This is a genomic window from Streptomyces sp. CB02261, assembly GCF_001905665.1.
In the GTDB taxonomy this organism is placed as follows: domain Bacteria; phylum Actinomycetota; class Actinomycetes; order Streptomycetales; family Streptomycetaceae; genus Streptomyces.
In genome coordinates, this window is the sequence record NZ_LIVX01000004.1 from 795,693 (window position 1) to 853,363 (window position 57,671).

Genomic DNA, 57,671 nt, shown 5'->3' on the forward strand with positions numbered 1-57,671 from the left:
GCGTCCTCGACCTCGCCAGCGAGAAGAAGATCCTCGACGTGCCCGCCTCGCGCGGCCTCTGCTGCCACGTCGGAGGCGACATCGACTTCGACGCCGCCGGCAACCTGTACCTGTCCACGGGCGACGACACCAATCCGTTCGCCTCGGACAGCTACACCCCCATCGACGAGCGCCCCACCCGCAACCCCGCCTACGACGCCCAGCGTTCCGCGGGCAACACCAATGACCTGCGCGGCAAGGTCCTGCGCATCAAGGTCGCCGCCGACGGGTCGTACACCATCCCGTCCGGCAACCTCTTCGCACCCGGCACCGCGAAGACCCGCCCCGAGATCTACGCGATGGGCTTCCGCAACCCCTTCCGGATGAGCGTCGACAAGGCCACCGGCATCGTCCACCTCGGCGACTACGGCCCCGACGCCGGCAGCGCCAGCCCCTCCCGCGGCCCCGCCGGCCAGGTCGAGTTCAACCGGATCACCAGAGCCGGCAACTACGGCTGGCCCTACTGCACCGGCGACAACGACGCCTACGTCGACTACAACTTCGCCACCGGCGCCTCGGGCGCCGCGTTCGACTGCGCCGCTCCCCGGAACACCTCACCGCACAACACCGGCCTGGTCGACCTCCCTCCCGCGCAACCCGCCTGGATCCCGTACGACGGCGGTTCCGTGCCGGAGTTCGGCACCGGATCCGAGTCCCCGATGGGCGGCCCGGTCTACCGCTACGACGCCGCTTCCACCTCCGAGGTGAAGTTCCCGCAGGAGTACGACGGCGACTACTTCGCCGGCGAGTTCGGGCGCCGCTGGATCCGACGGATCGAGAGCGGCACCGACGGCTCCGTGCAGTCCATCAGCCCCGTGCCCTGGAGCGGCACCCAGGTGATGGACATGGCCTTCGGCCCCGACGGAGCCCTGTACGTCCTCGACTACGGCACCGGCTACTTCAGCGGCGACGCCAACTCCGCCCTGTACCGCATCGAGCACGTCACGGGCGGGCACGCCCCGGTGGCGCAGGCCAAGGCGGACGTCACCTCCGGAAAGGCGCCCCTGGCCGTCTCGTTCTCCTCGGCGGGCAGCTCGGACGCCGACGGCGACGCCCTCACCTACGCCTGGACCTTCGGCGACGGTGGGACCTCCACCGCCGCCAACCCCTCCCACACGTACGCGGCCAACGGCCAGTACACCGCCACCCTCAAGGTCACGGACACGACGGGGAAGTCGGCGACGGCCTCCACGCAGATCACGGTGGGCAACACCGCGCCCAGGGTCACGCTCGACCTGCCCGTGGACGGGCGCGTCTACGACTTCGGCGCCGCCATCCCGTTCAAGGTGACGGTGACCGACCCGGAGGACGGCACCGTCGACTGCTCCAAGGTCAAGATCACCTTCATCGTCGGGCACGACAGCCACGGCCATCCGCAGACCTCGACCAACGGATGCACGGGCACGCTGCAGACCCTGGCCGACGGTGAGCACGACCCCAACGCGAACATCTTCGGCGTCATCGACGCCGAGTACACCGACAAGGGTGCGAACGGTCAGCCCGCGCTGACCACCCACGACCAGCACATCGCACAGCCCACCCACCGTCAGGCCGAGCACTACGGGGCCTCCTCCGGCGTCCAGGTGGTCACCCACACACCCGCGCACGGCGGCAGGACCGTCGGCCACATCGAGAACGGCGACTGGATCTCCTTCACGCCCTACGCGCTCGACAACGTCACCCGCTTCACCGCCCGGGTCTCCTCGGCGGGCACGGGCGGCACGATCGAGGTGCGCGCCGGCTCCCCGGCCGGCACCCTGCTCGGCACGGCGACCGTACCGGTCACCGGCGGCTGGGAGACCTTCCAGGACGTGACCGCACCGATCGCCGGCGGCCCGTCCGGATCGACCACGCTCCACCTCGTCTTCAAGGGGGGAGCCGGCTCCCTCTTCGACGTCGACGAGTTCACCCTCACCACCGCCGGCGGCGGCCCGCGCACCGGCGAGGTGAAGGGGGTCGGCGGGAAGTGCCTGGACGTGGACAACGCCCAGACCGCCGACGGTACGAAGATCCAGCTGTGGACCTGCAACGGCAGCGCCGCCCAGAAGTGGACCGCCGCCGCGGACGGGGCGCTGAAGGCGTTGGGCAAGTGCCTGGACGTCTCGGGTGGTGGGAGCGCCGACGGTACGAGGATCCAGCTGTGGACGTGCAACGGCACCGGGGCCCAGAAGTGGGCGCCGCAGGCTGACGGCACGGTCCGCAACCCGCAGTCCGGCAAGTGCCTCGACGCCTCGGGAGGCACGTGGAACGACGGTACCGCCGTCCACCTGTGGACCTGCCACACCGGAGCCAACCAGAAGTGGACCCTTCCGTAGCCGCAGAAAGCCGTAGAAAGGAGGCACCTCCATGCGTACCCCTCTGAAAGCGCTCCTGGGTCTGTTCGCCGGCGCCACTCTCGCCCTGGCCCCCCTGCCCGCCGCGGTGACCACGTCCGTCACCGCCGAAGCGCGGGCGGCGGCCGACCCCGCGTACAAGATCCTCGTCTTCTCCAAGACCGCCGGCTTCCGGCACTCCTCGATCGACGACGGCATAGCGGCCCTGCGCGAACTCGGCACGGCGAACAACTTCACCGTCGACGCCACCGAGGACGCCCAGGCGTTCACGACCGGCAACCTCGCCCAGTACAGGGCGGTCGTCTTCCTGTCGACGACCGGCGACGTCCTCGACAGCGGCAGGCAGACCGCGTTCGAGCAGTACATCCAGGGTGGCGGCGGATACGTCGGCATCCACGCCGCCGCCGACACCGAGTACGACTGGCCCTTCTACGAGGGTCTGGCCGGGGCGCTCTTCCACTCGCACCCGGCCATCCAGCCCGCCACCGTCAAGGTCGAGAACCGGGCGCACGACGCCACCGCCCACCTGGGCCGCACTTGGCAGCGCACCGACGAGTGGTACAACTACCGCACCAACCCGCGCACCACCGCCCGCGTCCTGGCCTCGCTCGACGAGTCCAGCTACTCGGGCGGGAACATGGCCGGAGACCACCCGATCGCGTGGTGCAAGGACTACCAGGGCGGCCGCGCCTTCTACACGGGAGGCGGCCACACCGACGAGTCGTACGGCGACTCCGTCTTCCGGCGTCACCTCCTCGGCGGGATCCGCTGGGCGGCCGGTCTGACCGATGCGGACTGCCGGCCGGAGACCGGATACACCTCCCTGTTCGACGGCTCGTCCACCGCGGGCTGGAAGCAGGCCGGTCCGGGTGGGTTCACCCTGGCGGACGGCACCCTCACCTCGCACGGCGGTCTGGGCATGCTCTGGTACTCCGGCAAGGAGTTCACCGGTGACTACTCCCTCAAGCTCGACTGGAGGGCGGCCGGGGACGACAACTCGGGGATCTTCATCGGCTTCCCCGCCTCCGACGACCCGTGGTCGGCGGTGAACAACGGCTACGAGATCCAGATCGACGCGACCGACGCCGCCGACCGCACCACCGGCGCCGTCTACGGCTTCCGGTCGGCCGACATCGGCGCACGGGACGCCGCGCTGAATCCGCCGGGGGAGTGGAACACGTACGAACTCCGCGTCACGGGAGAGCGGTTGGAGATCTTCCTCAACGGGCGCAAGATCAACGACTTCACCAACACCGACCCGGCCCGGAGCCTGCGCCAGGGCCACATCGGCCTCCAGAACCACGGCGACGGCGACGACGTGGCGTTCCGCGACGTCCGGATCAAGCAGGACGGCGGGCAGCAACCGGGCCCCCGGATCGGCGAGGTGAAGGGGGTCGGCGGGAAGTGCCTGGACGTGGACAACGCCCAGACCGCCGACGGTACGAAGATCCAGCTGTGGACCTGCAACGGGAGCGCGGCCCAGAAGTGGACCGTCTCCGGGGACGGGGCGCTGAAGGCGTTGGGGAAGTGCCTGGACGTCTCGGGTGGCGGGAGCGCCGACGGTACGAGGATCCAGCTGTGGACGTGCAACGGCACCGGGGCCCAGAAGTGGGCGCCGCAGGCTGACGGCACGGTCCGCAACCCGCAGTCCGGCAAGTGCCTCGACGCCTCGGGAGGCACGTGGAACGACGGCACCGCCGTCCACCTGTGGACCTGCCACACCGGTCCCAACCAGAAGTGGGTCCTTCCCTGACGGACCCGAGGACACGACGTGCTCCGGTGGTCGCGGGAGGCCACCGGAGCACGTCGCGTCGTGCCGCAATTCTGGCAAGAACCATGTAACTTCCCGACTCTCTTTGCGCTAGAGTTGCGTTCGTGACGCGACGACTTGCTCTGGTGGCGAAAAAGGTGGGGGTCAGCGAGGCCACGGTCAGCCGAGTTCTCAACGGTAAGCCGGGGGTCTCCGAGACCACCCGCCAGTCCGTGCTCAGCGCTCTGGACGTCCTCGGCTACGAGCGCCCCACACAGCTGCGCGGGGAGCGGGCCAGACTCGTGGGTCTCGTCCTGCCGGAGCTGCAGAACCCCATCTTCCCGGCCTTCGCCGAGGTCATCGGTGGTTCCCTGGCGCAGCAGGGCCTCACGCCGGTGCTCTGCACGCAGACCAGGGGCGGGGTGTCGGAGGCCGACTACGTGGACCTGCTGCTGCAGCAGCACGTGTCCGGGGTGATCTTCGCCGGAGGACTCTTCGCGCAGGCCGACGCGCCGCACGAGCACTACCGGCGGCTGGCGGAGCGCAACATCCCGGTCGTCCTCGTCAACGCCCCCATCGAGGGGCTCGACTTCCCGTGCGTGTCCTGCGACGACATCGCCGCGGTGGAGCAGGCGTGGCGGCACCTCTCCTCGCTGGGACACGAGAACATCGGCCTGGTCCTCGGCCCCGAGGACCACATCCCCTCGCGCCGGAAGCTGACCGCGGCCCGGACGGCGGCGGCCGCGGCGGGGGCGGCGCTGACCGAGGAGTTCGTCGAGCGCTCGATGTTCTCGCTCGAGGGCGGGCAGGCGGCCGCCGGCCGGCTGTGGGACCGGGGGGTGACCGGAGTCATCTGCGCGAGTGACCCGCTGGCCCTGGGCGCCATCAGAGCGGCTCGCCGCCGTGGGCTCGCCGTCCCCACGGACGTGTCCGTGCTCGGATTCGACGACTCGGCCTTCATGAACTGCACCGAGCCGCCGCTGTCGACGGTGCGGCAGCCGATCGAGGCGATGGGGCGGGCGGCCGTCGACCTCCTGTGCGCCCAGATCCAGGGGACGCAGGCGCACCCCGGTGAGCTGCTGTTCGAGCCGGAGCTCGTGGTGCGGGGCTCGACCGCGCCTCCGCCCAGCGCCTGATCCACGACGCCCGGCCCGGACGACAGCTGAGGGCCAGACCTGACGGTCTGGCCCTTTTTCCTGTGCTCTGGCGCGAGTGTGCCGCTTCCTCCTGACCTCCTGAGCGGTGGGCGCACCCCTCCAACAGGCAGTTGTGTCCGTCCCGTTGACAAAGCGGTGACCTGGCGGAAACCTGTCACCCGGTCATCGCAAAAGATTGACTGAACAGCTCAAAAAATCTTGCTGGCACTCAAATGTTCCGTAGTGAACATCGGAAGGTGTCGTGCGAGGACTCTTTGTCGGCGTTCACCCGCGCATCCGCCCCACGCTCGTCCGGCCTCCCGGCGCTGCTCACGCCGTCGGCCCGGGCGAGCCGGGGCGGGACGCGCGGGTGAGGAATCAAGAGGACTTCCATGCGATTGAGAAACCACGGGCGGCGAGTGATCGTCGGCTCGGTGATGGCGGGGCTGATAGGAGTGGGGACGCTTCCCGCCCCCGCCCACGCCGCCGAGGGCCCCAACCTCGCCCTGGGCAGGCCCGCGACCGCGGGCGGCACGAACGGCACCTACGTCGCCGGCAACGTGACGGACGGCAGCCAGGCGTCCTACTGGGAGGGCCCCAACGGGGCGTTCCCCCAGTGGGTGCAGGTCGACCTGGGGGCCGGCACCGACGTCGACCGGGTCGCGCTGAAGCTGCCCGCCGCCTGGGGCTCCCGTGTCCAGACGCTGAGCGTGCTGGGCAGCACGGACGGATCGTCGTTCGCCACGCTCTCCGGCTCGGGGGCGCGTACCTTCGACCCGGCGAACGCCAACACCGTCAGCATCCCCCTCACGGCGACCACGGCCCGCTTCATCCGCGTCCAGGTGGCGGCCAACACGGGCTGGAACGCGGCCCAGTTGTCCGAGCTGGAGGTCTTCGGCGAGGACGACGGCGGCCCGGTCGACCCGCCGCCGACCGGCACGAACCTGGCGCGCAACAAGCCGATCGAAGCCTCGTCGGTCACCCAGTCGTACGTGGCGGCCAACGCCAACGACGGCAACACCGCCACCTACTGGGAGTCGGCGGGTTTCCCCGCGACCCTGACGGCGAAGCTCGGTGCGAACGCCGACATCGAGGCGGTCCGGATCAAGCTCAACCCGGACCAGGCGTGGGGGCCGCGTACCCAGGCCGTCGAGGTACTCGGCCGTGAACAGTCGGCGTCCGGATTCACCTCCCTCAAGGCCCGCGCCGACCACCAGTTCAGCCCGTCGAGCGGCAACACCCTCACCATCCCGGTGACCGGACGGTACGCCGACGTGCAGCTGAGGTTCTCCGCCAACAGCGGCGCACCCGGTGCTCAGGTCGCCGAGTTCGAGGTCGTGGGCGCCGCCGCCCCGAACCCCGACCTCACCGTCACCGACCTCGTGTGGACCCCCTCCTCCCCCTCGGAGACGGACCCCGTCGAGGTGAGCGCGACCGTCCGCAACGCCGGCACCGCCGCCTCACCGGCCACATCGGTGAACGTCAGCCTCGAAGGTGCCGCGGCGGGCACCGCACAGGTCGGCGCGCTCGCCGCCGGTGCCTCCACCACCGTCAAGATCCCCGTCGGCCGGAAGGCGATGGGCTCCTACACCGTGTCGGCGGTCGTCGACCCGGCGAACACGGTCGTGGAACAGGACGACACCAACAACAGCCGGACCGGTTCCGCCAAGCTGGTCGTCGGCCAGGCGCCCGGCCCCGACCTCACGGTCACCGCCATCACACCGAACCCCTCGGCTCCGGCCGTCGGGGCAGCGGTCTCCTTCACCGCCACGGTCCAGAACCGGGGCACCACCGGCGTCGCCGCGGGCAGCGTCACGCGTCTGACCGCGGGCACCACCACCCTGAACGGGACCACGCCCGCGGTCGCCGCGGGCCAGTCGGTCACCGTGCCGCTCTCCGGCACCTGGACCGCCGCGAGCGGAGGGGTCACCCTCACCGCGACGGCCGACGCCACCGGGACCGTGGCCGAGACCAACGAGAACAACAACGTCCTCAGCCGTTCGCTCGTCGTGGGCCGGGGCGCCGCCGTGCCGTACACGGAGTACGAGGCGGAGGACGGCCGCTACCAGGGGACCCTCCTCACCGCCGACCAGAAGCGGACCTTCGGTCACACCAACTTCGCCACCGAGTCCTCGGGCCGCAAGTCGGTCCGCCTGAACTCCACCGGTGAGTTCGTCGAGTTCACCTCCGTCAACGCGTCCAACTCCATCGTCGTACGCAACTCCATCCCGGACGCCCCGTCCGGCGGCGGTGCCCAGGCCACGATCAGCCTCTACGCGAACGACGTCTTCGTGCGGAAGCTGAACCTGTCGTCGAAGCACAGCTGGCTCTACGGGACGACCGACGACCCGGAGGGCCTGACGAACACGCCCGGAGGCGACGCGCGCCGGCTGTTCGACGAGTCCCACGCCCTGCTGTCGCAGAGCTACCCGGCGGGCACCAGGTTCCGGCTCCAGCGGGACGCCGGCGACACGGCCTCCTTCTACATCATCGACCTGATCGACCTGGAGCAGGTCGCGCCCCCGACGGCCCAGCCGGCCGGCTGCGTCTCGATCACGAACTACGGCGCGGTGCCCAACGACGGCCTGGACGACACCGACGCGATCCAGCGTGCGGTGACCGCGGACCAGAAGGGCGAGATCTCCTGCGTGTGGATCCCTGCGGGCCAGTGGCGCCAGGAGCAGAAGATCCTCACCGACGACCCGCTGAACCGCGGCATCTACAACACGGTCGGCATCCGTGACGTGACGATCCGCGGCGCCGGCATGTGGCACTCGCAGCTCTACACCCTCACCCCGCCGCACCAGGCGGGCGGCATCAACCACCCGCACGAGGGCAACTTCGGCTTCGACATCGACCACAACACCCAGATCTCCGACCTCGCGATCTTCGGCTCCGGCACCATCCGCGGCAACAACGGCACCGAAGAGGGAGGCGTCGGCCTCAACGGACGCTTCGGCAAGAACACCAAGATCAGCAACGTCTGGATCGAGCACGCCAACGTCGGCGTCTGGGCCGGGCGGGACTACACCAACATCCCCGAGCTGTGGGGACCGGGCGACGGCGTCGAGTTCAGCGGCATGCGCGTCCGGAACACCTACGCCGACGGAATCAACTTCGCCAACGGCACCCGCAACTCCACCGTCTACAACTCGTCCTTCCGCAACAACGGTGACGACGCGCTGGCCGTCTGGGCCAGCAAGTACGTCAAGGACACCTCGGTGGACATCGGCTCGAACAACCACTTCCGCAACAACACGATCCAGCTTCCGTGGCGTGCCAACGGCATCGCGGTCTACGGCGGCTTCGGCAACACGATCGAGAACAACATCATCGCCGACACCATGAACTACCCCGGCATCATGCTGGCGACCGACCACGACCCGCTGCCCTTCTCCGGACAGACGCTCATCTCCAACAACGCCCTGTACCGCACGGGCGGAGCGTTCTGGAACGAGGACCAGGAGTTCGGTGCCATCACCCTGTTCGCCCAGGGCCAGCCGATCCCGGGCGTCACCATCAGGGACACGGACATCGTCGACTCGACGTACGACGGAATCCAGTTCAAGACCGGTGGCGGCGAGATGCCGAACGTCAGGATCGCCAACGTCCGGATCGACAGGTCGAACAACGGCTCCGGCATCCTCGCGATGAGCGGCGCCCGCGGCAGCGCCACCCTGTCGAACGTGACGATCACCAACTCTGCCGAGGGAAACATCCTGGTGGAGCCCGGCTCGCAGTTCGTCATCAGCAACCCCTGACACCGTCACCCGCGCCCCAGGCGCCCTGACGACGGGGTCCGGCCACGGCGGTGGCCGGACCCCTCCCGGACCCCGACGAGCCGCGCCGGGCAGCCCCTGGGCGCCTGGCCAGATCGAGGAGACATGAGAACGCACAACTGGAGATCGCGGAGCATGAGCGCCGTGATCGCGACGAGTCTGCTGGCGCTGGGCGGTCCCCTCATGACCGCGCAGGCAGCGGGCGGCCCCAACATCGCCCTGGGCGATCCCGCCGCGGCCGGCAGCGCGCTGCCGGAGTACGGCGCCGGGAACATCACCGACGGCAACCAGGGCACGTACTGGCAGAGCTCCGGGTCGAACCTGCCGCAGTGGGTGCAGACCGATCTCGGGACGAGCACCCGCATCGACGAGGTCGTCCTGAAGCTCCCGGCGGGCTGGGAGAGCCGCAACCAGACGCTCTCGGTCCAGGGCAGCGCCGACGGCACCAGCTTCACCACCCTCAAGAACTCGGCCACGTACTCCTTCAGTCCCGGCGCCGGCAACACCGTCACCGTCGGCTTCCCGGCCGCTCAGGCGCGCTTCGTCCGCGTCCACATCACCGCCAACACCGGCTGGCAGGCCGCCCAGCTCTCCGAACTCGAAGTGCACGGCGCCGACGGGACCTCCGCCAACCTCGCCGCCGGCAGGACGCTGACCGCGAGCAGCCACACCGAGGTGTACGCGGCGGGCAACGCCAACGACGGGAACAAGGCGAGCTACTGGGAGAGCCGGAACAACGAACTGCCCCAGTGGCTCCGGGCCGACCTCGGCTCCTCCGTCCGCGCCGACCGGGTCGTCCTGCGGCTCCCCGACGGCTGGGGCGCCCGCAGCCAGACCCTGAAGATCCAGAGCAGCGACAACGGCACGGACTTCACCGACCTCACCGCCTCGAAGGCGTACGACTTCCTCCCGTCCGCCCAGAACACGGTGACGATCCCGTTCGGAGCGACCACCGTCCGGTACCTCCGGGTCCTGGTCACGGTGAACAGCGTCCAGCCGGCCGCTCAGATAGCGGAACTGGAGGTCTACGGACCGGGCACCGGCGACACCCAGGCGCCGACGGCGCCGGCGAACCTGGCGTTCACCGAGCCGACCTCCGGGCAGGTGAGGCTGACCTGGACCGCCTCGACGGACGACACCGCCGTCACCGGGTACGACATCTACGCCGACAACGCGCTGCTGACCAGCGTGGCGGGCGACGTCACCACGTACACGGACCACCGCCCCGCGAACCAGACGGTCACCTACCACGTCCGCGCCAAGGACGCCGCCGGCAACCGGTCCGCCGACAGCAACACCGTGACGCGGCGCGGTGACACCGGTGACACGCAGGCGCCGACGGCGCCGGCGAACCTGGCGTTCACCGAACCGACCTCCGGGCAGGTGAGGCTGACCTGGACCGCCTCCACGGACGACACCGGTGTCACCGGCTACGACATCTACGCCGACAACGCGCTGCGGGGCAGCGTCGCGGGCAACGTCACCACCTACACCGACACCCAGCCGGCCTCCGCCACCGTCACGTACCACGTGCGCGCCAAGGACGCGGCCGGCAACCGGTCGGGCAACAGCAACACGGTCACCCGCAACGGCAGCGGCTCCACGGGTTCCAACCTGGCCGTCGGCAAGGCGATCAGCGCCTCCTCCACGGTCCACGGCTTCGTCGCCGAGAACGCCAACGACAACAGCACGAGCACGTACTGGGAGGGCGCGGGCGGCAGCTACCCCCAGACCCTCACCGTCAGGCTCGGCTCCAACGCCGACCTCCAGCGGCTCGTCCTCAAGCTCGACCCGGCCACCGTCTGGGCCGCCCGGAACCAGACCATCGAGGTCCTGGGGCGCGAGCAGAGCGCGTCGGGATTCACGAGCCTCCTCGCCGCCAGGAGCTACACCTTCGACCCGTCCGGCGGAAACACCGTGACCGTGCCGGTCACCGCTCGCGTCGCCGACGTACAGCTGAGGTTCACCGCCAACTCCGGTTCCTCGGCCGGACAGCTGGCGGAGTTCCAGGTCATCGGCGTGCCCGCGCCCAACCCGGACCTGGAAGTGACCGGCCTGACCACGACGCCGGCCGCCCCGGTCGAGTCGGACCAGATCACGGTGGGCGCCACCGTCCGCAACAGCGGCCCGGCCGCCGCGCCGGCCAGCGTCGTCGCGCTGCGCCTCGGCGGCTCCAAGGTGGCCACCGCCCAGGTCGGTGCCCTGGCCGCCGGTGCGCAGACCGTGGTCACCGCCTCCCTCGGCGCGCGGGACGCGGGCTCGTACCAGCTCAGCGCTGGCGCGGACGACACGAACGCCGTCGTCGAACAGAACGAGACCAACAACACCTACACCAGCCCGAGCGCCCTCGTCGTCAAGCCGGTCTCCAGCTCCGACCTGGTGGCGGCGTCGGTGACGACCTCGCCGTCCAGCCCCGCCGCCGGGGACACCGTCACCTTCAAGGTCGCGGTGAAGAACCAGGGCACCCAGGCGAGCGCGGCGGGCAGCCACGACGTCACCCTCACCCTGGTCGACTCCAAGGGGGCAGTCGTCAAGACACTCACCGGTGCGCACAGCGGGAGCATCGCGGCCGGATCGGCGGCCGAGGTGAACCTGGGCCCGTGGGCCGCGGTCAACGGCTCCTACACCGTCAGGACCGTGATCGCGGACGACGCCGCCGAACTGCCGGTCAAGCGGGCCAACAACACCTCCAGCCAGCCGCTCTTCGTCGGCCGCGGCGCGAACATGCCGTACACCATGTACGAGGCGGAGGACGGCACGGCCGGTGGCGGCGCCCAGGTTCTCGGCCCGAACAGGACCGTCGGCGACATCGCGGGCGAGGCCTCCGGCCGCAGGGCCGTGAACCTCGACGCGACCGGCGAGTACGTCGAGTTCACCACCCGCGCCTCGACCAACACCCTGGTCACCCGCTTCTCCATCCCGGACGCCCCGGGCGGCGGCGGCACCGACTCCACCCTCAACGTCTACGTCGACGGCGTCCTGAAGAAGGCGATGCCGCTGACGTCGAAGTACGCCTGGCTGTACGGCGCCGAGACCGGTCCCGGGAACTCCCCGTCGGCCGGCGGGCCGCGCCACATCTACGACGAGGCGCATCTGCTCCTCGGCGAGACCGTCCCGGCGGGCAGCAGGATCCGCCTCCAGAAGGACGCCGCCAACACCGCCGCGAACTACGCGATCGACTTCGTCAACCTGGAGCAGGTCGCCCCGGTCGCCAACCCCGACCCGGCCGCCTACGCCGTCCCGGCCGGCTTCGGCCAGCAGGACGTCCAGAACGCGCTCGACCGGGTGCGGATGGACTCCACCGGCAGGCTGACCGGTGTCTACCTGCCGCCCGGCGACTACCAGACGTCGAGCAAGTTCCAGGTCTACGGCAAGCCCGTACAGGTCCTCGGGGCCGGGCCCTGGTACACCAGGTTCCACGCGCCCGCCTCGCAGGACAACACCGACGTCGGCTTCCGGGCCGAGGCGGCGGCCAAGGGCTCGTCCTTCCGGAACTTCGCCTTCTTCGGCAACTACACCTCACGCATCGACGGTCCCGGCAAGGTCTTCGACTTCGCCAACGTGACCGACATGCAGATCGACGACATCTGGACCGAGCACATGGTGTGCCTCTACTGGGGAGCCAACACCGACCGGATCACGATCAAGAACTCGCGCATCCGGAACATGTTCGCCGACGGCATCAACATGACCAACGGATCCACGGACAACCACGTCGTCAACAACGACGCCCGGGCGACCGGTGACGACAGCTTCGCGTTGTTCTCCGCGATCGACGCCGGTGGCGCCGACATGAAGAACAACGTCTACGAGAACCTCACGTCGACGCTGACCTGGCGGGCGGCGGGCGTGGCCGTGTACGGCGGCTACAACAACACCTTCCGCAACATCCACATCGCCGACACCCTGGTCTACTCCGGCGTCACCATCTCCTCGCTGGACTTCGGCTACGCGATGAACGGCTTCGGGACCGAGCCGACGACCCTGGAGAACATCTCGATCGTCAGGGCCGGCGGCCACTTCTGGGGCAACCAGACCTTCCCCGGCATCTGGCTCTTCTCCGCCTCCAAGGTGTTCCAGGGCATCAGGGTGAACCACGTCGACATCGTCGAACCCACCTACAGCGGCATCATGTTCCAGACGAACTACGTCGGCGGACAACCGCAGTTCCCGATCAAGGACACCATCCTCACCGACATCTCCATCACCGGAGCCCGCAAGAGCGGCGACGCCTGGGACGCCAAGTCCGGCTTCGGCCTCTGGGCGAACGAGAAGCCCGAGGACAACCAGGGCCCCGCCGTCGGCGAGGTCACCTTCAACGGTCTGCGCATGAGCGGCAACGCCGTCGACATCCGCAACAACACCTCCACCTTCAAGATCAACATCAACCCGTAGCACGGGAAGAGCCGACCAGCCGGCGCGGGCCTCACGGAGGCCCGCGCCGGCCTTGAGGGCTGCCAGGGCGACCGCAGCGTCTGTCGATCCGGTGCGGCCGATCACGGACGCGTTACGTCCAACTGTCGTGCAATTACGAAATCAGCGCGAGATCTTGCGTTCACCTGCCTGCGGTGATTGAGTGTGCCGCGCCCCACCACGCACAACGGCGATGGGGCGACCTCCACTTCACGCCGCTCCACGTTCATGCCCGAAGGGGACCACCCATGAGAAGCGCCCGGTTCCGCCGCAGCCGCCGTGCCGCCGCAGTCACCCTCGTCTCCGCACTCTCGCTGACCGCGCTCGCCGCGTGCGGCACGAGCAGCAGCAGCGACGACGGCAAGGACGGGGCCCCGCAGAGCGGCTCCTCCGACCCGTCGGCCCCGCTTGACCCGAAGACCAAGGTGACGCTCACGATCGACTGCATGCCGCCCGCGGCGAAGGCGGCCGAGCTGAAGGAGTGGAAGGAGGACGTCGCCGCGTTCAACAAGACGTACCCGAACGTCACCATCGAGGGCCGCTCCACCCCGGGCCAGTGCCTGGAGCCGCCGCGCTTCACCGCGATGCTCAAGGCCAAGTCGCAGCCGGACGTGTTCTACACGTACTTCACCGACCTGCCGCAGGTGCTCGACAACGACGGGGCCGCGGACATCACCGCGTACGTCAACGACAGGACCGTGCCCGCGCTCAAGGACATCGACCCGAACGTCCTCGGCTCCCTCAAGCAGGACGGCAAGCTCTACGGGCTGCCCACCAGCAACTACACGATGGGCCTGCTGATCAACCGCAAGCTCTTCAAGGACGCCGGCCTGAACCCGGACGCCCCGCCGCGCACCTGGGAAGAGGTGCGTGCCGCCGCCAAGAAGATCGCCGGTCTCGGCAAGGGTGTCTCCGGCTTCGGCGAGTACAGCGCCGGCAACACGGGCGGCTGGCACTTCACCGCGCAGATGTACAGCGTCGGCGGTGACGTCGTGGACGCGTCCGGTACGAAGGCCGCGTTCAACAACGAGCTCGGCAAGCAGGTCGCGCGGAACCTCCACGCCATGCGCTGGGAGGACGACTCCATGGGCAAGACCCAGCTGCTCAAGTGGGGCGACCTGCAGAAGCAGATAGCCACCGACAAGCTCGGCATGTTCCTCGCCGCCCCCGACGACATCGCGTACATGGTGCAGCAGCTCGGCGCCAGGTACGAGAACTTCGGCATGGGCCCGATCCCCGGCGGCAAGAACACGCTGGCCGGCGGCAACAACTACATGATCAAGAAGGGCATCTCCGGCGACAAGATCAAGGCCGCCGTCGCCTGGCTCACGTTCAAGAACCTCACCGTCGGCAAGGGTCAGTTCGACTGGGCCCGCACCAAGGCCGACGGGCTCCCGGTGGGCATTCCGCAGCCGAACTTCTGGCTGAACGAGTCCAAGACCAAGGACGACGCCGCCCGCGTCGAGCACGCCACCATGCCGGTCGCCAACTTCAAGGCCTTCATGGACAACCCGGTCGCCGGCAAGGCGGAGCCGCCGAAGGCGCAGGAGGTCTACAAGGTCCTCGACAACGTCATGTCAGGCCTCCTCACCAACGAGGACGCCGACATCGACAAGCTCCTCTCCACGGCCGAGGCGCAGGTCGACCAGGTCCTCGCCAGTCAGTGAGCGGGTGCGGGTGGGGCGGGCGTGCCCGCTCCACCCGCGAACCGGTCCACGTCGACCGGCCCCGCCCGTACCGCCCGAGATCCTCGGGCACCAGAACCGGCAGACAGTACCGAGGAGAGACGATGTCGGCCCCCAGTCTGACCCCGAGCAAGGCGGACGCCCCCCGCCCCTCCCCGCCACCAGAGGCGGTCCCCGCGCCGGCCGACGGCCGCTTCGCCAGGAGCCTGCGGCGCAACCTCACCGCCCACGGCTTCCTGATCGGCGCGGTGCTGTGCTTCGGCGTCTTCTCCTGGTACCCCATGCTGCGGGAGTTCCTCCTCGCCTTCCAGAAGACCGAGGACGGCCGCACGACCTGGGTCGGTCTCGACAACTTCGACACGGTCGTCGACGACCCCGCCTTCTGGCAGGCCTGGGGCAACACCGCCCTGTTCACGGTGCTCGCCCTCGTCCTCGGCTTCGCGGTGCCCTTCCTCGTCGCGATCGTCATCAACGAGTTCCACCACGGCCAGGGCTACCTGCGGCTGCTCGTCTACCTGCCCGTCATGCTGCCGCCGGTCGCCTCGGTCCTCCTCTTCAAGTACCTGTACGACCCCGGATACGGCCTCCTCAACGAGCTGTTCACCTCGCTCGGACTGCCCGAACAGCAGTGGCTCCAGGACCCGGACCTCTCCATGCCCGCCGTCGTCATCGCGTCGACCTGGATGAACATGGGCGGTGCGACCCTGATCTACCTGGCCTCGCTCCAGTCCATCCCCGGCGAACTGTACGAGGCCGCCGAGCTCGACGGCGCCGGACTGCTGCGCAAGATCTGGCACGTCACCATCCCGCAGACCCGCCTCATCCTCTCGCTGATGGCACTCATGCAGGTCATCGCCACGATGCAGGTCTTCGTCGAGCCGTTCCTGCTCACCGGCGGCGCCGGCCCCGAGGGGTCGACCACCACGGTCGTCTACCTCATCTACCAGTACGCCTTCAACTTCAACAACTACGGTGCCGCGGCGGCGCTCGGCCTGCTCCTGCTCGTACTCCTCGCCGGATTCTCGGCGGTGTACGTCAAGCTCAGCCGTGCCGAGGACGAGTAGGACCGGAGACCAGCCATGTCCACACGTACGCTCATCTCGCCGGCCGTCCTCGCGAGGCCCCGCGGCAAGGTCCTCTACCGGATCGTCTTCGCCGCTGTCGTCGTCCTGTTCACCCTCGTCTTCCTCGGCCCCCTCTACTGGCTCGTGTCCAGCGGCTTCAAGGACGCCCAGGAGGTCATCCAGACCCCGCCGACCCTGGTGCCCGCATCGTTCGAGCCCGCGAACTACACCCGGGCCTGGGAGGTCATGGACCTCGCCGGCCTCCTCTTCAACACCCTCTACTACGCCTTCGGCGCCCTCGCCTTCCAGCTCGTGCTCGACGTGGCGGCCGCCTACTCGCTCTCGAAGCTGCGGCCCCTGTTCGGCAAGGCGATCCTCGGCATGATGCTCGCCACGCTGATGATCCCGGCGACGGTGCTCGTCGTCCCCCAGTACCTGACCGTCCTCGACGTGCCCGTCGTGGAGCGCAACCTGCTCAACACGCCGTGGGCGATCTGGCTGCCGGCCGTCACGAACGCCTTCAACATCTTCCTCCTGAAGCGCTTCTTCGACTCCATCCCGAAGGAACTGCTCGACGCCGCCTCGATGGACGGCGCCTCGTCCGTGCGGGTCCTGTGGTCGATCGTGCTGCCCATCTCCCGCCCCGTCCTCGGCGTCGTGTCGATCTTCGCGGTCGTCGGGGTGTGGAAGGACTTCCTCTGGCCCATGCTCACGCTGCCCGACCCGTCGAAGCAGACCCTCAACGTGGGCATCTACTCGCTCTCCAACGGCGTCCCGGTGAACGTGCTGATCGCCGCCCTCACCATCGCCTCCGTTCCCACGCTGCTGATCTTCCTGATCTTCCAGCGGAACATCATGAGCGGTCTCACCGCCGGCGGGCTCAAGGGCTGAACACGCCCGAACCCCGCCCGCCCACGAGCCCGCACCTCCCGAAGCCTTCGCCGCCGGCCCCACCGCCGCCCCGCCATCAGGGGCCGGCGGCGAAGAACCGCCCTGCCCGAAAGGACCGTCCCGTGGCAGCCCCTCATCCGCCCCGCACCGACGACTGGTGGCGCGACGCCGTCATCTACCAGGTGTATCCGCGCAGTTTCGCCGACGGCGACGGCGACGGCACCGGGGACCTCGCGGGCGTCCGGGCGAGACTGCTCTACCTCGCCGAACTCGGCGTCGACGCCGTCTGGTTCACCCCCTGGTACCTCTCGCCGCTGGTGGACGGCGGCTACGACGTCGCCGACTACCGCACCATCGACCCCGCCTTCGGCACCCTCGCCGAGGCCGAGAAGCTGATCGCCGAGGCCCGCGCACTCGGCATCCGGGCCATCGTCGACATCGTCCCCAACCACGTCTCCGACCAGCACGCCTGGTTCCGGGCCGCGCTCGCCGCCGGCCCCGGCAGCCCGGAACGCGCCCGCTTCCACTTCCGGCCAGGCCGCGGTGAGAACGGCGAACTCCCGCCCAACGACTGGCCGTCGCAGTTCTCCGGGAACACCTGGACCCGCGTCCCCGACGGCGAGTGGTACCTCCACCTCTTCACCCCCGAGCAGCCCGACCTCAACTGGTCCCACCCCGACGTCCGCCGCGAACACGAGGACGTCCTGCGCTTCTGGTTCGAACGAGGAGTCGCCGGCGTACGGATCGACTCCGCGGCCCTGCTCACCAAGGACTCCGACCTCCGCGACTTCGTCGAGGGCGTCGACCCGCACCCGTACATCGACCTCGACGAGATCCACGACATCTACCGCTCCTGGCGGGCCATCGCGGACGAGTACGGCGGTGTCTTCGTCGGGGAGGTCTGGCTGCCCGACGCCGAGCGCTTCGCCCGCTACCTGCGCCCCGACGAGCTGCACACCGCGTTCAACTTCAACTTCCTCGCCTGCCCCTGGGAGCCGGACCGGCTGCGCCGCACCATCGACGACACCCTCGCCGAACACGCCCCCGTCGGCGCCCCCGCCACCTGGGTCCTGTGCAACCACGACGTGACGCGCACCGCGACCCGCTACGGCCGCGAGGACACCGGCTTCGACTTCGCCAAGAAGCGCTTCGGCACCCCCACCGACCTGGAGCTCGGCACACGCCGGGCCCGCGCGGCCGCCCTGCTCACCCTGGCCCTGCCCGGCTCGGTCTACCTGTACCAGGGCGAGGAACTCGGCCTGCCCGAGGCCGACATCCCCCCGCACCGGATCCAGGACCCCATGCACGCCCGCTCCGGCGGCACGGACCCCGGCCGCGACGGCTGCCGCGTACCCCTGCCCTGGGAGGCCGACGCCCCCTCGTACGGCTTCGGCACCGGGACGGACCCGTGGCTGCCCCAGCCCGCCGACTGGGCACGCTACGCCGTCGACCGGCAGGCCACCGATCCCCGCTCGATGCTCAGCCTCTACCGCACGGCGCTGGACCTGCGCCGCGGCGAGACCGGATTCGGCGACGGCCCCCTGCGATGGCTGCCGTCGCCGGAGGGCGTCCTGACCTTCGCCCGCACGGAGCATCTCCTCTGCGCCGTCAACCTCTCCGGCGGCTCCGTGCCCCTCGCGCCGCACCGCGAGGTCCTGTTGGCCAGCGACGAGCTGCCGGCGGACGGCACGCTCCCCCCGGACACCGCCGTCTGGCTGCGTACCTGACGACACCGCCCCACGGCGGAGGCCCGGTGCGGGACCCCTAGTGAGGGGACCCGCACCCCCGGCGCCGTCCACCTGGTGACCCGTCGGCACCTCGACTTGCGAGCCGGATCCAGGAGTGCTGGGCTGGAAGAGGTAGGGGGCACATGGTAAGAGTGCAGGCCCGAGTATGCAGTACACGGCGGATCAAGACGTCGTCGAGACCGTGAGGGACTCCGATGTCGTCCGGCTGCACGGGACTGCCGGTCGAAGCGACCGCCTGCGCTGCCGTCCGTGCGGATGCTCTTCGACACCCTGACCGCACCGGTAAGGGAGCCCATCAGCAAGACGAGCTGCACGTGTCGTGTGACCACGGGATCGCCCCGCGCTGTTACCCACCACCGGAGGTTCACGATGACACACGCCTCTACGGTCCGCCGTCCGCTCCGCCAACTGCTGGCCATGTTCCTGACGGCCGCCTTGACCCTCTCCCTCTCGGCCCTCGTCACGCTCACCTCGGCCAACCAGGCGTCCGCCCTCTGCGTAGCAAGCGGGTTCTCAGGGACGTGGCGTTCGTCCGACGACAGACTGAGCCGCATCGACGTCTGGTACGGGGAGGACTGCACCCAGTACGCCAAAGCCTGGTCCACCTGCGAACACGACTCGAGTCGCGACTGCCCGTGGGGAACCAAGACGCTGAGATCCGGTGACTCGAAGAACTTCCGGTTCTTCTACTACAACTGGAACAATGCGAACGAGGTGCTCCACCTGAGACTGCAGGACAGGACCCACATGTCGGTATGGGACAGCACCGACTACCACGACGGCAAGAAGGTCAGCTTCACCGTGTCGATGGTCAAGAGCCGCTGACGACGGATGCGGCGTCCCGACACCCGAAGGAACACCCCATCACATGAACCCGGGCCGGTGCCCCCACGCGGGGCACCGGCCTCCGCCGGGGGAGGGGCGTCGCTGAACTCGGGGCGTGCGTAGCACGGGTGAGTGGGAGAACTCCATACGGGAGATGTGGAGGAGTCTTGATCAGTGCGTGAGTTTTCGGTCGGTTAATTTCCCCCCGGCCCGGAAGGAGCGGCTCTCACGGGGGTTCAACTCACCGGTAACCCTCGCCTGACCAGGCCGTTCATGGTCGTCTCGGGTGGGGAGGCGGTGTCCCCCGGGGAGTCACGTAGGCGATGTATGGTCGGGCCCGTTCAGTCGTTCAGGTGAACGCTCTGCCTCGCGGGTGACGTATGCCACCAGGGTTCGCAGGGCCAGGGGTGAATGGGCGCGAGTTCCGCGGACAGACGGAGGCGGGGCCCGCGCGGATCCCGCGTGTGCAGACCGATCGAAGACGTTCGAGGCGAGGCAGACCGATGGAAGTTCCGACTAACCCGTCGGTCGGTGGTGACAGATCCGGTGTCGGAGCCGGCGGCGGAGCCTGGTTCGGGCAGAGTCCGGCGGAGGCGACCGAGGTACGGCAGCCGGCGAGCCCGGAGTTCCGCGCCTTCGGCCCCAGGGCCGTACGGCCCACCGAGGACCCTCAGGTTCCCGCGGCGCCCGAGGACACGTCCGACGCCGCGCTCCTGCGCCGCACCATGGCCGAGATCGAGCCCATCGCCGACAAGGTGACCTCGTATTTCTACGCCCTTCTCTTCATGCGCCACCCCGACCTGCGGGCGCTCTTCCCCGCGGCGATGGACACCCAGCGCGACCGTCTGTTCAAGGCGCTGCTCACCGCGGCGACCCACGCCGACGACACCGCCACCCTGACCACGTACCTCACCCAACTCGGCCGTGGCCACCGGAAGTACGGCACCCTTCCCGAGCACTACCCGGCCGTCGGCGAGGCGCTGATCGGCGCCCTCACCCGCTACGCCCCGTCCACCTGGGGACCGAGGACCGAGGCGGCGTGGGTCGGCGCGTACACCACGATCTCCCAGATCATGATCGACGCGGCGACGGAGGACGAGCTGCGCGCCCCCGCCTGGTGGCAGGCGGAGGTGGTCGGCCACGAGATGCGCACCCGGGACATCGCCGTCGTCACGGTCCGGCCCGACCAGCCGTACCCCTTCCTCGCCGGGCAGTACACCACCCTGGAGACGCCGTGGTGGCCACGTGTCTGGCGGCACTACTCGTTCGCCTCGGCCCCCCGCTCCGACGGACTGCTCTCCTTCCACGTCAAGGCCGTGCCGGCGGGCTGGGTCTCCAACGCCCTCGTCCACCGCGCCCGCCCCGGAGACGTCATCCGTCTCGGTCCACCCGCCGGCTCCATGACGGTGGACCACACCACCCACAGCGGGCTGCTCTGCCTCGGGGGCGGCACCGGCATCGCGCCCATCAAGGCCCTGGTGGAGGACGTGGCCCAGCACGGCCGGCGCCGTACCGTCGACGTGTTCTACGGCGCCCGCCGGAACGACGACCTGTACGACATCGACACCATGCTGCGGCTCCAGCAGTCGCACCCATGGCTCTCGGTCCGCCCGGTCGTGGACGACGGTCCCGTCGGCCTGCTGTCCGGCGGCATCCCGGCGGTCGTGCGGGAGTTCGGCCCCTGGGACACCTACGACGCCTACCTGTCGGGTCCGCCCGGCATGATCCGCCGCAGCGTCGACTCCCTGGTGGGCATGGGAATCCCCACCCACCGCATACGTCACGACTCCATCGAGGAACTGGTCGGCGCAAAGACGTGAGCACTTACGAACAGACGGCCGCACAGCAGCGGGAGGCCTCCCCGCGCACCCATCGCCCGGGCAGCGACGGCGAGCACCAGGTGCAGCAGCGTATGGGCACCGCGGAGCGCGCCGACCGCTTCTACGCCGACCAGGTCCTCGACCGGCTCAACCCGCGCATGGCGGAGTTCGTCGCGCGTCAGGAGATGTTCTTCCTGGCCACCGCCGACCGGCACGGCGAGTGCGACAACACCTTCCGCGCCGGCCCGCCCGGCTTTCTCCACGTCCTGGACGACGCGACGCTCGCCTACCCCGAGTACCGGGGCAACGGCGTCCACGCCAGCCTCGGCAACATCGAGGAGAACCCGCACGTCGGCCTCCTCATGGTCGACTTCCTCCGCGACCGCATCGGCCTGCACGTCAACGGCCGGGCCAGGGTCGTGGACGACGACGAGATGCGCCGCGCCCACCCCGGGCTCGCGGTCGACCCGGTGCCCGGCCGCCGGGCCCTGGTCTGGGTGGAGGTCGCCGTCGAGGAGGCGTACATCCACTGCGCCAAGCACATCCCGCACCTGCAGAAGGTCCCCCGGAACGGCTCCGGACGCCCCTGGGGCACGGACGACTTCCGACGCAAGGGCGGTGACTTCTTCGGTGCCGCCGCCGAAGCGCCGGAACGGGGGCCGTTCCTGCCGCCGCCCCGCGCGGACGCGACGGCTTGGCGGGCCGAGGCCGAGAAGCTGCTGGCGAGGGCCGAGCGGCCCGCCGCCGCAGCCGACACGGGTGCGCATGCCGAGGGCGCGGCGGGGGCGCGGAAGTTCCGGGGCTGGTTCAGCGGGAGCACGACCGTCGGATGACATCCCGGGGCGGGGCCGGTGCCCTCCACGCCCCGACCCCGCCCCGCCACGCGAGCGGCCGCACGGGCCCTAGTCGGTCTGCTCCTGCGGCGCCGGAGTACCGGGGCCGGCAGCCGGGCGGTCCTCGCCGGGCCCCTCCGTGTCCTTCCGCTGCCCGCCGTCCTCACCCGGCTCCTCCGTGTCCTTCCGCTGCCCGCCGTCCTCGTCGGCCTCATCCGTCCCGGACCGCTTGCCTCCGGTGATCCGGATGTCCGGTGCCTCCGGTCCCGGCGCGGGCAGGTCCGGCGTGACGGCGTCGTCGCTCGCCGGAACGGGGTCGGGAAGTTCCGGCTCGGGCGTGCTCTGCATCAGGGTCTCCTCGTTCGATTCCACACGGGTCTCACACCCCGGCTGCCCCTGTCCGCCGCCGTCATTCCTCCGAAGCGACCCTGGCCTCGCCGCCTGGTCCCGGCCCGAAGGGGCACCGAGGTCGCCGGAGGATGAGAGCGGTGAGGCCGGGCAGGAGGGCCTCGTGACATCGAACACTCTCCGCACGCACCGGAGCACTCCGGGAAGCCGCGCCGCCGAGCTCCTGAGGCGCACGCGTTCCTCGCTGCGCGACACCGCCGTACGCCTCTGGGACGACAACATCGCCGACTTCGCGGCCGCGCTCACCTACTACGCCGTGCTCGCGCTCGTGCCCGCCCTCCTCGTCTCGGTCTCCCTGGTGGGGCTCGCCGGGTCCGGCACCCGCGAGCGCCTGATCCTCGACATGACCTCCTACGCCCCTCCCCAGTCGGCCCAGGTGCTGCGCGAGGCTCTGGACGGCCTCACCTCGGAACCGTCCTCCCTGTGGGTCCTGCTCGTCAGCGGCGTCCTCAGCGCGTTGTGGTCGGCCTCCAGCTATCTGGCCGTCTTCCGCCGCGCCCTGCACACGATGCACCGGCTGCCCGACACACGGCCGCCGCTCCGCGCGGCGCACGTCCTCGTCCTCACCGCCGGCGTGCTCCTGGCCCTGCTCGTCGCGGGCGCCGCCAGCCTCGTCGCGACCGGCCCCGTGGCCAGGCGGCTCGCGGCGGCCGCCGGCCACTCGGGCACGGACGTCATGGCCGTCCTGCGATGGCCGGTGCTCTTGCTGATCGTCACGGCGCTGATCCTCATCCTGTACCGGACCGGACCCGCCCAGGTCCGCGGAACGCGCCGGGGGTTCCCGGGCGGCGCCCTGGCGGCGGTCCTGTGGCTCGGCGCGTCCGCGCTCTTCACCCTCTACACGCAGTTCGGGACCTACAGCCGCCTCTACGGTTCGCTGGCGGGGGTCGTCGTCTTCCTCGTGTGGCTGTGGTTCAGCAACCTGGCCCTGCTCGCCGGCGCGCAGTTCAACGCGGTCCTCGCCCGGGCCGGGAGATGAACCGGGCGGGGCGCCGGAGTTCCGGGCCCCGCTCCCGCTACAGGTAGCGGCGGATGGGGAGCACCGCGGTCTCCCGGGCGCGCTGCAGCAGCGACCGCCGCTTCCAGCGGGCCGGGCTGATCGGTTCGCTCACCGCGAGGTCCTCGTCGTAGTGCGCGTCGAGGGTGGCGGTGAACTCGGCGTCCATGACGGCGAGCATGACCTCCTCGTCGTGGTCGAGGGAGCGGCGGTTGAAGTTCGTGGAGCCGATCAGGGAGACGACGCCGTCCATGGTCATGACCTTCGCGTGCATCATGGTCGGCTGGTAGTGGTGGATGCGTACGCCGCAGGCGGTCAGCTCCTCGTACCGGTGCTGTCCCGCCAGCTGGCACACCCGCTTGTCCGTGTGGGGGCCGGGCAGCAGGATCTCGACGTCCACACCGCGCCGGGCCGTGGCACAGAGCAGGTCGATGAAGTACGAGTCGGGCGCGAAGTACGCGGTCGCCAGACGGACGCGCTCCTCGGCCGACTCGAGGATCACGCGCATCAGGGTCTGCATGTCCTGCCAGCCGAAACTGGCCGAGCCGCGCACCACCTGCACGATGGCGTTCCCGCTCGGTTCGTGGCTCACGAACCGGTCGCGCTCGTCGAAGAGTTCCGCGTGGCATTCCGCCCAGTTCTGGGCGAAGGCGGCGGCGATGCCGTCGACGGCGGGCCCTCGGACCTCCACGTGCGTGTCCCGCCACTCGCCGGGGTTGCGCGCGTCACCGCACCACTCCTCGGCGATGCCGACGCCTCCGGTGAAAGCGGTCTGCTCGTCGACCACGAGGACCTTGCGGTGGCAGCGGTGGTTCTGCTTGAGCGGCGAGAGGTAGAGCGGCTTGCGGAACCAGGCGATCTCGACCCCGGCCCCGCTCATGCGGTCCAGCAGGTCCCGCTCTATCAGCCGACTGCCGAAACCGTCGAGCAGCAGCCTCACCCGTACACCCGCCCGCGCCCGGTCGGACAGGGCCTCGGCGAAACGCCGCGCGATGTCGCCCCGCCAGTAGACGAAGGTCATCATGTCGACGGTGTGGCGGGCGCCGTCGATCGCGTCCAGCATGGCGGTGAAGATCTCGTCCCCGTTGCGCAGGGGGCGGAGGGCGTTGCCCTCGGTCGCCGCGACGCCGATGAGCCGCTCGAGGCGCCGGCGTATGCGGTGGATCCGCTCGTCCGCCGTACCGTCGGCGGTCACAACCGTCTCGATCCGCTCGTCCGCCGGACTGTCGGCGGTCACCACCGTCGCGCCGTCGAGCGGCGGCTCTCTGTCAGACATACCGGTACACTCCTCCGTCGGCCATGGGGGCTCAGGACCTTATCCGACGGTGCCGAGGACTCCGACGGCAGTTCCGGCACCGCGTGCCAGAACCCGATACCCCGAGTCGCGAGGGCCACGCCCTCTCCTCGCAGGTCCGCCGGAACCCACGGTGCGCGGTGCCGCCGCCGACGGGCCGCGCCGTACGGTGTGGCCCGCGCGCACCATGTCCCGCAGGCCCTCAGACGGTCGCCCGGCCCGCCGACCGGTCGGCGGCGCGGGAGCGGGTCAGCGCCCGGCGGCCGAGGAGCACGCCGCCCAGCCCCAGCGGGACGGCCACGACGGCGCCGACGAGCCCGTTGCCGGTACCGGGACCGCCGCTCGAGGTCGCCAGGTGCAGGACCGCGAGGACCGTGCCGACCGCCCCCACGGCGACGGCAGACATCCCGCCGGTGCGCGCGCTGCCGGGGCCGATCCGGCCGCGGGCGCGGGACAGGGCCAGCCATCCGACGACGACGGCGAGCAGCCCCACCCCGAGAGCCAGATTGGCCCCGGTACGCCCGTCGCCGATGATGCCGCCCTCGGCGGCCACCCTCAGCGCTGCCGAAGCACTCACGCCGCTCTCGTCCCTCAGCGCCGGTACCGCACCCACAGCGCTCCCCTCCCTCAGCGTCCATACCGCACTCATGCCGCTCTCCTTCGTCTCCGTGGCGGACTTCTCCGTCGCGCTCTCCGATGTGTTCCGAGCATCAGCCCCCTCCCGCCCGGCGGTCGTCCGGCAGGCGCGGACACTTTCCCCTGCCGCCGCCGCGGCATCCGGATACCGCGGACGCGTCAGGCGGCCCGCGCATATCGCACGCGCGGTAGCCGGCCGCTCCTCCATGAGCCGGATCCGCCCGCCGCCGCACCCGGCTACGGTGCGCCCATGGACAAAGGACGGTTCGCTGTCCCGGCCGGGGTCACCGACTGGGCGATCGCCGTGGGCGTGGCGGCGCTGCTGCTGGGCACCGGCCTGTCCGGGCCGCACCCGGCCGGGGGCCGGGAGGTGATCGGCGCCTCGCTGCTGGCGCTCGGCGGGCTCGCGCTGGCCGCGCGCCGCCGGGCACCGCTCGCCGTCCTGGCCGTCACCGGCCTGTGCGCCGTGGGCCACCAGGCGGCGGGGTTCGAGGTGCTCGCCGTCTCCTACCTGGTCGCGGTCTTCGGCGCCGTACGCGCCGGGCGTCGCACCGTCACCCTGGCCGCGTCCGTCGGTCTGCCGGCCGTGCTCTTCCTCACCGCCCTGGTCCTCCAGGACGGTTCCGTGCGCGAGGTCGCGGCGCAGGCGCGGAGCACCCTGGAGATCGCCTGGCTGATCGCCGCCTTCGCCGCCGGGGAGGCGGTGCGGCAGGCCGAACGGCGGGCGGAGGAAGCCGAGCACACCCGCGAGGAGACCGCGCGACGCCGGGCCGACGAGGAGCGGCTGCGCATCGCGCGCGAGCTCCATGACTCGCTGACCCACCAGATCTCGGTCATCACCGTGCAGTCCGAGGTCGCCGTCCATGTGGCCGGGCGCCGGGGCGAGCAGGTGCCGGAGGCCCTGCTGGCGATCCGGGAGGCGGGCCGGGAGGCGAGCCGGGAACTGCGTGCGACCCTGGAGGCTCTGCGGGACGACGACACCACCCCGCCGCGCGGAGTCGACCACATCCCCCACCTGGTGACACGGTTCCGGACGTCCGGTCTGGAGACGACGCTGACGATCGAGGGGGACCCACACACCGTGCCGTCCGCGGTGGGGCGTACCGCGTACCGGATCGTGCAGGAGTCGCTCACCAACGTCTCCCGGCACGCCGCCGCCACCGTCGCCTCGGTGCTGATCGACTACCGGCCGGACGTCCTCGCCATCCGCGTCGACGACGACGGGACGGCGACGCGGGACACCGCGCCGACGCCCGGCCTCGGGCTCCTGGGCATGCGGGAACGCGTCACCGCCCTGGGCGGCCGACTGCGCACCGAACCGCGCGCCGGTGGCGGCTTCACCGTCCAGGCCGAACTCCCCACCGGGGGAGCGTCGTGATCCGGGTGGTGCTCGCCGACGACCAGCCGCTCATCCGCAGCGGTTTCCGCGCGCTGCTCGACCTCGAGGACGACATCGAGGTCGTGGGCGAGGCCGCCGACGGCGAGGAGGGCGTGGCTCTCGTCCGGAAGCAGGTGCCCGACGTCGCACTCGTCGACATCCAGATGCCCGTCATGAACGGCATCGAGGCGACTCGGCGCATCGCAGCGGATCCGGCCCTGGCCGGCGTGCACGTCGTCATGCTGACCAACTACGGCATGGACGAGTACGTCTTCGACGCGCTGCGCGCCGGGGCGGCCGGGTTCCTCGTCAAGGACATCCTCCCGGAGGACTTCCTGCACGCCGTCCGTGTGGCCGCCCGCGGCGACGCACTGCTCGCGCCCTCGATCACCCGGAAGCTGATCGACCGCTACGTCACCCAGCCGCCGCCCGCCCGCGTCGGCAGCCGCCTGGCGGAACTGACCGGCCGGGAACGCGAGGCGGTCGTCCTCGTCGCCCACGGCCTGACCAACGACGAGATCGCCGCCCGCATGGTCATCACCCCGTCGACCGCGAAGACCCATGTCAACCGGGCGATGACCAAGCTCCACGCACGCGACCGCGCCCAACTCGTCGTCCTCGCCTACGAGTCCGGCCTGGTGGCCCCGCGCACCTCCTGACCCTAGGAAACGGCGGGCGCCGTCTGCGGCTCCCCGGCTTCCGGTTCGGGGGACGGGGCCGAGAGCTGCTCGCGGAGGTAGTTCCAGATCACCGAGATCAGCGCTGCCGCGGGGACCGCGAGGAGGCTGCCGACGATGCCGGCGAGGCTGCCGCCCAGTGTCACGGCAAGGAGGACGACCGCGGCGTGCAGGCCGAGGCCGCGGCTCTGGATCATGGGCTGGAAGACGTTGCCCTCCAGCTGCTGCACCACGACGATGATCAGCAGGACGAGCAGAGCGTCGGTCAGGCCGTTCGACACCAGCGCGATGAGGACCGCGACCAGGCCGGCGAAGAGGGCGCCGATGATGGGCACGAACGCGGAGACGAAGGTCAGCACGGCCAGGGGAAGCACCAGGGGGACGTCGAGGAACCACAGTCCCAGGCCGATGAAGACGGCGTCGAGCAGGCCGACGAACGCCTGCGACCGCACGAACGCGCCCAGGGTCTCCCAACCGCGCGCGGCCACGACGGGGACGTCGGTGGCCAGGCGGCCCGGCAGCTGGCGGGTCAGCCACGGCAGGAACCGCGGCCCGTCCTTGAGGAAGAAGAACATCAGGAAGAGCGCGAGGACGGCCGTGACGAGACCGTCGACCACGGTGCCCACGCCCGCGACGACGGTGCCGACCATGCTGCCGACACTGTCCTGGATCCGGGCGATCGCGGCGTCGAAGGCACCGGAGATCTGGTCGTCCCCGATGTTGAGCGGCGGCCCGGCGGCCCATTCGCGCACCTTCTGGATGCCCTCGACCACGCCGTCGGCGAGTTCGCCGGACTGGGACGCGACGGGCACCGCGATCAGCGCCACGATGCCGGCGACCACCAGGAGGAAGAGGACGGTGACCACGGCCGCGGCCAGGGCGGGTGCCCACCCGAGCCGCCGCAGGAAGCGGGTGAGGGGCCAGGTCATGGTGGTGAGGAAGAGGGCCACTATGAGCGGCCAGACGACCGACCACATGCGGCCCAGGATCCACAGGGCCACTGCCGCCATCAGCAGGACTAGCAGCGACTCGGCGGAGACGCGTGCTGCTCTGCGCAGTGCGGCAGCCGTCTTCGGTGAACTCAACGTGTCAGACATGGGGCTCACCCTATGGTCGTCCGCCACCCGGCCGGTCGTCCGGTTCGGGGCGAGGCCGGGTGTTCAGGGGCGCGGCCCCGTCGGCAGGTAGTAGGGGCGGTTGTGGGCGGCCACGGGGGGTGACTGGAACGTCCAGGCGCCGGCGGCCGGTGGCTCGTCGGCGAGGAGGGTGCGGAGGTCGCGGCCGAGTCCGCCGTCCTGGGACGGGAGCGTCAGCCGTGTGCGGTCGGCGTGTTCGGGGGATGCCAGGTCGTACCAGCGGTACGGCTGGTAGACGTTCATCGGGCCGGCGAGCAGGCGCCCCTCGGGGTCGGTGCCGTAGCCCGTGATCGGGGCCGAGCTGGCGGCGACGCCGGTGAGGCCGTCCAGCTCGGCCGTGAGGTCGAGCAGCGGGCTGGGGTTCCTCTCCAGGGTGCCGTCCGGCCCGATCGCCGCCGCCCTGCACCGTACGGTCCAGGTCGTGCCCTCCGGCCCGTTGAGGGACGGCAGGCCGACCTCGAACCAGCCCGGGTACTTGGGCTCCGCGTAGAGCTCACGCCCGGCCCTGATCGCGAAGGGGTTGTCGCACACGACATGGACGCGGGCGATGCCGAGCAGCTTCGTCTGGTCCCAGCCCCGCGCGTACTGCGCGTAGGTCAGTCGCGGCAGACGTCCGGCCTCGGTCGTGGGGAAGGCGATGACGTTGACCTCGATCTCCTGGGTGACGCCCCCGCCGAACGCGTACTGCGCGAAGTACAGCTGGTAGTTGAGCGAGACCAGCGCCCGTCCGTCCTCGAACGTGGCCGCCGTCAGATCGGGGTGGTGCTTGGCGAGCAGGTCCCGGACCGGCTCGGGGTCCACCAGCCAGTCGACGCCGATCTGGTGCAGGGCGCCGTAGTGGAAGGGGAGCCGGAACGGATCGGGTACGGGGGGCAGGGGCAGGTGTGCGCTCACGTCGGGCCTCCTGGGGGCGGTGGGGGTCATGCGGTCGCGGGGGACGCCGGGGGCGCGGCCAGGGACCGCGGCCGGTCGCGCGCCGCCAGGTCCGCCTCGATCCGCTCGGCGCTGCGCAGGGCGAGCGCGGCCATCGTCAGGGTCGGGTTGGAGGTGGCCACCGAGGGCATGCTGCCGCAGCCGACGGCGTACAGCCCCGGGTGGTCCCAGCAGCGCTGCCAGGCGTCCACCACGGACGTGGTGGGGGAGTCGCCCATGATGTGGGTGCCCGCGGCGTGACCGGCGCCCCGGTATCCGTACGTGCGGCCGTGGTGCTCGAAGCGGCCCGGCCAGGCCGCCGCCGGTGTGTAGTCCGTGTGGTCCTCGGCGCCGAGCAGGGCGAAGATCTGGTCCGAGACCGCGCGGGCCGCCACCATCCCCTTCCGCACGTGCTCGTCGAGGTCGTAGGTGACCAGGGGGAGGGGCAGGCCCGACGCGTCGCGTGCGCTCGGGTGGAGGGTGACCCGGTTCGCGGCGTCGGCGCCCTGTTCCATCTCGAACTGCAGGGTGAACTGGCGCCGGATCCGGTCCCCGACGGCCTGCCTCAACTCCGCTCCGAAGAGGCCCCGTTCGTTGAGGAAGTGCTGCACGTCCGTGTCGACGGGACCCCTGGCCCAGACCCAGCCCCACGCTCCGAACTCGACACGGAAGGGTGCCCGCAGCCGGCGCGCCGCGCCCGTGCGGAAGCCCTCGAAGCCGGAGACCGAGCCCGGGCCGCGGTACGGACCGGCGTCCTCGGGCAACAGGCCCCAGGTCAGAAGTACCGGATGGTCCATCAGGTTGCGGCCCACCTGGCCGCTGCGGTCGGCGAGTCCGGAGAGGAGCAGCAGCCGGGCGTTCTCCACGGCGTGCGCGGCGAGGACGACGACATCGGCGTGCGCCACGGACACCTCTCCGTCGTAGGAGCGGTACTCCACGCCGGAGGCGCGCCCCCGACCGTCGACGAGGACGCGGCTCACCACCGACCGGTCCCGCAGCGTGACGCTCGCGCTCCAGCGGCCCTGGGTCTTGAGCGGGGTGTACTTCGCGTACGACGGGCAGTGCGGGATGCAGCTCGCGTTGCCCACGCACCGGCTGTCGGGGTCGGGCCGCCCGTGCCGTCCGAGCGGCAGGTAGCCGCGGCCGCCGTCGTACCGGGGGTCGGGCACGCCGTTGCGGGCGTGCGGTGTGCCGACCACCCGCAGCTCCACCTCGGTCAGGGCGACGGGGTCCTTGACGCGCCGGCCGTCGAGGCGGGCGGCGAGCACGCTGTCCAGGCGGGCGGCGGGCAGGGGCCGCATGGGGAACACGTAGTCGTCGGGAAAGGGCAGCCCGACGTGCTCGCGCTGTTCGTCGACGTCGGCGGCCACCCCCAACTCCCCTTCAGCCGCACGGTAATGGGGCTCAAGCTCGTCGTAGGTCAGCGGCCACCGTCGGCCGTACCCGAGGGCTTCGGTGTCGAAGTCCTCCGGGAGCATGCGCGGCGCGAGGCCGGTCCACACGGTGCCGGTGCCGCCGTTGACGCGGACGTATCCGCTGGCGTACGGGAGGGGGCCGTCCTGCCGGAGATGACCGGACGCCCGGAAGCCGGTGGCGCCGTCCGTGCCGACGAGGTCCGCCACCTCGGGCCAGTCGGCCGCCGGATGGGCCCGACGGGGGAAGGCCGGCACCTCGGCGACGGGCGTCCTGCCGGCGGTGGGCGTCAGACCAGCGGTGGGCGGATCCACGGCCGGCCCCGGTGCTCCAGGCCCCGCCGCGCCTGCCTCCAGGACCACGGCGCCCGGCCCCGGGGCTCCGGGCTCCGCCGCGCCCGCCTCCAGGACCAGGACCCGCCGGCCCTGTCGGCCGAGCCGTTCCGCGACGAGCGATCCCGCGACACCGGCGCCGACGACGACCACGTCGTACCCCGTCACCGGCCGCTCCCCTCGACCTGGTCGCCCGGACCGGACCGGGCGGGGGCCCCGGCCCAACTCCCGTAACCCTGGGGATCCGTGGCGGGAGCCCGCAGCCCGGCCGCCTTCCACACCAGCCCCTCGGCGTAGCCGCGGGGGGACACCGTGACCGGCGGGGTCCCCGGCCAGCTGCCCGTGTACCAGAGGTACGTCACCGCGCGGGCCGTCTCCCTCAGCTCCCCGCCCATGGTGCCGTCGGGTTCCCGCGCGTGCACCAGCCGCGCGTACCGGTCGGCGCCGAGCCGTTCCGCGGCGACCGCCCGGTACACCTCGGTCAGGCCCGTGGCCTCCAGGGTCGCCGGGTCGAAGCCGGTCAGGACCGCCGACAGGGCGGTGAAACGACGTGTCTCGTCTGTAGGGGGCACGCGGGCATCGGTGCCCTGCTGCCCGCCGGTCCAAGCGCCGCGCCCTCGGAAGGGCTGGAATGCGCCCCCGGGCGCTCCCTCACAAGGAGCGCGGGGTCCGATCTGACGTTCGACAGGCGTCCACCTGGCGACCGACCCGGCGCCGAGCGCCGACCGGAGCCGAAGTGGCTCGACGCCGTGGTCACTTCAGGGGGTCGTGGCCCCAGTTCATGAGGGAGTGGCGCCGGGGGGTGTCGGTCACGTCCCCGCCGGGCCGCTGGGCGAGGTGCCGGTGGACGTAGCCGACGACCTTGCGCATGTGCGCGATGTCGTCGTCGCTCAGATCGTCCTTCTTCGTCGACAGGAGGTCGACGATGCGCCGGCCGGAGGCATGGCCGACGCTCTCGCCGCCGTCGCTCTGGCCGACACTCTTCGACTCGTCGGTGTCCAGCCACTTCTCGAGTTCCCCGGCGGTCATGTTGACCGCCTCGCGGAACTCCTTCGGAACGCCGTCCCGGTCGTCGTCCCGCCGATCGGCGGCCGTCACGAGCGCTTGCCCTTCTTCCGCAGGGCGCCGGGCTTGTGCACGGCGTTGCGACCGGTCTTGTCGCTCTCCACCTCGTACTGCGGTTCGTCCTCGGAGGCGTCCACGGTCCGTCCGGCCGCCCGGCCCCGGTCCGTGATCTTCTTCTTGACCTTGCCCGTGACGTTCTGGCCGTGGCTCTTCCACGCCACCTCGTCACCCTTCTTCAGGTCGTCCTTCTCCGCCACGACGTGCTCCTCTCGCGGGGCGCGATGCCGCCCGTGCTCCTCCGGTCTCGGGGCACGCGCACGCGCGCCCGGTCCCAGACTCGTGCAGCTCTCCGCACGGCGCACCCGCTGCCCGAGGCCGCCGTCGACGCGCGTGCTCCGAATGGAGGTACGGCGATAGCCGCCGCGCCACGGCTCGGCTGGGATGGCCCTGAGACATGCCCGATCCGCCGGCCCGTGCGGTTCTCTGGAAGGACGGTTCTCCATGTACGAGAGCGGCGACGGCCCCGACAGCGGCCACCGGCGTCCGGACGGCGTCAGCGACGCCACCGTGGAAGCGCTCGGATCCCTGTCGAAGGCCTGGGAGACGATCGAGCGGGCCCGCGGCCACCTCTACTCCTTCCACCAGCTCACGGGAAGCGCCGACCTGGAGCTGGACCGGGCGGTGGAGCTGCTGCGCGAGGCGGGCCACGCCGACTGGGCCGACCGCGTGCAGCGGGAGATCATGGGGCGCAACGTCATCCCCGGGCACTGGACCTTCCAGATCGTCGAGGAGTACGACCGCACCTACTACGAGCCGTTCCGTTCGGTGGAACGCCAGGCCGTGGCGGAGCTGGCCGAGGGACGGGACCACCTCTACGAGGCGGAGATGAAGGAAGCCCGCCGCACCGACGGCCACCCCGACCACACCGCCCGCCCCGACAGCCCCGGCACCGACCGCTGATCCCTCATCCGTACGGCCGTCCCGGACGGCGACCATGCGGCGGCGGTGATTTCCTGCCCGCAGAGACGTGTTGTACGCCGGAAGGAAGAAGGTAAGGCCGTGGCCTCCGAGCCCGCACTCAGATACACCGTCCCGGGGATGTCGCCCGAGGACAGCACCGACATCGTCGAGCTGCTCCAGGGGCGGCTGCACGCGCTGAACGACCTGCACCTGACCCTCAAGCACGTCCACTGGAACGTCGTCGGCCCGCACTTCATCGCGGTCCACGAGATGATCGACCCGCAGGTCGACCAGGTGCGGTCCATGACCGACGACCTCGCCGAGCGCATCTCCACCCTCGGCGGCGTGCCCCGGGGGACGCCGGGAGCGCTGGTCGCCGACCGGACGTGGGACGACTACTCCATCGGGCGGGCCGAGGCCATCGCGCACCTGGGCGCCCTCGACGTCGTCTACACCCAGCTCATCGAGGACCACCGCGCCGCCATGGAGGCCACGGAGTCCTCCGACCCCGTCACGCAGGACATGCTCATCGAGCAGCTGCGCGGTCTCGAACTGTTCCAGTGGTTCGTCCGCGCCCACCTGGAGAGCAGCGGCGGGAGCCTCAGCACCGCCGGCGCCCGGACGGAACGAGCGGCGGCGGACCGCGCGGCCGAGCAGGCGCGCAACCAGCCCTGAGCCGCGCACGGCGCACCAGCCCCGAGCCGCGCACGGCGCAGAGGAGCCCCGCCCGTCCCGGCGGGGCTCTCACCACGCCCGGAGGTGCGTGCGAGGTCCCGCGGTGTTGGAATTGAAGGCGGCAACGAGCGCGGGCGAGGGCGTGGCTGCCGCACCAGCGGAGGCACGGAGCCGCCGGACGAGGAGTCGGTATGAGCGTCGACGAACTTTCCGAGATGGGACCTGTCGATTACCTGGTTCTGGAGTTCCCCGGTAATCGCATGACCGGAGAGGGGCTGGCCCTGCTGCTCGACCTCGTCGAGCGGCACGTCATCCGGATCCTCGACCTGTCCTTCGTCCGCAAGGACGAGGACGGATCGGTCAGAGCGCTCCAGCTCAGCGACATGGACGGCGACGGGGAGCTCGACCTGGCCGTCTTCGACGGCGCCTCCTCGGGTCTGCTGGGCGAGGACGACCTCCAGGAGGCCGCCGCCGTCCTCGATCCCGGCAACTCCGCGGGCGTCCTCGTGTACGAGAACGTGTGGGCCGCGCCGCTGGCGGCGGCCCTGCGCCGCAGCGGAGCACGGATGGTGGCCGCCGGGAGGATCCCGGTCGAGGACCTCCTGGCGTCCCTGGATGCCGCCGAGGCGGGATCCGTCTCCTGACGTACCGCGTCCGCCCGACGACAAGGACATCTGTCATGCCTGGTCTACTTCGCGGGGTCGCCCGCACCGCAGTCATCTCCGGTACCGCCACCGCCGTCTCCAACCGGGTGTCACGGCGTCAGGCCGGCCGGTGGGCGCAGCAGGAGCAGGCCGCGGCGCCGGCTCCTCAGGCCTACAGCGCACCGCCACCGCCACCGGCACCCGCACCCGAGCCCGTGGTGTCGATGGACACCAAGATCGCGCAGTTGAAGGAGCTCGCCGAGCTCAAGGAGCAAGGGGTGCTCTCCGAGACGGAGTTCGCGGCGCAGAAGAGCCGCCTCCTGGAGGCCTGAACGCCTCGCACCGCCCGCGGGCCCGCTCGGGCACCCCCGCCGCCCTCACGCCGTGCGCGAGGGCGGCGCGGCGTGACCGGCGACGGGGCCCCGCGGCAGCAGCTCCGCGACGGCGAAGGCCGTCACGGCCGCCAGGATCACCACGGGGATCGTCTCGGCGTTCCCGAGCACCAGGACCACCAGGGCCACGCTGCTGACCGGAAGCCGTAGAGCGGCCGCCACCGCCGCCGCCATCCCCGCGGCGGCGCCGGGGATCACCCCGAGCCCGGGCAGCGGCGAGAGCAGCACACCCGTCGCCGCGCCGAGGAACAGCGCGGGAAACACCAGTCCACCGCGGAGGCTGCCCAGGCACAGGGCGTACGCGACGCCCTTGAACAGCAGGACGGCCAGCAGCGCCCCGACGCTCCAGGCGTGGGGGTCGGCGGCGAGCCCGGCCAGCGTGGCCTGGCCGGACGAGGCGACCTCGACGGGGTCACGGCCCGTGGAGACCGCGTAGAGGGCCGCGCAGCCTCCGGCGCCGACCGCGCAGACCACCGTCCTGACGACCGGCGAGGACGCCACGAAGGCGGCCGTGAGCCGGCCCCCGATGATCACCAGGTGCACCAGCGCGCCGATCCCCGCCGCCAGCGCGATCGACCACACCACGTCGCCGGTGTCCAGGCGCGGGGCAGCGGTGGGGAAGCGGATGCTGAGACTGCCCGTCTCGAGGCCGGTCCAGCGCCCGAACCCCGTGAACACCACGGCGCCGACCCCGCTCGACAGCAGGGCGGGCAGCATGATGACGAACAGCTGCGGACCGCCCACGCCCGCCACCTCGATCAGCAGCACGGCGGCGATGAGCGGATTGCCGAAGATGGCGGAGATGGCGGCCGCCGCGCCCGCCGCGCCCAGCAGCGCGGTGCTCTGCGGTGTGGCGGGGGCGCGCACGAGACGCCGGAAGAGCAGGGCCAGGCCGCCGCCGAGCGCGATCAGGGGTGCCTCGGGGCCGAGGACGGCGCCGAGCGGCAGGCTCGCCGCCGCCGCGATGATCACGCCGGGCAGGGCGGCCGCCGAGGCCCCGCCGGCGTGCAGGCCGGACGCCGGGACGTGGCCGCCCGCGCCCGGCAGACGGGCCACCACGAGGCCCACGATCGTGCCGGCGACGGCCAGCAGGGGCAGCGGCCACCAGGCGGGCGGGGTGTCCCAGCCGAGTGCCTCCGGCACGTCGGTCCAGAGCACGTGCTCCAGCTCGTGCAGTCCGACCAGGAACCAGAAGGCGGCGAGGGAGATGGGGACGCCGATGAGAGCACTGAAGACCAGGACCTTGCGGTACGCCGGTGTCCGCAGGAGGTCCCGCAGGCGGTCGGCCTCCGTGGGCTCCTCGGGCTGCCCCTCGGGGGCCGGGTGGGCTTTCGGTGACGCGGTCATCGATTCCGTCCTTCCGGACCGGGGCCTCGTTCGGGGAGATCGGGGGGCTGGGGGGCCGAGGGCGGCTGACGTCGCTGCAGCCCGATCCGGACCGCGCCGACCATGACCTTCGCGATCAGGCCCACGAGCACGAGGTCGGCCACCATCTGGCAGGTGGTCAGCACGCGGGCCGTCTGCGACACGGGCACGATGTCGCCGAAGCCGACGGTGGCGAACACGGTCACCGTGAAGTACAGGGAGTCGTTCCTGCTGAGCGGTTCGGAGAAGGAGTGCCCTCCCTGCTCCTGCGCGTACAGGAAGTAGGTGGCCGAGAACAGCAGGAGGAACAGGGGCACCGCGGTGGTCAGGGCCTCGACGGCGCGGAGCCGGGGATGCGGCGAACGGGCGATGCTGATCGCCTGGAGGGCCAGCAGCACGCCGATCCCCAGGAGGCCCAGGACGAGCACCGTGACGGTGCGCTGCTGATCGAGGTTCCCGTCGAGGGGGAGCAGGAAGTAGCCCACGGTGGCCGCCGTCACCACGGCGGCCGAGCGAAGGAGCGGCAGGAGCAGGCGCACGTGGCGCGGCTCGACCCGCCGGCCCCGGTCACCCTCCGGCGACCGGCCCCGGTCACCCTCCGGCTGCTGGGCTTCCATTCGGCTCTCCTGCGGGGCACTCCGCGGCTGTCCGCGAGCGGCGGAGCACCCGCCGTCAGTCCAGCAAAGACGCTCCCTCCGGGTCCCGCGACCGGAGCCGCGCCGTATGTCGCCGAGCGGCCGCACCGTCGTGGCGGCACCGCGGGGGCTACGAGCCGGGCCCGGTCGACGCGTACCGCCGACCGGGCCCCCGCGTCAGTGCGCCTCCAGCAGCTCCGCCCGGCTCTCCGTGGCGACGGCGGGGGTGTCCGCCCTATCCGCCTCCCTGAGTTCGCGCTTGAGGATCTTGCCCGTGGCGTTGGTGGGCAGGACGTCGAGGAACTCCGCCAGACGGGGGTACTTGTAGCTCGCCATCCGCTCCTTGCACCAACCGATCAGCTCGTCCTCGGAGAGCGTCGCACCCGGGACACGGACCACGCAGGCCTTGATCTCCTCGCCGTGGCGCGCGTCCGGCACGCCGATCACGGCCGCCATGCTCACGGCCGGATGCGTGAGCAGGACCTCCTCGACCTCGCGCGGGTACACGTTGAACCCGCCGCGGATGATCATGTCCTTGGCGCGGTCGACGATGTAGTACCAGCCGTCGGCGTCACGGCGGGCCAGGTCGCCGGTGCGGAACCAGCCGTCACGGATCACCTCGGCCGTCGCCTCGGGGCGGCCGAGGTAGCCCTTCATCACGTTGTGCCCGCGGACGACGATCTCGCCGATCGCGTCGGCGCCCCGGACCGGTGTCCAGTCCTCGTCGACGAGGTCCACCTCCACGCCCCAGACCGGACGTCCGATGGAGCCGGGGCGCACCGGCTCGCCCCGCGGCGCGAAGGTGGCGGCCGGGCTGGTCTCCGAGAGGCCGTACCCCTCCAGGATCGTCACGCCGAACCGCTCGGCGAAGCGGCGGTGGATCTCCACCGGGAGGGCGGAGCCTCCCGACCCGGCCATCCGCAGGTTCCCCGCGATGCGGGGCAGGTCCACGTCGGTGGCGTCCGCTTCGAGCAGGGCCCAGAACATGGTGGGGACGCCCGCGAAGAAGGTGACGGCATGGCGTTGCATGAGGGCGAGCACCGCCTGGGCGTCGAAGCGGGGCAGCAGCACCAGGGTCGCGCCCGACGCGATGCCGGCGTTCATCTGCACGACCTGGCCGAAGGAGTGGAACAACGGTAGTGCGATCAGGTGCACGTCGTGCTCGACCTCGCCGAACAGCTTGTGGCAGGTGAGGACGTTCATCATCAGGTTGGAGTGGGTGAGCTCGGCGCCCTTCGGCCGGCCGGTGGTGCCGGAGGTGTACAGGATCACCGCGGTGTCGCCGGGCTCCGTGACGACCGTCGTGAAGTCCGCGCTCCGGCCGGCGAGGGCCGCCGTCAGGGTCTCGGCGCCCTCGATCGGGGAGTTCGCGGTGGTGCCGGCCGGCAGCAGGAAGAAGTGCTCGCATCCCGGAGTCGCGCCGAAGCCAGACCACCCTTCCTGTCCGAGCGGGAGTTCGGTGCCGCCCTCGAAGCAGAAGTACGCCTTGGCCTGGGAGTCGGCCAGGTGGTAGGCGATCTCGCGGTCCTTCAGCAGGACGTTGAGCGGGACGGCCACCGCGCCCGCCTTGAGGATGCCGTAGTAGACGATCGGGAACCAGGGGACGTTCGGGCACGACAGGGCGACCTTGTCGCCCGGTCCGATGCCCCGCGCGTGCAGCAGGCCGGCCACACGTCGGGCGGCCGTGTCCAGCTCCGCGTAGGTCATGCGCTGGACACCGAGGACGACGGCGGTGCGGTCGGGCACGGCGCGGGCGCTGTTCTCCAGCAGGGCGGCGAGGTTGAGCATGGGGTCTCCGTGGGGGAAGGGGTGGATGCGAGGGGAGCCGTTGGCCGGCGGCGGCGTCAGCCCCGCAGCGCGGCGGCGAACAGGGCGGGCAGCTTCACCGGGCTCGGGGCTGCCGTGAAGCGGGTGAGGCGCTCGACCGTGGTCCGGGCGGTGCGGTGGGTGACGAAGTACGGGGGGCGCGGGGACAGGGACGGGGCGCCCGTGACCAGACCGCGCGGGGCCGGCGCGAACGGGGCGCGCAGCACGGTCTTCTCGATGTCTTCGAGCATGAACGCGTTGTGCACGAAACCGGTGCCGCTGCCGATGTCCTGGCGGGTGTGGCCGGGGAAGGCGCCCCAGGGGGTGAAGCCGAGCAGGAAGCCCACGCCCGACCAGCAGTTGACGCCCACCGTGCCATAGCGCAGGTCGGCGACGGCGGAGCGGACGGCGACCCGGTGCGCCTTCTCCGTCCGCGGGTGGACGATGAGCGTCGCGCCGAGGGTGCCGGGAAGGGTGTCGTTGGCGAAGTCGACGGCGTGGCGCAGGAAGGCGTCCGGAGTCGCGCCGGGAAGGCGGACGACGCCCAGGACACTGCCGAAGACCTCTTCGGTGACGAGGCGGTCGTCGTGGTCGGCGATGTCGGGCACGAGCAGCCGGCAGCCGTCGCCGTGGGTCTCCGCGGTGGGATGGGCCGCGCGTACGGACGCGAGCCGGTCGGCGCTGCCGGGGTAGTAGTCGGCGCGCTCGGGCAGTTCGCGCAGCACCGTGCGGATCTCGTCGAGCAGCCGCTCGGTCCCGTCCCAGTCCCGTGGCAGGACCAGGACCTGGCTGGCGACGCAGTTGTGGCCGGAGTTGTTCATCTTGCTGGTGACGATGTGCTCGGCCTGGTAGCGGAGATCCGCGGCGCTCCACGGTCCCGGCACCACGACGCAGGGGGTGACGCCGCCCAGTTCGCTGCTGAAGGGCTTGGCGACGAGCGGGAGGTCCTCACGGCGGCGGCGTCCGGCCTCCTCGTCGGTGCCCCACACGATGGCGTCGTGGGTGCGGTCGCTGCCGGTGACGTGCAGGGCGTCGACGCCGTCGTGGCGGCAGAGGTACGCGCCTTCGGCCGCGCCGCCGTCGACGAACCGCAGCCAGCCCCGCTCGACGAACTCCGCGAACACGTACTCGAAGTGGGGTCGCAGATAGGCGTTGACCGGGTTCATCTTCGCGATGACGACCTGGCCCTCGACGTAGAGCTTGTGCAGGATGTCCAGCGCGGTGATGGCGGCGACGTTGCCGGCGCCGAGCACCAGGGCCACGGCAGGCTCTCCCCGCCTGCCCCGGTACTCGCCCGCGGCGTCCGCGCGTACCTGCTCCGGGGTGACGCCGGGGCGCATCCACACCTGGGCCTTGTATCCGTTGAGCAGCACGGAGTCCCAGCGGGTGGCGGGGAAGACGTCGACGCGGGTGCCGCCGTTCTCCTCGTGGACCCTCCTGGCGTCCAGCGGGTCCTTCCCCGCGGCGATCCGCCGCAGGACGTGCAGCAGGGCCGCGGCGTTCTGGGCGAGGGCCCAGGGACCGCCGATCCAGTCCTCGGCGGCCCAGGGGGAGTCGGGGCCGTAGCCCTTGGCCCGGCTGCCCGCGTCCGCCGTCTCGGCCGCACGCGCGACGAGGCGCGGCCGCAGCCGTTCCAGGAGGGCGATGCGTTCGGGGAGCGGGGTGACGGACCAGGACGAGGCTCCGGCGCGTACGTCGGCCACGGTGCGGTCGAGAAGGGAGGTGTCCAGGGCGCTGGTGCTCACGTGGGTCCTAGCGGTGGTCGGGGTGGAAAGGGGGGCCGGCCCGCGGCCGGGGGAGGAGCGGGACCTCCCGGGTCACGCGTACAGCCGACGGCGGTCGCGGTCGGGGTCGATCCACGCGAGGGCGGCGGCTCCGCTCAGCAGGAGGACGGCCCCGGTGACGAGGACCGCGTACCGGTAGCCGTCCGGGCCGTGCGTGTCCACGAGGCGCCCGATCAGCGTCGGGGCGATCAGGCCGGCGGTGGTCACCACGCTGTTCATGATGCCGAGGGCGCCGCCGCGGCGGTCGGCCGGAGCCAGTTCGGTGACGGTGGTGACGGCGACGCTGCTCATCGCTCCCGCCAGCCCGAATCCCGCGACCAGGAGGACGACGGTCACCGCTCCGGCCGGAGCCGACGGCAGGGCGAGGCAGGCCGCGGCGGCGACGAGCAGCAGGACACCGCCCACCCCGCCGCGGGCCCACCGGCTGGGGGTACCGCGGCGCAGGAGCCATCCGGTCAGGCCGGCCTGTCCGAGGACCGCGAGGCCGCCCAGACCCCAGACCGTCATCACCACCTGGGTGGACTCGGACGAGGTGTAACCCAGCGCGTCCTGGAGGTACGAGGGGAGCCAGACCAGGGCGAAGGCGATGACCCAGTACGTGCCGAAGTAGGCGGCCGTGGCACCGATCCAGGTGCGGGTGGCGAGGATCCGCCGGTACGGCGTCCGCGGCGCCGGCCCCGTCGCGGCGCCCGCCGGCGCCTCCTCGCTCCCCGCGCCCCCGGCCGCAGCCGTGGCGTCCGACCCGGCGGCGTACGGGCCCTCCCCGCCGAGGCGGATCCACAGCAGCGCCCAGACGACCCCGACGAGCGCCACGGCGGCGACGGCCGAGCGCCAGCCGTGGTCCTGGATCAGCCACGTCAGGACGGGGGCGGCGACCAGGACCCCCAGGGTGATGCCGAGGACGATCAGCGCCCCGGGCAGGTTGCGCCGGTGGTTGGGGAACCAGGACAGGGTGGCCTGCTGGGCGACGGGGAAGGCGGGCCCCTCGGCGGCGCCGAGGAGGACGCGGGAGGCGATGAGCACCGCGACCCCGCCGCCCACCGCCAGCGGCGCCTGGGACACGGACCACAGGACGGCCATCGCGAGGATCAGCCACGTGGGCCGCACGCGGTCCGCGAGAAGTCCGACGGCGGCGCCGGAGACCGAGAAGAGCAGGAAGAAGGCGCTGCTGGCGAGCCCGAAGGCCGACGCGGACAGGCCGAGGTCCTCCCGGATCTCCTCCGCGGCCAGACCGAGCACCGACTTGTCGGCGAAATTGATCATCATGAAGACGACGAGCAGCGCGGTGACGGTCCAGGCACGGCGGCGCGTGCTGCTCGGCACCTTCGGCGTGCCGGTGGGCACGGCGGGTGCGACATCGGTGTCGGTCACGAGGGCTCCGCGGAGACTGGTGGTGGGGAGAGGGGGGCGGGGGAGGGGGAGCCGGTTCAGGAGAGCGGGACGCCGGCGATGGCGATGCGCTCCATGACCCGGCGCTGCGGGAAGTAGTCGCTGATCGCGTAGTGCTGCGTGGCGATGTTGTCCCACACCGCGACGGAGCCGGGCTGCCAGCGGAAGCGGACCTGGTACTCGGGGATACGGGCCTGGAGCACGAGCTCGTCGAGGAGTTCGCGGCTCTCCGCGTCCGACAGACCGACGATCCGGGTGGTGAAGGGCTCGTTGACGTACAGCAGCTCGCGGCCGGTGCGCGGGTGGCGGACGACGACGGGGTGCTCGACGGCCGGCAGGTTCTCCCGGTGCGCCGCCACCTGGCTCTCGGTCATCAGCGCGCCCCAGCTCGGCACCCAGTCGTGCACGGCGGTGAGTCCCGCGATCCGCGCCTTCATCGCGTCGGTGAGGTTGTCGTACGCGGCCGCCATGTCCGCCCACACCGTGTCGCCGCCGGCGGACGGCACCTCGACGGCGCGCAGTACGGAGCCGAGGGCCGGCGCCGCCATGAACGAGTGGTCGCTGTGCCAGATGTTCTCGGTGCCGACGACCATGGCGTCCTTGGCCAGACGGGACACCCCGACGGTGTCGCCCCGGGGGAAGAAGGGGTTCGCCTCCGGCCGGCCCCACAGGGCGGAGAGGGCGAGCTGCGACCGGGGGGCGAGGTCGTGCTGGTCGCGGAAGAAGATCACCTTCCACTCCAGCAGGGCCTGCCGGATCTCCTCCGCGAGGTCGTCGCCGATGGGGCGCGAGAGGTCCACGCCGTCGATCTCGGCGCCGATGTGCGGGGTGAGGGGGGAGAGGTCCAGAAGCCGGTAGTCGGGCTGGGGTGCGTCCGGTGCGATGCGGTCGAGCGTGCGCTTCCCGTAGTGCATCAGCGGCTTGTCGAGCGCGGGGGCGGGGGCGGGGACGGCGCTGTCCATGGGTCCTCCGGGACCGAGGCGGAATTCGTTACTCGGAGTATCGTTATTGGGGCAGGGGGAGGCAAGGGCTTGACGGCACGAAAAAACGAAGCCGCCGACCGCGCCGCGGAACCGTCAGCCGCGCGGGCCGACGGCGCGGGCGACGAGGTCGACCAGGGTGTCCACGAAGCGGGCGTCGGGCATCTCCTGCTCGCCGATCAGCCGGAAGATCAGCGGCGCGGCGACCAACGTGGCGGCGGCGCGGACGTCGGTGCCCGGATCCACGTCACCCCGGACGATCCCGCGTTCGAGGATGCGTCTCGTCTCGCTCGTGATCCGCTCCGTGTACTCCGCGTACTGGCCGCGCACCGCCCCCGTCTCGGCCGCCGCCCCGATGAGGCCCGCGATCAGCCGGTCCGTGCCCGGCAGCCGGTAGGCCTCCAGCCGGGCCGTGAGGACGAAGCGGAGCTCCGCCCGGAAGTCGCCCAGTTCGGGCACCGACAGGGTGCCGATGCGGGTCTCCGCCGCGGCGATGATCAGATCCTGCTTGGTGGGCCACCGCCGGTAGATCGCGGGCTTGCTCACCCCGGCCCGTGCCGCGACGGCGTCCATCGTGACCGCCCCGATCCCCTGCTCGTGGACCATCGCCACGACCGCGCCGAGAACGGCTCCGGTGACCCGCTCCTCCCGCGGGCGACCCGGCCCCCGCGCGGCCCCGTCCGACTGCGTACCCATGGCCCGAGCTTACGGCCGGGAGTCCCGGGGCACGGAGGGCGGGGCTGCGGGCGCCGGGTCAGTGTGGCAGGGACCGCTCGACCGCCACGGCGGAGTCAGGAGGCGTCCCGCCCGCCGATGCCCTGGAGATCGGCCTGCTGCGCGACGGCCCGGCGCGCCGGATCCGTGAACTCCCGCTCGACCGCCCCCCGCAGCAGGTCCGACTGCGCCCGCACGGACGGGTGCTGCTCCGGCGGCAGGGCGTCGAGCAGACCGTCGAGCAGGGCCCGGAGCCGGCGACAGACCTGCACGGACGAGCCTCCGTACTCGCGGATCTCGCAGACGGCCAGCTCCAGGAACTGGTCCCAGCCACGCCCCGGAAGCACGAGCCGGGGCTCCCCGTGCCCGTCGGCCAGGACGTAACGCCCGGGCAGGCGCGTCCGGCCCACCGTGTGCAGGAACCACTCGATGTAGTTGATCACCTGCACGGCGGTCGTCGGGTCGTTCACCGCGGGGGACAGCGCCCGGATGGCGATGTCGACCAGGATCCGCAGCGCGAAGGCGGGATCCTGCTCGATGGTGCGCTCGGCTCCCAGGGCGACCAGCCCGTTCACCCGCGCCGGATCCGGCGCGGACCTGCCCCCGTGGACCTCGACGAGGACGGTGCCGGGCGGTACGAAGTCCCCGACCAGCCGCGTCACGACGAAGACGCAGTCGTGGCGCGCCGCCTCCGCGATCAGACCGCGGACGTCGAAGGCCTGGACGGCGCCGCCCCGTACGGCACGGACGCGCGTCACCGGAGCGCCGGACGGCACCGCTCCCGGCCCGCGGGGCGCGGCCCCCCGGATCGCCGCGGCTCCCTCGGAGAAGACGGTCTCCCCCAGTCGCGCGACCAACTCCGCGATGGCCACCGGCCGGAGGCTGTGGGTGAACCGGTTGAGGTAGATGAGCAGCAGCACCAGACTGACCGCCACCGCGGCGCCGGCCACGGTGACCCCCAGGTCGGGGACCGAATCGGACTCGACGCTGCGCAGCAGGGAGAAGGCGAACGCGAACGTCCCGGTGAAGGTCGCCAGCACCGCCTTCTGCAGCCGGTCCCTGTACCAGAGGCGCATGTACCGGGGGGAGAGGGTGCCCGTGGCCTGCTGCACCACCAGCACGCCGATGGTGACGACGAACCCGAGCAGCGCGACCATCGCGCCCACGATGGCGGTGAGCACGCCGCTCGCCGTCGTGGCGGAGTAGTGCCAGCCGCTCGGCGGCCGGTCCGCGCCGTCGGCGGCCAGGGCGAGCTCGGCGAGAAGGGCGCCGAGGACGAGACCGAGCATCGGCACGATCCACAGGCTGGCCTTGACGTACTGCCGCAAGCGGAATCTGGCCGCCCAGGAGGTCGTCACGCCCATGCCACGCCCCCTTCGCCGGAGGACTCAGGTGCTGTCGAGGCACACAGGACCGCGGCTCCCGCGACGGGACCGCCTGACCTCACGGTAGGGCGGTTCCCCCGCCCGCGCAGCGGCACGGCCGCCGCCGGTCGCGGCCTCCTCGCCAGGACGGACCGACGCCCGCGGCCTAAGCTGATCGGGTGCCGCCCGGTCCACCCCGTCTGCGGCGTGACGGCGCCCCGGGTGTGGTCGACCGGGGCTGAAAGGGGTCCAGGATGGACGACTATCCCCTGATCGAGGACCACGGCCTGATCGGTGACCTGCAGACCGCGGCCCTCGTGACGACCGACGCGACGATCGACTGGTTCTGTTGTCCCCGGTTCGACTCCCCGAGCGTCTTCGGCGCCCTGCTCGACCGGCGCAAGGGTGGCCACTTCACCGTGCGGCCCGCCGCGGAGACGTACACGACCAAACAGCTCTACCACCCGGACACCGCCGTCCTGGTGACGCGCTTCATGACCGAGGAGGGCGCGGGGGAGGTCGTCGACTTCATGCCGGTCACCGGGAAGACCGCGACCGACCGGCACCGTCTGGTCCGCATGCTGCGCTGCGTCCGCGGCAGCATGACCTTCGAGGGCGAGATCGCTCCCCGCTTCGACTACGGCCGCAAGCCCCACGAACTGCGCCTCACCGAACACGGGGCCATGTTCGCCTCGGAGGACCTGAACCTCGCCGTCAACCCCGTCCGTGAGCCGCAGGACGAGCGCCTGCTGAACATCCTCTCGGTCGACCGGAACGACCTGCGCTTCTCGCTGAACCTGCGGGCCGGGCAGCAGCGCGGCCTGGTCATCGAATCGTCCCCCGACGGACACCCGCACGAGGTCCGCGTGGAGGAGTTCGAGCAGCTCTTCGACGAGACGGTCCGCTTCTGGCGTTCCTGGCTGGGGCAGTCCACCTACTCCGGCCGCTGGCGGGAGGCGGTGGAACGTTCCGCCGTGACGCTGAAGCTCATGACGTACGCGCCGACCGGCGCCCTCGTCGCCGCGCCCACGACGGGACTCCCGGAGCAGCTGGGCGGCGAGCGCAACTGGGACTACCGGTTCACCTGGATCCGCGACGCCTCGTTCTCGGTGTACGCCCTGCTGGGCATGGGGTTCACGGAAGAGGCGTCCGCGTTCATCAACTGGCTGCACGACCGGGTGAAGCAGGAGGCCGGCCAGGGGAACGGCTCCGGGCCGCTGAACATCATGTACCGGGTCGACGGCTCCGCCGACCTGGTCGAGGAGACCCTCGACCACTGGGAGGGGTACCGCGGCTCCGCCCCGGTCCGCATCGGCAACGGGGCCGCGACCCAGCTCCAGCTGGACATCTACGGCGAGGCGCTCGACAGCATCTACTTCGCGCACCAGCACGGCATGCACCTCGACAACGGCGGCTGGAAAGCCCTCCACACCCTGCTCGACTGGCTGGCCGACCACTGGGACCAGCCCGGCGAGGGGCTCTGGGAGACCCGCGGCGGGCGCAAGGACTTCACCTACGGGCGCGTGATGTCCTGGGTCGCCTTCGACCGTGCCCTGCGCATCGCCTACGACGACGGCCGCCCCGCGGGCGGAAGCCGCTGGGTGGAGGCGCGGGACGCCATCTTCGCGCAGGTGCTCGACCAGGGATGGGACCCCAAGAAGCAGGCGTTCGTCCAGCACTACGGCGACGACGTGCTCGACTCGTCGCTGCTGAGGATGCCGACCGTCGGCTTCATCACTCCGGACGACCCGATGTGGAAGACCACCCTGGACGCCATGGAGAACGAGCTGGTCAGCGACAGCCTGGTCTACCGCTACAACCCCGAGGCGTCCCCCGACGGGCTGCGCGGCTCCGAGGGAACCTTCTCCCTGTGCACGTTCATGTACGTCGACGCCCTGGCACGGGCCGGACGGACCGACATGGCCCGACTGGTGCTGGAGAAGATGCTCACGTACGCCAACCACCTGGGCCTGTACTCCGAGGAGATCGACCTGACGGGGCGCCAGCTGGGCAACTTCCCGCAGGCGTTCACGCACCTGGCGCTCATCGACGCGGCGATCACCCTGGATTCGATGCTCCAGGACCCGCGGAGGCGCACGCCGTAGTACCTCCCCCCCTGCGGGGTGTCAGCGGGGTGCGGTGGCGGGCGCGGGCCCGAGGAGGACGACGGTGTCACCGGCCTTCGCCGCGGGCTCCCGCCTCTCCGTGACGGGATCCAGCCGGCGGTCCGCCCGCACCACGAACAGCGTGTCGTACTCCGGCGGCGGGGGAGCGGTGGCCGGCCGCACCACGAACCGGGCTCCCCGGCCGTAGCGCTCCGCGAGGACGTGCCGGACCAGGGAGCGGCCGAAGAGGATGTCGCCGCCGGTGTACGGAGCGACCACGCCGTGGCTGTCGTGCGGCGGCCCCACCCGGTAGACGGGCCCCTCGACGTTGTCCTCCATCACGATCGAGGCGAGCGCGTTGAAGTCGTCGTCGTCGGTGGCCAGGTAGACGGCCGTCACCCCCTCCAGCCGGGCCCCGGGGTTGATGGCCGTGGCCAGCAGGTCGCCCTGGGCCAGATCGAGACCGGCCCGCCTGATCTCCTCCCGTTCCTCCTCGCGTCCCGCCCACATGAGCACGTCGAGGCCGGCGGTCCGCAGGGCCCTGCCCAGGTCGACCACCCACGGCTCGCCCCCCACCAGGAGGACGCGCCGGCCCTCCTCCTTGACGACACCCAGCCGGCGGGCCATCGGCGCCGCGGTCAGCGCGTACAGCAGAACGGTCCCCACGATCACCAGGAAGGTGACGGGGAGGATCTTCGCCGCCCCGGGCACCCCGCGCTCGACCAGCCCTGCGGAGAAGGCCGATGCCGTCGCCGCCGCGACGATGCCGCGCGGGTCCATCCATCCGACGAAGGCGCGCTCCCCACGGGAGAGGTCCGTGCGCGCCGATGCGGCGAAGGCCACGAGCGGCCGGACCACCAGGACGAGGATCGCGATCAGGCCGAGCGCGGGAAGGAGCACCGGCACCAGGGACGCCGGAGTGACGGTGGAGGAGATGGAGATGAACAGCAACCCGATGATCAGCTGGACCAGCGTCTCCAGGAAGGGCCGGCGCGACGGCATGTCGAAGCCGCGGATGTTGGAGACGGCGAGTCCCGCCACGATCGCGGCGATGAGCCCGGTGTCGTCCCGCACGATGTCGCAGCCCGCCGACACACCGATCACGATGGCGAGTTGCGCCAGGGTGCCGAGGGTGTCGCCGAGCCGCAGGGTGCGCAGGGTGAACCACAGCAGCGCGGTTCCCACGACCCCGCCCGCCAGCCCGAAGGCGAGGCTGAGGGCGAACTGCCCCAGCTGGTAGCCCCGGCCGATGTCGATCTGGTGCGACGAGACCACCGCGTGGAAGGTGAGCGCGCCGAGGATGGCGCCGATCGGGTCGGTGAGCGTCCCCTCCCAGATGAGGATGCGCCGCACCTTGTCGCTCGGACGCACGAAGTCGAGGATCGGCCCCACCACCGTGGGCCCCGAGACGACGAGGATCATGCCGAGCATCGCGGCCACACGCAGCGGCATGGCGAACATCGCGGGTGCCACCGTCCCGACGACGAGGAACGTCAGCACCAGCCCGTACACGAGCAGCCTGCCGACGATCCCCCGGGTGTGGCCGGCGAGCTTGCGCAGGTCGAGGCCCAGACCGGCGTCGTAGAGGATCACCGCGACGGACAGCGACACCAGGGCCGAGAAGTCCGGCCCGAGCAGTTCGTCCGGGTGGATGACGTCCGTCATCGCACCGGCCGCGAACCCGACGGGAAGCAGGATGATCAGGGCCGGGACGCGCAGCTTGTGCGCCAGGATCTGCGAACCGGTGGCGAGCACCACCGTCAGGGCGAGTCCGAGCAGGATCTCGTCGTCGGTCACTGCGGCTTCCTTCCTCGGAGCCCGGGTGCGCGATGATGTCCAGGACGGGTACGGGCGGGCGGTCAGCTCCCGGGTGCCGTGCCGTCACCCGCCGGGCCCTCCCCGCCGCGCAGCTCGGAGTCGGTCAGCTCCTCCAGCTCGCCGTGGGTGTCGAGCCAGTAGAGGAGGACGACGGCGGGGACGACGAATACCAGGGCGACCAGCGTGACGATCGCCAGCCACGTCAGCGTGGCGGGCGCGCCCGCGGCGTCGGCCACGGTGAGCGAGGTGGGCAGCAGATAGGGGCGCTGGGCCATACCCCAGGCGAGGACGGCGGACCCGACGACCGCGACCGCCGTGACGCGCATCCACGCGCCCGGTCTCCGCAGGAGCAGCCACGCGGTCGCGACAGCGGCCGCTCCGGCCACGACGGCGAAGAACAGCCCCAGACCGTGGGTGAGGCCGTGCCACACGTAGGGGGAGTCCTCATGGGTGACGAAGCCGGTGACCACCGCGAGGACCGTGAGGACGGCGAGACTGCCGAGCGCCCGCCGCCGGAAGTGGCCGACCAGGTCCGGCGCGTCGAACCGGCGGGCGTCGCCGGTGAGGAACACCGCGCCGAGGAAGGCCGTGGTGGCGAGGGCGACCAGCCCGAACACGAGCGAGGTCGGGTTGGCCCAGGCGTCCGCCGACGCGTCGGTGCCGGGCGTCACCCGCCCCGACGCGACCCCGCCGACGGCGGCGCCGAGGAAGAACGGGGTGACGACCGAGGCGATGGCGAACACGGCGCCGTACAGCCGCCGGCCCGCCAGCCGCCGGGAGGGCTTGCGGAACGCGAAGCCGGCGCCGCGCAGGACCATGCCGACGACGGCCAGCGCCAGCGGGAGCCACAGGGCGGAGAACACGGTCTGGAACAGGACGGGGAAACCGGTCCACATGATGACGAGGACGAAGATCAGCCAGACGTTGTTCACCTCCCACACGGGCGCCATCGCGTGGTCGATGAGCCATCGGGGGCGGCGCCCGCGTTCCGTCCCCCCGGCCGTCAGATCCCAGAAGCCGGCCCCGTAGTCCGTGCCCCCCGCGCAGGTGTACGCGGTGACGGCGAGGAGCAGCACCACGCCGATGAGATCGGCGGTCACGGGCGGTCACCCCCGGCCCCGCCCGAGGACGGGACGTCACCCGCGGGAAGGGGCGCCCGCGGCCCGTACGGGATGTCGCCCTCCGGGGGATGCCCCGTTCCGCCCGCGGCCCGCTGCTCGTCGGCGAGCCGCCACCGGGTGCGCATCTTCAGCAGGATGACGAGGAACGAGCCGAAGAGGAACACGTACACCACGATCACCACGGCCAGCATGATCCACAGGGTGGTGGAGCGGGTCGACGTCACGGCCTCGGCGACCCGCATGTTCTGGTAGACGATCCAGGGCTGACGTCCCACCTCGGTGGCGATCCAGCCGCACTCGACGGCCACGACGGAGGCGACGCCGGCGCAGGCCGCCGACCGGTAGAACCAGCGCGAGGCGGGCAGCCGGCGGTGCCGCAGCCAGACGAACCCGTACCAGAGGGCGAGCAGCACCAGCGCGGATCCGATCAGGACCATGAGGTCGAAGGCCCAGTGGGCGATGGTCGCCTGGAGGGCGGTGGGCCGCTGGTCCGCCGGCACGGAGGTCAGCCCCACCACCTCGGTGTCCGGACTGAATCCGGCCAGGATCGAGTCGAGCAGGGGGATCTTGATGCCGCCCTTGACGCTCCCGTCCTCCTGCAGGCGCCCGAAGAGGTACTCCGGCACCCGGGTGTCGGTCTTCCAGACGATCTCCATCGCGGCGAACTTCACCGGCTGCTTGTGGAACACCGACCGGGCGATCGAGTCGCCGAGGACGAACTGCACCGGAGTGGCGACGGCGGCGATCGTGAACGGAACGGCGAAGCCGAGCCGGTGGTAGTGGTCCCTGCGGCCGCGCAGCCAGCCCACGGCGTAGACCCCCGCCACCATGAAGCCCGCGGTGATGATCATCGCCACGACGAAGTGCCAGTACTGCGGCCCGAACATCGGGGTGAAGATCGCCTTCCACACGTCCACGTCGACGGGGTCGCCCTCGGAATCCAGGGAGAAGCCCTGCGGTGTGTTCATCCAGGAGTTGGCGGCCAGGATGCCGAACGCCCCGAGCAGCGCCGCGAACGGCAGCGGCAGCCCGAGCAGGAAGTGCGTCCGGGGCTTCAGGCGCCGCCATCCGTACAGGTAGATGGCGATGAGCACGGCCTCGAGGAAGAAGGCCCAGGCCTCGACACCGAAGCCGATGCCGAAGACATCACCCCAGCGCCCCATCAGACCGGGCCAGAGCAGACCGAACTCGAACGACAGCACCGTGCCGGTGACGATGCCGAGCGCGAACTGCACCGCCATGACGGCCGACCACCGCCGTGCCAGGAGCAGCGCCGCGGGGTCCTTCCGGCGCAGCCCGCGGTGGTGCATGACCAGGGTGATGAAGGGGAAGGCCACGCCGAGGGGCACCAGGATGATGTGGGAGGCCAGCGTGAAGGCCATCAGTTCCCGCGCCGGCAGGAGCTGGGAGGGGGCGTCCGCCAGCAGGTGGAGCGAGGTGGGCATACGCGCCTTCGCCGTTCGTGGAGGGGAAAGGCCGGGGGAGGGTCAGCCGCCGGTGGCGAAGCCCGGGAAGAGGGTCATGCCGCCGTCGACGTACAGGGTGGTGCCGACCACGTAGTCCATGAGGTCGGAGGCGAGCGCCACCACGGCGTGGGCGATGTCCTCGGGCTCCCCGATCCGGTCGTACGGGATCAGCCGCAGGAGGTCCTCCCGCGCCTCGGCCGTCTCCCAGGCCGCTCGGTTGATCGGCGTCTTGACGGCCCCGGGCGCCACCGCGTTCACACGGATCTTCTCCGGCGCGAGCTCCTGGGCCAGGGTCTGCATCATCATCTGCACACCGCCCTTGGACGAGGCGTAGTTCACGTGACCCGCCCAGGGGATGAGCTGGTGCACCGAACTCATGCAGATGATCTTCCCGGCGGAGCGGGACACCTCGGGGACCACGCCCCGGCGCCGGAACTCCTTGGTCGCCTCCCGCGCGCACAGGAACTGACCGGTGAGGTTGACGTCGATGACCTTCTGCCACTGGGCGAGCGTCATGTCGGTGAACCGGGCGTCCCGCTGCAGGCCCGCGTTGGCCACCAGCACGTCGACGGTCCCGAACTCCTCGACCATCCGCTGCGTCATGGCGACGACCTGGTCCTCCTGGGACACGTCGGCCTCGTACGCCGCTGAGCGCACCCCGAACGACGCGATCTCCGCGGCCACCTCCTCGGCCGCCTCGCGTCCCGCCACGTAGTTCACGACCACGTCGGCTCCGGCCCGGCCCAGAGCGATGGCCGTGGCCTTGCCGATGCCGGAGTTGGCACCGGTGACCAGAGCCTTCTGACCGTGCAGCAGACGTGCCGGGATCACCTCTCGCGGTGCTGCTCCCGTGCTGGGTTCCATGCCGTCCTGCCTCCTCGCCGCGCGGCTGAGCCCTGCCCGGCGTCAGCGATGCCGGGCACGGTCACGCAACCACCGGACACGGCGGTCGGCATCTCCCGTGCGTCACCACTGGTCCATCGGGTCGAGCAGCTTCCCCCCGACGGCCCAGCGGACGGCCGCGTCTCAGCCGAGGCGGGCCAGGAGGTGGTCGCCGACCCGCAGGGCGTTGGCGATGGCCGTCAACGACGGATTGACCGCACCGATGCTCGGGAAGAAGCTCGTGTCGACGACGTACAGGTTGTCGAGGTCGTGGGCCTTGCAGTGCACGTCCAGCGCGGAGTCGGCCGGATCGGTGCCGAAACGCACCGTGCCCGCCTGGTGCGCCGTCGCACCGATCGGCATGCCCTTGTGGAGGTAGATGCTGCGGGACAGCAGATGGTGCTCGTGCATGCCCAGGTGGCCGAGCATGCCCTGGAGCTTGTGCCGCAGGCGCTTCAGACCCTCGACGTTGTTGTCCTCGTCCAGGGCGAGCCGGATGCGGCCGTCGCCGTCGAGGGTGACCCGGTTGTCCGCCAGGGGCAGGTCCTCACCGCACAGCCAGAAGTCGACGGCGTGATGCGCCATCACCTCGAACGGCATGTCCGGCGCCACCGCACCGGCCCACCGCGGGGCCTCGCCGTGGATCTGCTCGGCGTCCGACTTGCCCAGCATCTGGATGCCGCCCAGTGGGAAGTCCCAGTCGTCCGCGCCGAGGTACCAGTCGTGGAGGGCGAGGGTCTTCTGGAACTTCGTGTCGTTGGGTTCCTTCGACACCGCCATCAGCGCCTGGTTGTTGTGCCGCATGTAGAAGCGGCCGACGACGTCGGAGCTGTTCGCGAGACCACGTGGATGGTGCTCGTTCGCCGAGGCCAGCAGCAGGGCCGCCGAGTTGACCGCCCCGCAGGAGACGACCACCACGTCCGCGGTGTACCGGACCTCCGAACCGTCCGGCAGCCGGCCGACCACCGCGCTGACGCTCCGGCCCCCGGCGTCGGTCTCCAGCCGGACCACCCGCGTGTGGGTGACCATCTCGACGTTCGGGTGTTCCAGGGCCGGCTCGACACAGATCACCTCGGCGTCGGACTTGGCACGCACCAGACACGGAAAGCCGTCCACCCGGTCGCACCGGATGCAGACACTGGAATGGGTGGCCCGCCCGCCGTCCTCCTGCGTGAGGTCGACACCGATCGGCAGATGGAACGGACGCAGACCGCGCTTCTCCAGGTCGTCGCTCAGCCGCTGGATGCGCGGCTCGTGCTCCACCGGCGGATGGGCGTACTGGGCGCTCACCGGCCCCTCGCCGGGGTCCTCGCCGTGCCGCCCGTGCACACGGTAGAGGTGCTCGGCCTGCGTGTAGTACGGCTCCAGGTCCTCGTACCGGATCGGCCAGGCGGGCGAGAGTCCGCCGTGGTGCCGGATCTCGCCGAAGTCCTCGGGGCGCAGCCGGAACAGCGCCGCGCCGTAGAACTTGGTGTTCCCGCCGACGTAGTAGTTGACCTCGGGCGGGAACTCGGCGCCGTGCTTGTCCAGCCAGAACTCCGGGGCCCGGTACTTGGCCTTGACGAAGACGGCCTTCGAGTCCCAGTTGTCCCGCTCGCGCGGCAGCCGGCCGCCGCGTTCGACGAGCAGGACGCGCTTGCCCGAGGGGGCGAGCCGATGGGCGAGCGTGCCGCCGCCGGCACCGGTGCCGATGATGATGACGTCGTAGTGAGGGGCGTCGCCCACGGCGACCACCGTCCTTGGGATCACGGACCCGACCTGGTGTCAGGCACCTGGCACCCCGCTGGGTCAGGGTCCAGCGGCCCCACCTCCTGCGGACCGAACGTATCCCCCCTCCCCGCCGACGGCGACCGGAGCGGCGGTCACGCACTCCCGTCACAGCACCGCTACCGGGTTGACGGGCGACCCCGTGGCGCCGGACAGCCGCAGCGGGGCGACCACGCACAGGAAGCTCCAGCGGCCCTCCCGCGCGCAGACCGGGGCGAGGTCCTCGAAGCACAGGTAGTCCATGAGGTGGAGGCCCAGGGCCTGGATGGCCAGGACGTGCACGGGAAAGGCGACGTCCGCGACCGCGCTGGGCGCGGTGTCGTTGTTGCCGTCCCCGCCGAGCACCGCCACCTCGCGCTCGGCCAGGAACTCCACGGCCGACGGGTGCAGACCGGCCCGCGCCGTGGCGGCGTTCCAGGGCCCCCGTTCCGTACGGCGCAGCCGATGCCCCGTCCTGACGAGGAGCAGGTCTCCCGGACCGACGCGGACCCCCTGCGCGGCCTCGGCGGCCGTCAGATCGGCCGACGTCACCTGGTCACCCGGCTCCAGCCACGGCACGCCACGCAGCCGGGGTACGTCGAGCAGCACGCCCCGGCCGACGATCCCGTTCCCGACCACGTCCACGGACAGGGCACGGGCCCCCTCCGCCGTCACGGTGCCGCTCGCGGGCACTCCGCCGTACAGCTCCCCGTCGAACACCACATGACACAGCGCGTCGAGATGGCTGTCCGCGTCGCCGTGCACGTTCATCGCGAACCGGTCCGTGGCGAAGTGCAGCCCGTCCGCGCCGAGATCGGCCGGCCCCGGGCCCGTCATCCGGTGCACGGCGGGCTCGGGGTCGTCGGGACCCGGAACGGTCTCGATCGGGGCCGCCAGCGACACCGTGCGTCCCAGGCGGACCTCGGCGACGGCCGCCGCCACCCGCTGCGGCGTCAGATGGCGCAGCGCGCCGCACCGGCCGTCCACCGCCGGCCGCGCCGCGCCCCGGAGCCGCAGCCGGTCGTAGAGCGTCCGGAACTCGCGCGCGGTCATGCCGGGCGCCACCGAGGGCTCCGAGGCCGGCGTCACGCGTGCCCCCAGGGGCTCAGGCCCCACCGGAGCACATGCGTCTCTCCCGGCTCCAGGACGACGAGGTCCGTGCCGCTCCGAAAGGCGTCCGGCGGACAGGACATCGGCTCCACGGCGACACCGCGCCGCCGCCGTTCGGGCTCGGCGAGGGTGTCCCCGGTGTACACCTGTACGCAGCGGGTGCCCTCGCCCAGCCACAGGTCGACGCCCCGCAGCCCGGAGGGATGCGCCAGCCGTACGACCGCCCGGCCGTCGGGCCCGCGGTCGAGCCCGGTGAACGCGGTGTCCAGGCGCCGATCTCCGATGGGCCGGGCGGCACGGAAGTCGTACGGACCGCCGTCGACGGGCTCCCGGCCGGTCGGCAGCCCCCGCTCGTCCGTCCGCAGCACATACCGGGCGGGGACGGTCAGCACGGCGCTGTCGACGAGATCGGTCCCGACGGTCAGATAGGGGTGCTGGCCCACCCCGTAGGGGGCGGGCTCCGTACCGGTGCAAGTGGTGTGGACGGCGACGCCGAGCCCCTCGGGTCCCAGCCGGTACGCGACCCGGACATCGAGGAGGAACGGGTATCCGGGCTGAGGACAGAGCGTCGTGCCGAGCGTCACCGCGTCGTCGGCGCGGGCGAGCGGCTCCCACAGCGTCCAGCGGAGCAGACCGTGGATCGCGGTGCTCTTCTCCACCTCCGTCAGGGGCAGTTGCAGGCTCCTGCCGCCGAAGTCGTAACGCCCGTCGCGCACCCGGTTGGGCCAGGGGACGAGCAACTGGCCCCTGCCGCCCGTGACGGCGGACCCGGGCGAGGACCCGTCCAGGAGCGGCCGGCCGTCCACCGCGTACGCGCTCAGGGCGCCGCCCAGCTGGACCACCACCGCGCTCTGCGCTCCGTGGACCAGTCGCCACGACGCGCCCGTGGGGCCGGGGGACGCCCGGGGTAGCCGCGCGAGCAGCGTCGCGACGATGGATTCCGGCGGCCGGTCGATCTCCGCCACCAACGGGTGCTCGTCGGGCTCCGGCTCCTGGAGGTCCGCGAGCTGGCTCTCCAGCAGGTCAGCCGGGAAGAAGTGGCCCTGCCGTCCGGCCAGCCGTGCGCTCAACAGCTCGCGGGAGCCGCGCAGGTACACCAGGGCGACCTCCGGGCGTCCGGCGAGGAGCGTGTCCCGGTACGCGCGCTTGAGCGCCGAGCAGGTCACGACGGCCCTGCGGCCGTCGGCGATCGCCTCGTCCATCCACACCCCGATCGCCGCGAGCCACGGCCGCCGGTCGCTGTCCGTGAGGGCATGACCGGCGGCCATCCTGGCGCGGGCGGCTTCGGAGTGGAACGTGTCGGCGTCCCGGTACTCCCAGCCCAGCCGGCCGGCGAGGAGACGCCCCACCGTCGTCTTGCCCGAGCCGGCGACGCCGACCACGAGCACCAGCCGCGGCAGGTCCCCGGTCGCGTTCGCGGGTGCCACGCGCGCCGGCCCCGGACCTCAGTCGCGCACCGGCTTGGGCGCGACGCACAGCCCCCAGATCACGAGGGCGTCGATGGCGATGATCACCAGCGCCCACCAGGGGGTGTAGGGGAGCCACAGGAAGTTGGCGATCATGCTGATACCGGCGAGGGCCACGCCGACGACCCTGGCCCAGGTGGCGCCCGTGAGCAGGGCGACGCCGACGAGCGTGATCAGGATGCCCAGGATGAGGTGGATCCAGCCCCAGCCGGTGAGGTCGAGCTCGTAGACGTAGTTACGAGTGGCCAGGAAGACATCGTCCTTGGCGATGGCCGAGATGCCGCCGAGCAGCGTCATGATGCCGCTGAAGATCATGATGACGGCGGCGAACACCAGCCAGCCGCTGGTGTGGGTGTCGTCGCGCCGACCGGGCGCACTCGCGTGGGTCGTCATGACAGGTTCCTCCATGTCGTCCGGCTGCCCGCCCGGGCGTCGCCGTCCGGTGGGTCGGATACCTCCAATCTGACCCCCGGCGCCACCCGGCGCATGTCGGCGGGCCTCGGCCTGCGGGGCGGGCCCGCGCGCACCGGACCTTCCGGCGACTCCTCCCGACCTTCCGGCGGCCCTCCCGCCACGCCGGGGCGCACCCCGTGCGGCCGTGGCACACGTGCCCCTCACGTCCGGAATCGAGTGGTTCCGGCTGGCAAGTGCTTGCCATGGCGACGACTTGCCGCCACGAGGCCTT

The 57,671-nt window shown here is 71.6% G+C and carries 45 protein-coding genes (1 of these 45 only partly in view); 20 read left to right on the top strand and 25 right to left on the bottom strand.

All coding sequences use genetic code 11. The features are described from left to right. From AMK29_RS16925 to AMK29_RS16980, 12 genes are all read left to right on the top strand, one after another. On the top strand, window positions 1-2,354 hold the 3' portion of the coding sequence (locus AMK29_RS16925; protein ID WP_073813566.1) for a PQQ-dependent sugar dehydrogenase. 496 nt of this gene lie to the left of the window's left edge; the window shows 2,354 of its 2,850 coding nt (coding positions 497-2,850); the start codon falls outside the window, past its left edge; its stop codon occupies window positions 2,352-2,354. Between the two features lie 31 nt (window positions 2,355-2,385). Continuing rightward, window positions 2,386-4,125, top strand: a complete 1,740-nt coding sequence (locus AMK29_RS16930) for a ThuA domain-containing protein (protein ID WP_073813568.1) — start codon at window positions 2,386-2,388, stop codon at window positions 4,123-4,125. A gap of 122 nt (window positions 4,126-4,247) precedes the next feature. Then, complete coding sequence (locus tag AMK29_RS16935) at window positions 4,248-5,258, top strand: LacI family DNA-binding transcriptional regulator (protein WP_073813570.1); 1,011 nt, start codon at window positions 4,248-4,250, stop codon at window positions 5,256-5,258. A gap of 392 nt (window positions 5,259-5,650) precedes the next feature. Beyond that, on the top strand, window positions 5,651-9,019 hold the full coding sequence (locus AMK29_RS16940; protein WP_073813572.1) for a CARDB domain-containing protein: 3,369 nt from the start codon (window positions 5,651-5,653) through the stop codon (window positions 9,017-9,019). Between the two features lie 123 nt (window positions 9,020-9,142). Beyond that, window positions 9,143-13,432: a discoidin domain-containing protein gene (locus tag AMK29_RS16945; RefSeq protein ID WP_073813574.1), complete on the top strand. Its 4,290-nt coding sequence runs from the start codon at window positions 9,143-9,145 to the stop codon at window positions 13,430-13,432. Window positions 13,433-13,698: 266 nt separating this feature from the next. Then, on the top strand, window positions 13,699-15,117 hold the full coding sequence (locus AMK29_RS16950; RefSeq protein ID WP_073813576.1) for an ABC transporter substrate-binding protein: 1,419 nt from the start codon (window positions 13,699-13,701) through the stop codon (window positions 15,115-15,117). A 122-nt stretch (window positions 15,118-15,239) separates the two neighbouring features. After that, complete coding sequence (locus AMK29_RS16955) at window positions 15,240-16,199, top strand: carbohydrate ABC transporter permease (protein WP_073813578.1); 960 nt, start codon at window positions 15,240-15,242, stop codon at window positions 16,197-16,199. Between the two features lie 15 nt (window positions 16,200-16,214). After that, complete coding sequence (locus tag AMK29_RS16960) at window positions 16,215-17,090, top strand: carbohydrate ABC transporter permease (protein ID WP_073813580.1); 876 nt, start codon at window positions 16,215-16,217, stop codon at window positions 17,088-17,090. A gap of 122 nt (window positions 17,091-17,212) precedes the next feature. Then, on the top strand, window positions 17,213-18,817 hold the full coding sequence (locus AMK29_RS16965) for a glycoside hydrolase family 13 protein (RefSeq protein WP_073813582.1): 1,605 nt from the start codon (window positions 17,213-17,215) through the stop codon (window positions 18,815-18,817). 390 nt (window positions 18,818-19,207) lie between these two features. Next, the gene (locus AMK29_RS16970; RefSeq protein ID WP_073813584.1) at window positions 19,208-19,663 is read left to right on the top strand and encodes a hypothetical protein; all 456 of its coding nucleotides are present in this window, start codon (window positions 19,208-19,210) and stop codon (window positions 19,661-19,663) included. 380 nt (window positions 19,664-20,043) lie between these two features. After that, window positions 20,044-21,483 (top strand): globin domain-containing protein, encoded by a 1,440-nt coding sequence (locus AMK29_RS16975; RefSeq protein ID WP_443334068.1) that lies wholly within the window; start codon window positions 20,044-20,046, stop codon window positions 21,481-21,483. 92 nt (window positions 21,484-21,575) lie between these two features. Next, window positions 21,576-22,316 carry a pyridoxamine 5'-phosphate oxidase family protein gene (locus AMK29_RS16980; protein ID WP_198942265.1) on the top strand — a complete coding sequence of 247 codons (741 nt, stop codon included), beginning with the start codon at window positions 21,576-21,578 and terminating at the stop codon, window positions 22,314-22,316. Window positions 22,317-22,385: 69 nt separating this feature from the next. Here the strand turns inward: AMK29_RS16980 and AMK29_RS16985 are convergent, their stop codons facing one another. Further along, the gene (locus AMK29_RS16985) at window positions 22,386-22,664 is read right to left on the bottom strand and encodes a hypothetical protein (RefSeq protein WP_073813590.1); all 279 of its coding nucleotides are present in this window, start codon (window positions 22,662-22,664) and stop codon (window positions 22,386-22,388) included. Between the two features lie 163 nt (window positions 22,665-22,827). Between AMK29_RS16985 and AMK29_RS16990 the strand changes: the two genes are divergently transcribed. After that, window positions 22,828-23,703: a YihY/virulence factor BrkB family protein gene (locus tag AMK29_RS16990; RefSeq protein WP_073813592.1), complete on the top strand. Its 876-nt coding sequence runs from the start codon at window positions 22,828-22,830 to the stop codon at window positions 23,701-23,703. 37 nt (window positions 23,704-23,740) lie between these two features. Here AMK29_RS16990 and AMK29_RS16995 read toward each other — a convergent pair whose 3' ends face one another. Both AMK29_RS16995 and AMK29_RS17000 read right to left on the bottom strand, forming a co-directional pair. Continuing rightward, entirely contained in the window at window positions 23,741-24,997 is a 1,257-nt protein-coding gene (locus AMK29_RS16995; protein ID WP_079196918.1) for a phospholipase D-like domain-containing protein, read from the bottom strand. A gap of 220 nt (window positions 24,998-25,217) precedes the next feature. Then, window positions 25,218-25,592, bottom strand: a complete 375-nt coding sequence (locus tag AMK29_RS17000) for a DUF6223 family protein (protein ID WP_073813896.1) — start codon at window positions 25,590-25,592, stop codon at window positions 25,218-25,220. Window positions 25,593-25,901: 309 nt separating this feature from the next. Here AMK29_RS17000 and AMK29_RS17005 point away from each other — a divergent pair, with 309 nt between their 5' ends. Both AMK29_RS17005 and AMK29_RS17010 read left to right on the top strand, forming a co-directional pair. Further along, the gene (locus AMK29_RS17005; protein WP_073813594.1) at window positions 25,902-27,029 is read left to right on the top strand and encodes a sensor histidine kinase; all 1,128 of its coding nucleotides are present in this window, start codon (window positions 25,902-25,904) and stop codon (window positions 27,027-27,029) included. Further along, window positions 27,026-27,688 carry a response regulator gene (locus tag AMK29_RS17010; RefSeq protein WP_073813596.1) on the top strand — a complete coding sequence of 221 codons (663 nt, stop codon included), beginning with the start codon at window positions 27,026-27,028 and terminating at the stop codon, window positions 27,686-27,688. Before AMK29_RS17005 ends, AMK29_RS17010 begins: the two co-directional genes overlap by 4 nt. Before the next feature lie 2 nt (window positions 27,689-27,690). Here the strand turns inward: AMK29_RS17010 and AMK29_RS17015 are convergent, their stop codons facing one another. The 6 genes from AMK29_RS17015 to AMK29_RS37155 all read right to left on the bottom strand — a co-directional run bounded on the left by AMK29_RS17015 (window position 27,691) and on the right by AMK29_RS37155 (window position 32,821). Continuing rightward, the gene (locus AMK29_RS17015) at window positions 27,691-28,803 is read right to left on the bottom strand and encodes an AI-2E family transporter (protein WP_073813598.1); all 1,113 of its coding nucleotides are present in this window, start codon (window positions 28,801-28,803) and stop codon (window positions 27,691-27,693) included. 63 nt (window positions 28,804-28,866) lie between these two features. Next, window positions 28,867-29,736: a hypothetical protein gene (locus AMK29_RS17020; protein WP_241845423.1), complete on the bottom strand. Its 870-nt coding sequence runs from the start codon at window positions 29,734-29,736 to the stop codon at window positions 28,867-28,869. 26 nt (window positions 29,737-29,762) lie between these two features. Beyond that, window positions 29,763-31,667 carry a GMC family oxidoreductase gene (locus AMK29_RS17025; RefSeq protein WP_073813602.1) on the bottom strand — a complete coding sequence of 635 codons (1,905 nt, stop codon included), beginning with the start codon at window positions 31,665-31,667 and terminating at the stop codon, window positions 29,763-29,765. Then, complete coding sequence (locus AMK29_RS17030) at window positions 31,664-32,071, bottom strand: hypothetical protein (protein WP_073813604.1); 408 nt, start codon at window positions 32,069-32,071, stop codon at window positions 31,664-31,666. The genes AMK29_RS17025 and AMK29_RS17030 overlap by 4 nt, the downstream gene beginning before the upstream one ends. Before the next feature lie 181 nt (window positions 32,072-32,252). After that, a complete protein-coding gene (locus AMK29_RS17035) occupies window positions 32,253-32,597 on the bottom strand; it encodes a DUF3140 domain-containing protein (RefSeq protein WP_073813606.1) in 345 nt (114 codons plus the stop codon). Next, a complete protein-coding gene (locus tag AMK29_RS37155; RefSeq protein ID WP_073813608.1) occupies window positions 32,594-32,821 on the bottom strand; it encodes a DUF2945 domain-containing protein in 228 nt (75 codons plus the stop codon). The genes AMK29_RS17035 and AMK29_RS37155 overlap by 4 nt, the downstream gene beginning before the upstream one ends. 244 nt (window positions 32,822-33,065) lie before the next feature. Between AMK29_RS37155 and AMK29_RS17045 the strand changes: the two genes are divergently transcribed. From AMK29_RS17045 to AMK29_RS17060, 4 genes are all read left to right on the top strand, one after another. Then, window positions 33,066-33,524 (top strand): hypothetical protein, encoded by a 459-nt coding sequence (locus AMK29_RS17045; RefSeq protein ID WP_073813610.1) that lies wholly within the window; start codon window positions 33,066-33,068, stop codon window positions 33,522-33,524. Window positions 33,525-33,662: 138 nt separating this feature from the next. Then, the gene (locus AMK29_RS17050; protein WP_382616413.1) at window positions 33,663-34,199 is read left to right on the top strand and encodes a Dps family protein; all 537 of its coding nucleotides are present in this window, start codon (window positions 33,663-33,665) and stop codon (window positions 34,197-34,199) included. A 215-nt stretch (window positions 34,200-34,414) separates the two neighbouring features. Further along, entirely contained in the window at window positions 34,415-34,843 is a 429-nt protein-coding gene (locus tag AMK29_RS17055) for a DUF6325 family protein (RefSeq protein WP_073813898.1), read from the top strand. A gap of 35 nt (window positions 34,844-34,878) precedes the next feature. Beyond that, entirely contained in the window at window positions 34,879-35,175 is a 297-nt protein-coding gene (locus AMK29_RS17060) for an SHOCT domain-containing protein (RefSeq protein ID WP_073813614.1), read from the top strand. A gap of 45 nt (window positions 35,176-35,220) precedes the next feature. Here AMK29_RS17060 and AMK29_RS17065 read toward each other — a convergent pair whose 3' ends face one another. The 8 genes from AMK29_RS17065 to AMK29_RS17100 form a co-directional block, all read right to left on the bottom strand. After that, complete coding sequence (locus AMK29_RS17065; protein ID WP_073813616.1) at window positions 35,221-36,582, bottom strand: chloride channel protein; 1,362 nt, start codon at window positions 36,580-36,582, stop codon at window positions 35,221-35,223. Further along, a complete protein-coding gene (locus AMK29_RS17070; RefSeq protein WP_073813618.1) occupies window positions 36,579-37,217 on the bottom strand; it encodes a potassium channel family protein in 639 nt (212 codons plus the stop codon). The genes AMK29_RS17065 and AMK29_RS17070 overlap by 4 nt, the downstream gene beginning before the upstream one ends. A gap of 195 nt (window positions 37,218-37,412) precedes the next feature. After that, complete coding sequence (locus tag AMK29_RS17075; protein WP_073813620.1) at window positions 37,413-39,023, bottom strand: long-chain-fatty-acid--CoA ligase; 1,611 nt, start codon at window positions 39,021-39,023, stop codon at window positions 37,413-37,415. A 56-nt stretch (window positions 39,024-39,079) separates the two neighbouring features. Continuing rightward, the gene (locus AMK29_RS17080) at window positions 39,080-40,786 is read right to left on the bottom strand and encodes an aldehyde dehydrogenase family protein (RefSeq protein ID WP_073813622.1); all 1,707 of its coding nucleotides are present in this window, start codon (window positions 40,784-40,786) and stop codon (window positions 39,080-39,082) included. A gap of 72 nt (window positions 40,787-40,858) precedes the next feature. Then, entirely contained in the window at window positions 40,859-42,196 is a 1,338-nt protein-coding gene (locus AMK29_RS17085; protein WP_073813624.1) for an MFS transporter, read from the bottom strand. 56 nt (window positions 42,197-42,252) lie between these two features. Beyond that, window positions 42,253-43,176, bottom strand: coding sequence for a TauD/TfdA dioxygenase family protein (locus tag AMK29_RS17090; protein ID WP_073813626.1), 924 nt, complete (start codon window positions 43,174-43,176; stop codon window positions 42,253-42,255). Between the two features lie 114 nt (window positions 43,177-43,290). Then, window positions 43,291-43,890: a TetR/AcrR family transcriptional regulator gene (locus AMK29_RS17095; protein ID WP_073813628.1), complete on the bottom strand. Its 600-nt coding sequence runs from the start codon at window positions 43,888-43,890 to the stop codon at window positions 43,291-43,293. Between the two features lie 95 nt (window positions 43,891-43,985). Beyond that, a complete protein-coding gene (locus AMK29_RS17100; protein ID WP_073813630.1) occupies window positions 43,986-45,272 on the bottom strand; it encodes a DUF2254 domain-containing protein in 1,287 nt (428 codons plus the stop codon). A 254-nt stretch (window positions 45,273-45,526) separates the two neighbouring features. Between AMK29_RS17100 and AMK29_RS17105 the strand changes: the two genes are divergently transcribed. Further along, the gene (locus AMK29_RS17105; RefSeq protein WP_073813632.1) at window positions 45,527-47,377 is read left to right on the top strand and encodes a glycoside hydrolase family 15 protein; all 1,851 of its coding nucleotides are present in this window, start codon (window positions 45,527-45,529) and stop codon (window positions 47,375-47,377) included. Between the two features lie 21 nt (window positions 47,378-47,398). On the opposite strand, the gene AMK29_RS17110 is transcribed toward AMK29_RS17105, so the two are convergent. The 8 genes from AMK29_RS17110 to AMK29_RS17150 form a co-directional block, all read right to left on the bottom strand. Beyond that, entirely contained in the window at window positions 47,399-49,174 is a 1,776-nt protein-coding gene (locus AMK29_RS17110) for a cation:proton antiporter (RefSeq protein WP_073813634.1), read from the bottom strand. Between the two features lie 62 nt (window positions 49,175-49,236). Further along, on the bottom strand, window positions 49,237-50,295 hold the full coding sequence (locus AMK29_RS17115) for a cytochrome d ubiquinol oxidase subunit II (protein WP_073813636.1): 1,059 nt from the start codon (window positions 50,293-50,295) through the stop codon (window positions 49,237-49,239). Continuing rightward, window positions 50,292-51,761 (bottom strand): cytochrome ubiquinol oxidase subunit I, encoded by a 1,470-nt coding sequence (locus AMK29_RS17120; RefSeq protein WP_073813638.1) that lies wholly within the window; start codon window positions 51,759-51,761, stop codon window positions 50,292-50,294. The genes AMK29_RS17115 and AMK29_RS17120 overlap by 4 nt, the downstream gene beginning before the upstream one ends. 42 nt (window positions 51,762-51,803) lie before the next feature. Next, window positions 51,804-52,646 carry an SDR family oxidoreductase gene (locus tag AMK29_RS17125; RefSeq protein ID WP_073813639.1) on the bottom strand — a complete coding sequence of 281 codons (843 nt, stop codon included), beginning with the start codon at window positions 52,644-52,646 and terminating at the stop codon, window positions 51,804-51,806. A gap of 162 nt (window positions 52,647-52,808) precedes the next feature. Continuing rightward, window positions 52,809-54,389, bottom strand: a complete 1,581-nt coding sequence (locus AMK29_RS17130) for a GMC oxidoreductase (RefSeq protein ID WP_073813900.1) — start codon at window positions 54,387-54,389, stop codon at window positions 52,809-52,811. Window positions 54,390-54,539: 150 nt separating this feature from the next. Next, on the bottom strand, window positions 54,540-55,463 hold the full coding sequence (locus tag AMK29_RS17135; RefSeq protein ID WP_073813902.1) for a cyclase family protein: 924 nt from the start codon (window positions 55,461-55,463) through the stop codon (window positions 54,540-54,542). 32 nt (window positions 55,464-55,495) lie between these two features. Continuing rightward, entirely contained in the window at window positions 55,496-56,947 is a 1,452-nt protein-coding gene (locus AMK29_RS17140) for an aldose epimerase family protein (protein ID WP_079196920.1), read from the bottom strand. A gap of 18 nt (window positions 56,948-56,965) precedes the next feature. Further along, entirely contained in the window at window positions 56,966-57,379 is a 414-nt protein-coding gene (locus AMK29_RS17150) for a DUF7144 family membrane protein (RefSeq protein WP_073813641.1), read from the bottom strand. Between the last annotated feature and the right edge of the window lie 292 nt (window positions 57,380-57,671).

What these genes read in the sequence shown, in the direction of transcription:
- AMK29_RS16930 (WP_073813568.1), top strand. Translation starts at nt 2,386, where the DNA reads ATGCGTACCCCTCTGAAAGCGCTCCTGGGTCTGTTCGCCGGCGCCACT.
- AMK29_RS16940 (WP_073813572.1), top strand. Translation starts at nt 5,651, where the DNA reads ATGCGATTGAGAAACCACGGGCGGCGAGTGATCGTCGGCTCGGTGATG.
- AMK29_RS16945 (WP_073813574.1), top strand. Translation starts at nt 9,143, where the DNA reads ATGAGAACGCACAACTGGAGATCGCGGAGCATGAGCGCCGTGATCGCG.
- AMK29_RS16950 (WP_073813576.1), top strand. Translation starts at nt 13,699, where the DNA reads ATGAGAAGCGCCCGGTTCCGCCGCAGCCGCCGTGCCGCCGCAGTCACC.
- AMK29_RS16955 (WP_073813578.1), top strand. Translation starts at nt 15,240, where the DNA reads ATGTCGGCCCCCAGTCTGACCCCGAGCAAGGCGGACGCCCCCCGCCCC.
- AMK29_RS16960 (WP_073813580.1), top strand. Translation starts at nt 16,215, where the DNA reads ATGTCCACACGTACGCTCATCTCGCCGGCCGTCCTCGCGAGGCCCCGC.
- AMK29_RS16970 (WP_073813584.1), top strand. Translation starts at nt 19,208, where the DNA reads ATGACACACGCCTCTACGGTCCGCCGTCCGCTCCGCCAACTGCTGGCC.
- AMK29_RS16975 (WP_443334068.1), top strand. Translation starts at nt 20,044, where the DNA reads ATGCCACCAGGGTTCGCAGGGCCAGGGGTGAATGGGCGCGAGTTCCGC.
- AMK29_RS16980 (WP_198942265.1), top strand. Translation starts at nt 21,576, where the DNA reads ATGGGCACCGCGGAGCGCGCCGACCGCTTCTACGCCGACCAGGTCCTC.
- AMK29_RS16985 (WP_073813590.1), bottom strand. Translation starts at nt 22,664, where the DNA reads ATGCAGAGCACGCCCGAGCCGGAACTTCCCGACCCCGTTCCGGCGAGC.
- AMK29_RS16995 (WP_079196918.1), bottom strand. Translation starts at nt 24,997, where the DNA reads ATGTCTGACAGAGAGCCGCCGCTCGACGGCGCGACGGTGGTGACCGCC.
- AMK29_RS17005 (WP_073813594.1), top strand. Translation starts at nt 25,902, where the DNA reads ATGGACAAAGGACGGTTCGCTGTCCCGGCCGGGGTCACCGACTGGGCG.
- AMK29_RS17015 (WP_073813598.1), bottom strand. Translation starts at nt 28,803, where the DNA reads ATGTCTGACACGTTGAGTTCACCGAAGACGGCTGCCGCACTGCGCAGA.
- AMK29_RS17045 (WP_073813610.1), top strand. Translation starts at nt 33,066, where the DNA reads ATGTACGAGAGCGGCGACGGCCCCGACAGCGGCCACCGGCGTCCGGAC.
- AMK29_RS17050 (WP_382616413.1), top strand. Translation starts at nt 33,663, where the DNA reads ATGTCGCCCGAGGACAGCACCGACATCGTCGAGCTGCTCCAGGGGCGG.
- AMK29_RS17055 (WP_073813898.1), top strand. Translation starts at nt 34,415, where the DNA reads ATGGGACCTGTCGATTACCTGGTTCTGGAGTTCCCCGGTAATCGCATG.
- AMK29_RS17060 (WP_073813614.1), top strand. Translation starts at nt 34,879, where the DNA reads ATGCCTGGTCTACTTCGCGGGGTCGCCCGCACCGCAGTCATCTCCGGT.
- AMK29_RS17065 (WP_073813616.1), bottom strand. Translation starts at nt 36,582, where the DNA reads ATGACCGCGTCACCGAAAGCCCACCCGGCCCCCGAGGGGCAGCCCGAG.
- AMK29_RS17070 (WP_073813618.1), bottom strand. Translation starts at nt 37,217, where the DNA reads ATGGAAGCCCAGCAGCCGGAGGGTGACCGGGGCCGGTCGCCGGAGGGT.
- AMK29_RS17075 (WP_073813620.1), bottom strand. Translation starts at nt 39,023, where the DNA reads ATGCTCAACCTCGCCGCCCTGCTGGAGAACAGCGCCCGCGCCGTGCCC.
- AMK29_RS17090 (WP_073813626.1), bottom strand. Translation starts at nt 43,176, where the DNA reads ATGGACAGCGCCGTCCCCGCCCCCGCCCCCGCGCTCGACAAGCCGCTG.
- AMK29_RS17095 (WP_073813628.1), bottom strand. Translation starts at nt 43,890, where the DNA reads ATGGGTACGCAGTCGGACGGGGCCGCGCGGGGGCCGGGTCGCCCGCGG.
- AMK29_RS17100 (WP_073813630.1), bottom strand. Translation starts at nt 45,272, where the DNA reads ATGGGCGTGACGACCTCCTGGGCGGCCAGATTCCGCTTGCGGCAGTAC.
- AMK29_RS17105 (WP_073813632.1), top strand. Translation starts at nt 45,527, where the DNA reads ATGGACGACTATCCCCTGATCGAGGACCACGGCCTGATCGGTGACCTG.
- AMK29_RS17120 (WP_073813638.1), bottom strand. Translation starts at nt 51,761, where the DNA reads ATGCCCACCTCGCTCCACCTGCTGGCGGACGCCCCCTCCCAGCTCCTG.
- AMK29_RS17125 (WP_073813639.1), bottom strand. Translation starts at nt 52,646, where the DNA reads ATGGAACCCAGCACGGGAGCAGCACCGCGAGAGGTGATCCCGGCACGT.
- AMK29_RS17135 (WP_073813902.1), bottom strand. Translation starts at nt 55,463, where the DNA reads ATGACCGCGCGCGAGTTCCGGACGCTCTACGACCGGCTGCGGCTCCGG.
- AMK29_RS17150 (WP_073813641.1), bottom strand. Translation starts at nt 57,379, where the DNA reads ATGACGACCCACGCGAGTGCGCCCGGTCGGCGCGACGACACCCACACC.